This window comes from Pseudomonas sp. WSY_20, assembly GCF_043104335.1.
Lineage (GTDB): Bacteria > Pseudomonadota > Gammaproteobacteria > Pseudomonadales > Pseudomonadaceae > Aquipseudomonas > Aquipseudomonas parafulva_B.
In genome coordinates this window covers 1-53,483 of sequence record NZ_JBICKP010000057.1, presented here as the reverse complement: position 1 = coordinate 53,483, position 53,483 = coordinate 1, and the positions used below count along the sequence as shown (strand labels likewise).

52 protein-coding genes, 6 tRNA genes and 5 pseudogenes are annotated in these 53,483 nt (G+C 61.4%); 31 read left to right on the top strand and 32 right to left on the bottom strand.

Features of this window, described 5'->3' with window-relative positions; all coding sequences use genetic code 11:
* Positions 1 to 46: 46 nt before the first annotated feature.
* From folE to ACF8E5_RS14320, 4 genes are all read right to left on the bottom strand, one after another.
* Positions 47 to 592 (bottom strand): GTP cyclohydrolase I FolE, encoded by a 546-nt coding sequence (gene folE, locus ACF8E5_RS14335; RefSeq protein ID WP_023535356.1) that lies wholly within the window; start codon positions 590 to 592, stop codon positions 47 to 49.
* 69 nt (positions 593 to 661) lie between these two features.
* Positions 662 to 1,222: a Smr/MutS family protein gene (locus ACF8E5_RS14330; RefSeq protein WP_058639717.1), complete on the bottom strand. Its 561-nt coding sequence runs from the start codon at positions 1,220 to 1,222 to the stop codon at positions 662 to 664.
* A gap of 278 nt (positions 1,223 to 1,500) precedes the next feature.
* Positions 1,501 to 1,821, bottom strand: a complete 321-nt coding sequence (locus tag ACF8E5_RS14325) for a hypothetical protein (protein WP_058606111.1) — start codon at positions 1,819 to 1,821, stop codon at positions 1,501 to 1,503.
* Between the two features lie 81 nt (positions 1,822 to 1,902).
* Complete coding sequence (locus ACF8E5_RS14320) at positions 1,903 to 2,493, bottom strand: cysteine hydrolase family protein (protein ID WP_058639718.1); 591 nt, start codon at positions 2,491 to 2,493, stop codon at positions 1,903 to 1,905.
* A gap of 181 nt (positions 2,494 to 2,674) precedes the next feature.
* Between ACF8E5_RS14320 and prmB the strand changes: the two genes are divergently transcribed.
* A complete protein-coding gene (prmB, locus tag ACF8E5_RS14315) occupies positions 2,675 to 3,583 on the top strand; it encodes a 50S ribosomal protein L3 N(5)-glutamine methyltransferase (RefSeq protein ID WP_058606109.1) in 909 nt (302 codons plus the stop codon).
* A 90-nt stretch (positions 3,584 to 3,673) separates the two neighbouring features.
* Here the strand turns inward: prmB and ACF8E5_RS14310 are convergent, their stop codons facing one another.
* Both ACF8E5_RS14310 and ACF8E5_RS14305 read right to left on the bottom strand, forming a co-directional pair.
* Positions 3,674 to 4,456 carry a hypothetical protein gene (locus ACF8E5_RS14310; protein ID WP_392475422.1) on the bottom strand — a complete coding sequence of 261 codons (783 nt, stop codon included), beginning with the start codon at positions 4,454 to 4,456 and terminating at the stop codon, positions 3,674 to 3,676.
* 63 nt (positions 4,457 to 4,519) lie between these two features.
* The gene (locus tag ACF8E5_RS14305) at positions 4,520 to 5,479 is read right to left on the bottom strand and encodes an alpha/beta hydrolase (protein WP_392475421.1); all 960 of its coding nucleotides are present in this window, start codon (positions 5,477 to 5,479) and stop codon (positions 4,520 to 4,522) included.
* 182 nt (positions 5,480 to 5,661) lie between these two features.
* Between ACF8E5_RS14305 and aroC the strand changes: the two genes are divergently transcribed.
* The 3 genes from aroC to ACF8E5_RS14290 all read left to right on the top strand — a co-directional run bounded on the left by aroC (position 5,662) and on the right by ACF8E5_RS14290 (position 8,522).
* Entirely contained in the window at positions 5,662 to 6,753 is a 1,092-nt protein-coding gene (aroC, locus tag ACF8E5_RS14300; RefSeq protein WP_058639722.1) for a chorismate synthase, read from the top strand.
* An 81-nt stretch (positions 6,754 to 6,834) separates the two neighbouring features.
* A complete protein-coding gene (locus tag ACF8E5_RS14295; protein ID WP_392475420.1) occupies positions 6,835 to 7,989 on the top strand; it encodes an MFS transporter in 1,155 nt (384 codons plus the stop codon).
* A complete protein-coding gene (locus ACF8E5_RS14290) occupies positions 7,986 to 8,522 on the top strand; it encodes an oxidase (RefSeq protein ID WP_392475419.1) in 537 nt (178 codons plus the stop codon). Before ACF8E5_RS14295 ends, ACF8E5_RS14290 begins: the two co-directional genes overlap by 4 nt.
* A 176-nt stretch (positions 8,523 to 8,698) precedes the next feature.
* Here ACF8E5_RS14290 and ACF8E5_RS14285 read toward each other — a convergent pair whose 3' ends face one another.
* Positions 8,699 to 8,971 (bottom strand): DUF3509 domain-containing protein, encoded by a 273-nt coding sequence (locus ACF8E5_RS14285; RefSeq protein WP_058605801.1) that lies wholly within the window; start codon positions 8,969 to 8,971, stop codon positions 8,699 to 8,701.
* Between the two features lie 271 nt (positions 8,972 to 9,242).
* Here ACF8E5_RS14285 and ACF8E5_RS14280 point away from each other — a divergent pair, with 271 nt between their 5' ends.
* Together ACF8E5_RS14280 and ACF8E5_RS14275 are read left to right on the top strand one after the other, a co-directional pair.
* Positions 9,243 to 9,776 carry an ankyrin repeat domain-containing protein gene (locus ACF8E5_RS14280; RefSeq protein WP_058639725.1) on the top strand — a complete coding sequence of 178 codons (534 nt, stop codon included), beginning with the start codon at positions 9,243 to 9,245 and terminating at the stop codon, positions 9,774 to 9,776.
* Between the two features lie 60 nt (positions 9,777 to 9,836).
* Complete coding sequence (locus tag ACF8E5_RS14275; protein WP_058605799.1) at positions 9,837 to 10,367, top strand: hypothetical protein; 531 nt, start codon at positions 9,837 to 9,839, stop codon at positions 10,365 to 10,367.
* Positions 10,368 to 10,407: 40 nt separating this feature from the next.
* Here the strand turns inward: ACF8E5_RS14275 and ACF8E5_RS14270 are convergent, their stop codons facing one another.
* The gene (locus tag ACF8E5_RS14270) at positions 10,408 to 11,346 is read right to left on the bottom strand and encodes a ZIP family metal transporter (protein WP_392475418.1); all 939 of its coding nucleotides are present in this window, start codon (positions 11,344 to 11,346) and stop codon (positions 10,408 to 10,410) included.
* Positions 11,347 to 11,476: 130 nt separating this feature from the next.
* On the opposite strand from ACF8E5_RS14270, the gene ACF8E5_RS14265 reads away from it, so the two are divergent.
* The 4 genes from ACF8E5_RS14265 (at position 11,477) to ACF8E5_RS14250 (ending at position 14,760) form a co-directional block, all read left to right on the top strand.
* Positions 11,477 to 11,668 carry a PLDc N-terminal domain-containing protein gene (locus tag ACF8E5_RS14265; RefSeq protein ID WP_023535355.1) on the top strand — a complete coding sequence of 64 codons (192 nt, stop codon included), beginning with the start codon at positions 11,477 to 11,479 and terminating at the stop codon, positions 11,666 to 11,668.
* 153 nt (positions 11,669 to 11,821) lie between these two features.
* The gene (locus ACF8E5_RS14260; protein WP_182139838.1) at positions 11,822 to 13,879 is read left to right on the top strand and encodes an LTA synthase family protein; all 2,058 of its coding nucleotides are present in this window, start codon (positions 11,822 to 11,824) and stop codon (positions 13,877 to 13,879) included.
* A 138-nt stretch (positions 13,880 to 14,017) separates the two neighbouring features.
* Complete coding sequence (locus ACF8E5_RS14255) at positions 14,018 to 14,254, top strand: hypothetical protein (RefSeq protein WP_023535304.1); 237 nt, start codon at positions 14,018 to 14,020, stop codon at positions 14,252 to 14,254.
* Between the two features lie 173 nt (positions 14,255 to 14,427).
* Positions 14,428 to 14,760, top strand: a complete 333-nt coding sequence (locus ACF8E5_RS14250) for a ribonuclease E inhibitor RraB (protein WP_023535326.1) — start codon at positions 14,428 to 14,430, stop codon at positions 14,758 to 14,760.
* A gap of 30 nt (positions 14,761 to 14,790) precedes the next feature.
* On the opposite strand, the gene ACF8E5_RS14245 is transcribed toward ACF8E5_RS14250, so the two are convergent.
* Complete coding sequence (locus tag ACF8E5_RS14245; protein WP_182139839.1) at positions 14,791 to 15,591, bottom strand: cytochrome c; 801 nt, start codon at positions 15,589 to 15,591, stop codon at positions 14,791 to 14,793.
* 524 nt (positions 15,592 to 16,115) lie between these two features.
* Between ACF8E5_RS14245 and ACF8E5_RS14240 the strand changes: the two genes are divergently transcribed.
* The gene (locus ACF8E5_RS14240) at positions 16,116 to 16,847 is read left to right on the top strand and encodes an amidotransferase (protein ID WP_392475417.1); all 732 of its coding nucleotides are present in this window, start codon (positions 16,116 to 16,118) and stop codon (positions 16,845 to 16,847) included.
* A gap of 34 nt (positions 16,848 to 16,881) precedes the next feature.
* On the opposite strand, the gene ACF8E5_RS14235 is transcribed toward ACF8E5_RS14240, so the two are convergent.
* The 3 genes from ACF8E5_RS14235 to ACF8E5_RS14225 all read right to left on the bottom strand — a co-directional run bounded on the left by ACF8E5_RS14235 (position 16,882) and on the right by ACF8E5_RS14225 (position 19,427).
* Positions 16,882 to 17,853 carry a magnesium and cobalt transport protein CorA gene (locus tag ACF8E5_RS14235; protein WP_058639729.1) on the bottom strand — a complete coding sequence of 324 codons (972 nt, stop codon included), beginning with the start codon at positions 17,851 to 17,853 and terminating at the stop codon, positions 16,882 to 16,884.
* A 68-nt stretch (positions 17,854 to 17,921) separates the two neighbouring features.
* On the bottom strand, positions 17,922 to 18,635 hold the full coding sequence (locus ACF8E5_RS14230) for a lysophospholipid acyltransferase family protein (RefSeq protein ID WP_392475416.1): 714 nt from the start codon (positions 18,633 to 18,635) through the stop codon (positions 17,922 to 17,924).
* A 102-nt stretch (positions 18,636 to 18,737) separates the two neighbouring features.
* A complete protein-coding gene (locus tag ACF8E5_RS14225) occupies positions 18,738 to 19,427 on the bottom strand; it encodes a crotonase/enoyl-CoA hydratase family protein (protein ID WP_100851090.1) in 690 nt (229 codons plus the stop codon).
* Between the two features lie 198 nt (positions 19,428 to 19,625).
* Here ACF8E5_RS14225 and ACF8E5_RS14220 point away from each other — a divergent pair.
* Positions 19,626 to 19,715 (top strand) — tRNA-Ser (locus tag ACF8E5_RS14220).
* 183 nt (positions 19,716 to 19,898) lie between these two features.
* Here the strand turns inward: ACF8E5_RS14220 and ACF8E5_RS14215 are convergent.
* Together ACF8E5_RS14215 and ACF8E5_RS14210 are read right to left on the bottom strand one after the other, a co-directional pair.
* Positions 19,899 to 22,031 (bottom strand): TonB-dependent siderophore receptor, encoded by a 2,133-nt coding sequence (locus ACF8E5_RS14215; protein WP_392475415.1) that lies wholly within the window; start codon positions 22,029 to 22,031, stop codon positions 19,899 to 19,901.
* A 135-nt stretch (positions 22,032 to 22,166) separates the two neighbouring features.
* Positions 22,167 to 23,357: an MFS transporter gene (locus tag ACF8E5_RS14210; RefSeq protein WP_058605791.1), complete on the bottom strand. Its 1,191-nt coding sequence runs from the start codon at positions 23,355 to 23,357 to the stop codon at positions 22,167 to 22,169.
* A 106-nt stretch (positions 23,358 to 23,463) separates the two neighbouring features.
* On the opposite strand from ACF8E5_RS14210, the pseudogene ACF8E5_RS14205 reads away from it, so the two are divergent.
* Positions 23,464 to 24,345 (top strand): annotated as a pseudogene (locus tag ACF8E5_RS14205) (LysR family transcriptional regulator); the annotation flags it as partial.
* 6 nt (positions 24,346 to 24,351) lie between these two features.
* Here ACF8E5_RS14205 and ACF8E5_RS14200 read toward each other — a convergent pair.
* The gene (locus ACF8E5_RS14200; protein WP_392475414.1) at positions 24,352 to 24,822 is read right to left on the bottom strand and encodes a GreA/GreB family elongation factor; all 471 of its coding nucleotides are present in this window, start codon (positions 24,820 to 24,822) and stop codon (positions 24,352 to 24,354) included.
* A 2-nt stretch (positions 24,823 to 24,824) separates the two neighbouring features.
* Positions 24,825 to 25,223: a hypothetical protein gene (locus ACF8E5_RS14195; protein ID WP_196127498.1), complete on the bottom strand. Its 399-nt coding sequence runs from the start codon at positions 25,221 to 25,223 to the stop codon at positions 24,825 to 24,827.
* A gap of 129 nt (positions 25,224 to 25,352) precedes the next feature.
* Between ACF8E5_RS14195 and earP the strand changes: the two genes are divergently transcribed.
* The gene (gene earP, locus ACF8E5_RS14190; RefSeq protein ID WP_058639830.1) at positions 25,353 to 26,486 is read left to right on the top strand and encodes an elongation factor P maturation arginine rhamnosyltransferase EarP; all 1,134 of its coding nucleotides are present in this window, start codon (positions 25,353 to 25,355) and stop codon (positions 26,484 to 26,486) included.
* Between the two features lie 48 nt (positions 26,487 to 26,534).
* Positions 26,535 to 27,104 (top strand): elongation factor P, encoded by a 570-nt coding sequence (gene efp, locus ACF8E5_RS14185; RefSeq protein WP_058639829.1) that lies wholly within the window; start codon positions 26,535 to 26,537, stop codon positions 27,102 to 27,104.
* A 140-nt stretch (positions 27,105 to 27,244) separates the two neighbouring features.
* Here efp and ACF8E5_RS14180 read toward each other — a convergent pair whose 3' ends face one another.
* Both ACF8E5_RS14180 and ACF8E5_RS14175 read right to left on the bottom strand, forming a co-directional pair.
* Positions 27,245 to 27,700 carry a MarR family winged helix-turn-helix transcriptional regulator gene (locus ACF8E5_RS14180; protein WP_058639828.1) on the bottom strand — a complete coding sequence of 152 codons (456 nt, stop codon included), beginning with the start codon at positions 27,698 to 27,700 and terminating at the stop codon, positions 27,245 to 27,247.
* A gap of 56 nt (positions 27,701 to 27,756) precedes the next feature.
* The gene (locus ACF8E5_RS14175; RefSeq protein WP_058639827.1) at positions 27,757 to 28,710 is read right to left on the bottom strand and encodes a LysR family transcriptional regulator; all 954 of its coding nucleotides are present in this window, start codon (positions 28,708 to 28,710) and stop codon (positions 27,757 to 27,759) included.
* Between the two features lie 114 nt (positions 28,711 to 28,824).
* On the opposite strand from ACF8E5_RS14175, the gene ACF8E5_RS14170 reads away from it, so the two are divergent.
* Positions 28,825 to 29,574: a sulfite exporter TauE/SafE family protein gene (locus ACF8E5_RS14170; protein ID WP_197844919.1), complete on the top strand. Its 750-nt coding sequence runs from the start codon at positions 28,825 to 28,827 to the stop codon at positions 29,572 to 29,574.
* An 11-nt stretch (positions 29,575 to 29,585) separates the two neighbouring features.
* On the opposite strand, the gene ACF8E5_RS14165 is transcribed toward ACF8E5_RS14170, so the two are convergent.
* Positions 29,586 to 30,437 carry a LysR substrate-binding domain-containing protein gene (locus ACF8E5_RS14165; protein ID WP_023535366.1) on the bottom strand — a complete coding sequence of 284 codons (852 nt, stop codon included), beginning with the start codon at positions 30,435 to 30,437 and terminating at the stop codon, positions 29,586 to 29,588.
* 97 nt (positions 30,438 to 30,534) lie between these two features.
* Between ACF8E5_RS14165 and ACF8E5_RS14160 the strand changes: the two genes are divergently transcribed.
* Positions 30,535 to 30,753 (top strand): DUF1127 domain-containing protein, encoded by a 219-nt coding sequence (locus ACF8E5_RS14160; RefSeq protein WP_196137080.1) that lies wholly within the window; start codon positions 30,535 to 30,537, stop codon positions 30,751 to 30,753.
* Between the two features lie 39 nt (positions 30,754 to 30,792).
* Here ACF8E5_RS14160 and ACF8E5_RS14155 read toward each other — a convergent pair whose 3' ends face one another.
* Positions 30,793 to 32,139, bottom strand: coding sequence for a class II 3-deoxy-7-phosphoheptulonate synthase (locus tag ACF8E5_RS14155; protein WP_283841014.1), 1,347 nt, complete (start codon positions 32,137 to 32,139; stop codon positions 30,793 to 30,795).
* A gap of 113 nt (positions 32,140 to 32,252) precedes the next feature.
* Here ACF8E5_RS14155 and ACF8E5_RS14150 point away from each other — a divergent pair, with 113 nt between their 5' ends.
* A complete protein-coding gene (locus tag ACF8E5_RS14150; protein ID WP_058639831.1) occupies positions 32,253 to 33,008 on the top strand; it encodes a spermidine synthase in 756 nt (251 codons plus the stop codon).
* A 396-nt stretch (positions 33,009 to 33,404) separates the two neighbouring features.
* A pseudogene (locus tag ACF8E5_RS14145) lies at positions 33,405 to 35,110 on the top strand (DEAD/DEAH box helicase).
* Between the two features lie 65 nt (positions 35,111 to 35,175).
* Here ACF8E5_RS14145 and ACF8E5_RS14140 read toward each other — a convergent pair.
* Positions 35,176 to 35,943 carry a DODA-type extradiol aromatic ring-opening family dioxygenase gene (locus ACF8E5_RS14140; RefSeq protein ID WP_392475413.1) on the bottom strand — a complete coding sequence of 256 codons (768 nt, stop codon included), beginning with the start codon at positions 35,941 to 35,943 and terminating at the stop codon, positions 35,176 to 35,178.
* Between the two features lie 100 nt (positions 35,944 to 36,043).
* Here ACF8E5_RS14140 and ACF8E5_RS14135 point away from each other — a divergent pair, with 100 nt between their 5' ends.
* Complete coding sequence (locus ACF8E5_RS14135) at positions 36,044 to 36,694, top strand: thiopurine S-methyltransferase (protein ID WP_078478194.1); 651 nt, start codon at positions 36,044 to 36,046, stop codon at positions 36,692 to 36,694.
* 79 nt (positions 36,695 to 36,773) lie between these two features.
* Here ACF8E5_RS14135 and htpX read toward each other — a convergent pair whose 3' ends face one another.
* Positions 36,774 to 37,661, bottom strand: a complete 888-nt coding sequence (gene htpX, locus ACF8E5_RS14130) for a protease HtpX (RefSeq protein WP_023535364.1) — start codon at positions 37,659 to 37,661, stop codon at positions 36,774 to 36,776.
* Between the two features lie 269 nt (positions 37,662 to 37,930).
* Positions 37,931 to 39,142: a pyridoxal phosphate-dependent aminotransferase gene (locus ACF8E5_RS14125; RefSeq protein ID WP_058639821.1), complete on the bottom strand. Its 1,212-nt coding sequence runs from the start codon at positions 39,140 to 39,142 to the stop codon at positions 37,931 to 37,933.
* A 167-nt stretch (positions 39,143 to 39,309) separates the two neighbouring features.
* On the opposite strand from ACF8E5_RS14125, the gene msrB reads away from it, so the two are divergent.
* Positions 39,310 to 39,705 carry a peptide-methionine (R)-S-oxide reductase MsrB gene (msrB, locus tag ACF8E5_RS14120; protein WP_025338187.1) on the top strand — a complete coding sequence of 132 codons (396 nt, stop codon included), beginning with the start codon at positions 39,310 to 39,312 and terminating at the stop codon, positions 39,703 to 39,705.
* A gap of 13 nt (positions 39,706 to 39,718) precedes the next feature.
* Positions 39,719 to 40,207, top strand: a complete 489-nt coding sequence (locus tag ACF8E5_RS14115; RefSeq protein ID WP_058605777.1) for a glutathione peroxidase — start codon at positions 39,719 to 39,721, stop codon at positions 40,205 to 40,207.
* Here ACF8E5_RS14115 and ACF8E5_RS14110 read toward each other — a convergent pair.
* Complete coding sequence (locus ACF8E5_RS14110) at positions 40,197 to 42,551, bottom strand: response regulator (protein ID WP_196186730.1); 2,355 nt, start codon at positions 42,549 to 42,551, stop codon at positions 40,197 to 40,199. The two genes, ACF8E5_RS14115 and ACF8E5_RS14110, sit on opposite strands and share 11 nt — an antisense overlap.
* 195 nt (positions 42,552 to 42,746) lie before the next feature.
* Here ACF8E5_RS14110 and ACF8E5_RS14105 point away from each other — a divergent pair, with 195 nt between their 5' ends.
* Both ACF8E5_RS14105 and ACF8E5_RS14100 read left to right on the top strand, forming a co-directional pair.
* Positions 42,747 to 43,637, top strand: a complete 891-nt coding sequence (locus tag ACF8E5_RS14105) for an ATP-binding protein (protein ID WP_196186729.1) — start codon at positions 42,747 to 42,749, stop codon at positions 43,635 to 43,637.
* Positions 43,634 to 44,116, top strand: a complete 483-nt coding sequence (locus ACF8E5_RS14100) for a GAF domain-containing protein (RefSeq protein WP_058639818.1) — start codon at positions 43,634 to 43,636, stop codon at positions 44,114 to 44,116. The genes ACF8E5_RS14105 and ACF8E5_RS14100 overlap by 4 nt, the downstream gene beginning before the upstream one ends.
* Positions 44,117 to 44,171: 55 nt before the next feature.
* Here the strand turns inward: ACF8E5_RS14100 and ACF8E5_RS14095 are convergent, their stop codons facing one another.
* Positions 44,172 to 44,939, bottom strand: a complete 768-nt coding sequence (locus tag ACF8E5_RS14095) for a hypothetical protein (protein WP_023535381.1) — start codon at positions 44,937 to 44,939, stop codon at positions 44,172 to 44,174.
* A gap of 324 nt (positions 44,940 to 45,263) precedes the next feature.
* Here ACF8E5_RS14095 and ACF8E5_RS14090 point away from each other — a divergent pair.
* The 7 genes and pseudogenes from ACF8E5_RS14090 to tnpC form a co-directional block, all read left to right on the top strand.
* A tRNA-Glu gene (locus tag ACF8E5_RS14090) sits at positions 45,264 to 45,339 on the top strand.
* A gap of 4 nt (positions 45,340 to 45,343) precedes the next feature.
* Positions 45,344 to 45,419, top strand: a tRNA-Gly gene (locus tag ACF8E5_RS14085).
* Between the two features lie 92 nt (positions 45,420 to 45,511).
* A tRNA-Glu gene (locus tag ACF8E5_RS14080) sits at positions 45,512 to 45,587 on the top strand.
* Positions 45,588 to 45,589: 2 nt separating this feature from the next.
* Positions 45,590 to 45,665 (top strand) — tRNA-Gly (locus tag ACF8E5_RS14075).
* Between the two features lie 86 nt (positions 45,666 to 45,751).
* Positions 45,752 to 45,827: transfer RNA gene (locus ACF8E5_RS14070), tRNA-Gly, on the top strand.
* A gap of 226 nt (positions 45,828 to 46,053) precedes the next feature.
* Positions 46,054 to 46,257: pseudogene (locus tag ACF8E5_RS14065) on the top strand (Arm DNA-binding domain-containing protein); the annotation flags it as partial.
* Positions 46,258 to 46,416: 159 nt separating this feature from the next.
* A pseudogene (gene tnpC / locus ACF8E5_RS14060) lies at positions 46,417 to 47,673 on the top strand (IS66 family transposase); the annotation flags it as partial.
* Here tnpC and ACF8E5_RS14055 read toward each other — a convergent pair.
* The 7 genes and pseudogenes from ACF8E5_RS14055 to ACF8E5_RS14025 all read right to left on the bottom strand — a co-directional run.
* The gene (locus ACF8E5_RS14055; RefSeq protein ID WP_196186727.1) at positions 47,625 to 48,173 is read right to left on the bottom strand and encodes a tetratricopeptide repeat protein; all 549 of its coding nucleotides are present in this window, start codon (positions 48,171 to 48,173) and stop codon (positions 47,625 to 47,627) included. The pseudogene tnpC and the gene ACF8E5_RS14055 overlap by 49 nt on opposite strands.
* A complete protein-coding gene (locus ACF8E5_RS14050) occupies positions 48,170 to 48,826 on the bottom strand; it encodes a hypothetical protein (protein WP_196186726.1) in 657 nt (218 codons plus the stop codon). The genes ACF8E5_RS14055 and ACF8E5_RS14050 overlap by 4 nt, the downstream gene beginning before the upstream one ends.
* A gap of 5 nt (positions 48,827 to 48,831) precedes the next feature.
* Positions 48,832 to 49,932: a hypothetical protein gene (locus ACF8E5_RS14045; protein ID WP_392475412.1), complete on the bottom strand. Its 1,101-nt coding sequence runs from the start codon at positions 49,930 to 49,932 to the stop codon at positions 48,832 to 48,834.
* Positions 49,929 to 50,897 carry a hypothetical protein gene (locus tag ACF8E5_RS14040; protein ID WP_196186724.1) on the bottom strand — a complete coding sequence of 323 codons (969 nt, stop codon included), beginning with the start codon at positions 50,895 to 50,897 and terminating at the stop codon, positions 49,929 to 49,931. Before ACF8E5_RS14040 ends, ACF8E5_RS14045 begins: the two co-directional genes overlap by 4 nt.
* A gap of 64 nt (positions 50,898 to 50,961) precedes the next feature.
* Entirely contained in the window at positions 50,962 to 51,441 is a 480-nt protein-coding gene (locus ACF8E5_RS14035; protein ID WP_196186723.1) for a hypothetical protein, read from the bottom strand.
* On the bottom strand, positions 51,438 to 52,031 hold the full coding sequence (locus tag ACF8E5_RS14030) for a PoNe immunity protein domain-containing protein (protein ID WP_230384515.1): 594 nt from the start codon (positions 52,029 to 52,031) through the stop codon (positions 51,438 to 51,440). The genes ACF8E5_RS14035 and ACF8E5_RS14030 overlap by 4 nt, the downstream gene beginning before the upstream one ends.
* A gap of 464 nt (positions 52,032 to 52,495) precedes the next feature.
* A pseudogene (locus ACF8E5_RS14025) lies at positions 52,496 to 53,483 on the bottom strand (hypothetical protein); the annotation flags it as partial.

Genomic DNA, 53,483 nt, shown 5'->3' with positions numbered 1-53,483 from the left:
ATGAAAAAGGCCGACCGGCAGGGGTCGGCCTGGGTGACGCAGCCGGTTACTTGATCAGGCTGAGGAACTCGCTGCGGGTGGCCGCGTTGGCGCGGAACTCACCCAGCATCACCGACGTGATCATGCTCGAATTCTGTTTCTCCACACCGCGCATCATCATGCACATGTGCTTGGCCTCGATGACCACGGCAACGCCGGCGGCACCGGTGACCTGCTGTACGGCATCGGCGATCTGGCGGCTGAGGTTTTCCTGGATCTGCAGGCGACGGGCGTACATGTCGACGATACGCGCCACTTTCGACAGGCCCAGCACCTTGCCCTTGGGCAGGTAGGCCACGTGGGCCTTGCCGATGAAGGGCAGCATGTGATGCTCGCACATCGAATACAGCTCGATGTCCCGGACCAGCACCATTTCGCTGTTGTCGGAACTGAACAACGCGTTGTTGGTCACTTCTTCCAGTGTTTGCTCATAACCGCGGCAAAGATACTTCATCGCCTTTGCAGCCCGCTTGGGCGTGTCGAGCAGGCCCTCACGGGAGACGTCCTCGCCAATCTGGCTGAGGATCTCGGTGTAGTTCTGTTCCAGGGACATGGATCTACCTGTGGGAAAAATCGCAAAAACGAAGGTTACGGCGGCAAGGGCGGCGCTGCAAGCGCGGCGTTACTCGTCGCGGCCTTCGAGCATGGTTCGCTTGAGCATCACATAGACGGCGCCGGTGCCCCCGTGGCGGGCACTGCAGGAGGCAAAGCCGAGCACTTGCGGGTGCTGGCGCAGCCAGGTGTTGACGTGGCTCTTGATCATGGGGCGCTTGCCATCCAGGCGTGCCGCTTTGCCGTGGGTGACCCGCACGCAGCGTACTTCCAGGCGGGTCGCTTCGGCGATGAAATCCCAAAGTGTCTCGCGCGCCTTTTCCACGGTCATGCCGTGCAGGTCAAGGCTGCCTTCGAACGGTATCTGCCCAAGCTTGAGCTTGCGCAGCTGGGTTTCCTGAACGCCGTCCCGGCGCCACATCAATTCGTCTTCGGCGCCCACGTCGATGACGAACTGGTCGGACATGCCATCGATGACCAACGCCTTGTCGCTGGACACGGTCGCCGACTGGCGCAGGCCGGCCAGCTTCTGGCGGTCGGTCTTGGGCTTGCCGACCTCGGCACGGTCGTGCGTGATCGGCTTGACGCCGCGCACTTCGGCCTTGAACAGGGAAAAATCGTCGTCTTGCATGATGCCTCCACGTGGGCGGCGTAGTTTACGCGAGTGCGCGGCGGTGTGCAGCCATGGTGGTCAGGTGGAGTGGGCAGGCTGGCGATGGGCGACCCCAGGCAATAAGGTGCAATCCTGTCCACCTGTAGGAGCGGCCCCGTGCCGCGATGGGGCGCGCAGCGGCCCCAGGGTTTCAGCGTAGCAGCCTAGATCGCCGGGGCCGCTGCGCGCCCCATCGCGGCCGGTCCGGCGTCCCGGCGAGGCCGCTCCTACAGGGGGCAGCACAGTTTGCAGGAACCTCACTCATGCTTTTTCATCAAGTGAGGCGACATGTTCAGCTCCCGAGCCCGGCGCAGGCGGATGCGGCTCAGGCGCCAGAAGCGTACGCCAAGCCACAGCATCAACAGCCCCACCACCGTCAAGGTGGCGGCAAGCGGCTTGTTGGCGTTGAGTTCGGCCAGGGCAGGGTAGTTGCCCAACAGCCCGGCCACGCCAGCCATGGCCAGCAACACACCGAGGGTGGCCAGCAGCGCGGACAGCGCAGCACCCAGGCGTGCGCCCCAGCTGCGCGGTTGGCGCGGGCGCAGGCGCTTGGCGTCGATACTGCCTTTGAGCTTCATCCTGCTCTCCTGTAGGGGTGTGAGCCCTTCGACCCACAATCACACCTCCGGTTCCTGCCTGCCGCCACCCACGTGATCGGGTCAGATCAGGCTGGCCGTCGGCGCCACGCACGCGAAGTTGTCGGCCATCACGGCCATTTCACACCGGTGAATCTGCGCCGCTGGAATCACTTGGTCGTTAAAAGCCAGGTCACGGGTGGCCGACGCATCTTCCACCAGGGTGCACCGGTAACCATAGTCCTTGGCACGGCGCACGGTGGTGCTGACGCTGGAGTGGCTCATGAAGCCGCAGACGATCAGGTCGAGATGGCCGAGTGCCTGCAACGTCTCGTGCAGTTTGGTGTTCTTGAAGGCATTGGGCATGCGTTTTTCGATCACGGTCTCGCCTTCCAGCGGTTCGAGCCCCGGAATGAACTGACCCGCAGGGCCCTGGGGGTCGAAGCGCCCGCCAACGGTGCCCAGATGGCGAACATGGATGATCGGACGGCCGCTCTTGCGCGCGGCATCGAGCAACCTGGCGATGTTGGCCACGGCCTCATCCATGCCCGACAGCGCCAGGGGCCCGGTGAGGTACTCCTTCTGCGCATCAATGATGATCAGGCTGGCTTGGCTCAGCTTGGCCGGCGGGTAATCGCGGCCAGTGAGGCGGAACATCGTGGTTGGAACGGACATCAAGGGCTCCTTGGTATAGGGCTTTTGTGCGCCTATTCTCCTCTGCCTTGGCGACAATGGGAATGGTTGACAACGCAAGTGGCGTGGTTGCTGGCTTGTGGCTACCGTACAGGCGATTGCAGGGAACAAATCCGGGGCCTGGGCTGTTAGACTTTCGGCCAGTCTGAATTAGGAGTTTCCCGTGATCACATCCCGTCTGCGCACGCTGCGCGACTATATCCGTTGGGCGGTCAGCCGCTTCCATGAGCACGACCTGTTCTTCGGCCATGGTGCCGACAACGCCTGGGATGAAGCCCGGTTGCTGGTGCTGGGGGCGGTCCACCTGCCGTTCGAGGTGGCCGACAGCTACCTGGACTGCATGCTCGAGGATGCCGAGCGCGTACAGCTGCAGCACTTGCTCAAGCGCCGCATCGAAGAACGGGTACCCACCGCCTACCTGCTGGGCGAGGCCTGGTTCTGTGGCATGTCGTTCATCGTCGATGAGCGCGTGCTGGTGCCGCGCTCTCCCATTGGCGAGCTGCTGGAAAAGCGCCTAGAGCCGTGGCTGGGCGCTGAGCCAGGCCGCATTCTGGACCTGTGCACCGGCTCCGGCTGCATCGGGATCGTCGCCGCCGACGTCTTCCCGCAGGCCGAGGTGGTGCTGGCCGACCTGTCGTTCGAAGCGCTCGAAGTGGCCAACCAGAACATCGAGCGCCATGGCCTCGATGGCCGGGTGTACACCGTGCAGGGCGACGGTTTCGAAGGGCTGCCGGGCCAGCGCTTCGACCTGATCCTGTCCAACCCGCCGTACGTGGACGCCGAAGACTTCGACGACATGCCGGCCGAATACCACCACGAACCGGAGCTGGGCTTGGCTTGCGGTGCTGATGGTCTGGACCTGGTACGGCGCATGCTGGCCGATGCGGCCGACCACCTGACCGAAAAGGGCTTGCTGATCGTGGAGGTGGGCAACAGCCAGGTTCATGTCGAGGCGCTGTACCCGGAAGTCGATTTCGCCTGGCTCGAATTCGAGCGCGGCGGGCATGGGGTATTCATGCTCACCGCCGAGCAGTGCCGTCAGCATCAGGCGTTGTTCAAAGGCCGCGTCTGAGGGCGCGTGGGCGCAACGGGTGTCAGGCGCCCGTTTCGCCCAACCCGTTTTCAAAACACCTGGGGCCCATGAAACGCCAGGCCCAGGGTTTCAACGCGTGGCGATCCAGATCAGTAGCCCGGCTTGAAACAGTGCAAAGGCCACCAGGCAGGTGATGGTGAACCGCAAGCCGCTGTCTTCGCGCTGGTACTTGGCCACACGCTCATCACGCTCGCGCAAGCGGGCCTCGCCTTCCTGCAACTGCTGGTCTGCCTGCTGCAACAACTGCGCGGCATCGAGAAGGCCCAGGCGCTGCACGCGCTCGCTGTTCCAGCCTACCTCCAGCTGGTCTACCCGGGTCTCGGCCGTTCGGCCCTTGAGCACCTGCCCGTCTTCGTACTGCACCTCAAGGCCTACCCCGCGCAGGCACTGGTCCCGGCGCAGGCGCGAGTCCTCCTCCAGCGCATCCTTGCTCGGCAGCGCGAAGGCCTCTACACGGTAATTCGGCCATTTGCGCTGCAGCCACTGGGCGGCCTGGGCCAGCAGGAAGCGGCCCAGGCCGCGATTGACCGGCTCCAGTTGCAGGCCATGCTCATCCCCAAGGCGCACGCACCGCGTCTGGTGATCTACGCGTATGTCCACCTGGTTATGGCCCTTGTGCACTTTCTGGCCGGGCAACGCAATCTGCATGCGCAGCAGGCTGTGGGCCGGGTCATGGCGCTCGGCATAGCCGAACTGTACGAAACGCAGGGGTCGGGCGCCGGTTACGCGGTCGCCAGGCAGCGGCGCCAGGCGCAGCAACTGGTGATGCTCGACGGCCAGGTCCGCCCAGGGCAGGGCGGGGGTGTGTTGGGGCTCTTCAGCCGGCTCTGTGGCAGCAGGTGGTGTGGTCATCAGGGCATGTCCTTGGCTATGCACGCTGTATCGGCCGCCGCTGCGCAGACCTGAGCCCGTCGATCAGCCCGGTGGCAACTGGCGAATGAACGTGACGATCTGCTCGCCCAGCTCCCGTGCCAATGGCAACTGCGGGTTCTGGTAGCTCTCGCGCTGTTCGCTCATGTCCTTGGGGCTGATGCGCAGCATGTGGTTCATGCCCTCGATCAGCACCAGGTGGGCATCGGGTTTGGCGTCCTTGAGCTTCTGCGCATCCGCCACGTCCACCTGTACATCGTTGCGCCCCTGCACGATCAGCGCCGGCATGGGCAGCCGCGCAAACGCGGCTGCCGGGTCCTGACGGAACAAGGTGATCAGGTAGGGCTGCACGCTGGGGCGAAACACCTGGCGCAGCGGTGCGGGTACGTCCAGGCTGGTCTGGCCGGCTTCCAGGCGGTCAAGCAGGGCACTGCCACGGGCCAGCTGCGCAGGCGGCAGGCGCTCGGCAAGCTGCTCGCGCACCACTTCGGCCATGGGCCTGCCGCTGCCAGCCAGGCTGACCACCGCACTGGCCCCAGCCTGCTCGGCGGCCAGGCTGGCGATCAGCGCACCTTCGCTGTGGCCGATCAGGATCAACGAGCCGAAGCGGGGGTCGGCCTTGAGCTTATGGCCCCAGGCCACCACGTCGGCGACATAACGCTCCACGCTCAGGTCGCGTTCATCGGGCGTAGCCGGTTGGCTGGCGGCCACGCCGCGCTTGTCGTAGCGCACGCTGGCGATATTCGCATTGGCCAGCAGCAAGGCCAGGCGCTTCAAGTTGTCCACGCGCCCGCCAGCCGGGTTGTTGCCGTCGCGGTCAGTGGGCCCGGAGCCTGCGATGATCAGCACCACCGGCGGCGGGGTGTCCTGCTGGGGTAACAACAGGCTGCCGTGCAATACGCCCTGACCGGTGTCCAGGTCGATGGGGCGGTGCAGGACGGTGGGGGTGGCGGCATGGCAAAGGCTGGTCAACAGCAGGCAAAGCAGGGCAATGAAACGCGGCATCGTGCGCAACTACACAGGGGGAGATAGCACTTTGACCTACAGTGGCCGAGGAAGGTTCTAGGGCCAGGCCCAAGGCCCCGCATCGCCCGGAACGACGCGCTCGCCAACCGGCCCGCACACGCGGGCAATCCACCTGTATACTGCCGCTTTCGTTCACTTCAGGCAGATCTCGCGGAGCGTCCATGTCCGGCAATACCTACGGCAAGCTGTTCACTGTCACCACCGCTGGCGAAAGCCATGGCCCGGCGTTGGTCGCCATTGTCGATGGGTGCCCGCCAGGCCTTGAGATCTCCCTTGCCGACCTGCAGCGCGACCTGGACCGGCGCAAGCCCGGCACCAGCCGCCACACCACCCAGCGCCAGGAACCCGATGAGGTGGAAATCCTCTCAGGCGTGTTCGAAGGGCGCACCACCGGTTGCTCCATTGGCCTGCTGATCCGCAACACCGACCAGAAGTCCAAGGACTACTCGGCCATCAAGGACCTGTTCCGCCCGGCCCACGCCGACTACACCTATCACCACAAATACGGCACCCGCGACTACCGTGGAGGCGGGCGTAGTTCGGCCCGCGAAACCGCCATGCGCGTGGCCGCCGGCGCCATCGCCAAGAAGTACCTGGCCACCCAGGGCATCACCGTGCGCGGCTACATGAGCCAGCTGGGCCCGATCCAGATCCCTTTCAAGACCTGGGAGTCGGTTGAGCAGAACGCTTTCTTCAGCCCCGACCCGAGCAAGGTGCCGGAGCTTGAGGCGTACATGGATCAGCTGCGCCGGGATCAGGATTCGGTCGGCGCCAAGATCACCGTGGTGGCCGAAGGCGTCATGCCGGGCCTGGGCGAGCCGATTTTTGATCGTCTGGACGCCGAGCTGGCCCATGCGCTGATGAGCATCAATGCCGTGAAAGGCGTGGAAATCGGTGCAGGCTTTGCCAGCGTTGCGCAGCGCGGCACCGAGCACCGCGACGAGATGACCCCGCAGGGTTTTCTCAGTAACAACGCAGGCGGCATTCTGGGTGGTATCTCTTCGGGCCAGCCGATCGTTGCCCACCTGGCATTGAAGCCTACCTCGAGCATCACCGTGCCGGGCCGCTCGGTGGACGTTGACGGCAACCCGGTGGACGTCATCACCAAAGGCCGGCATGACCCCTGTGTAGGCATTCGCGCCACCCCGATCGCCGAGGCGATGATGGCCATCGCGCTGATGGATCACCTGTTGCGCCACCGTGCCCAGAACGCCGAGGTGAAGGTGAACACGCCGGTGCTGGGCCAGCTCTGACCCATCTGGGCCTGTTTTCTCGCGGCGGTAGCTCGCGCAGCTGAGTCACCGCCGACAGGCCCTGCTTCCCAAGGCAACCCCATGCAGCCGATACCCTACTGGCGATTGTCCAGTTTCTACCTGTTCTATTTCGCCTTGCTGGGGTCCACGGCGCCGTTCCTGGCGCTGTACTTCGACCACCTGGGCTTTGCGCCCGCGCGCATCGGCGAACTGGTGGCCATTCCCATGCTGATGCGCTGCATAGCGCCTAACCTGTGGGGCTGGCTGGGGGACCGGACCGGGCAGCGCCTGCTGATCGTGCGGCTTGGGGCGTTGTGCACGCTGGCCACCTTCAGCCTGATCTTCTTCGGCAAGAGCTACGCCTGGCTGGCGATGGTCATGGCCTTGCATGCGTTCTTCTGGCACGCGGTGCTGCCGCAGTTCGAGGTGATTACGCTGGCGCACCTGCATGGCCAGACGTCGCGCTACAGCCAGGTCCGGCTGTGGGGGTCGATTGGGTTCATCCTCACCGTGGTGGGGCTTGGGCGCCTGCTCGAATGGCTGAGCCTGGACATCTATCCCGTGGCCCTGGTCCTGATCATGGCCGGTATCGTGGCCGCCAGCCTCTGGGTACCCAATGCCCAGCCCGTCGAGCACGGTGAGCGACACGGGGCCGGGGGTTTTCTCAAGCAGCTGCGCGCCCCTGGAGTCCTGGCGTTCTACGTCTGTGTGGCGCTGATGCAATTGAGCCATGGGCCGTACTACACCTTCCTCACCCTGCACCTGGAGCACCTGGGTTACAGCCGAACGGCCATTGGCCTGCTGTGGGCGCTCGGGGTGGTGGCGGAAGTGGTGATGTTCATGCTCATGAGCCGCCTGTTCGCACGGTTCAGCGTCCGCCGGGTGCTGCTCGCAAGCTTCGTGCTGGCCGCCGTGCGCTGGCTGTTGCTGGGCAATCTGGCAGCGCAGCCGGACGTACTGGTGGGCGCGCAGTTGCTGCATGCGGCCACTTTCGGCTGCTTTCACGCGGCCAGCATCGCCTTCGTGCAGAGCAGTTTCGGCGCCAGGCAGCAGGGGCAGGGCCAGGCCCTGTACGCTGCGCTGTCGGGTACCGGTGGTGCCCTGGGCGCGTTGTACGCCGGCTATAGCTGGAACATGCTCGGCCCCGGGCTCACCTTTGGTATGGCCAGCGTCGCAGCACTGGCGGCAGCCGTTATCATGGCCTTTCATTCGCAACCCAACAGGACCTTACGATGAGCATCCTCTGCGTATTCGACCCTTCCACCCCGCAGTTGCCCAACAAGGTGCTGACCCATGCCGAAGACATCACGGCAGCACTGGCCGAGCATGGGGTGTCGCTCATGCAGGCCGAGCACGGGCTGCGGGTGCGTCCGGGCACCTTGCACGATGAGATGATGGATGCCTGCCAGGCCCATCTCGATCACATGATGACCACCCACGGTTGCCGGGCCCATGGGGTGATCAACCGTGACGGGGTCGAGGATCAAGGCCCGGACCTGCGCGATGAGCATGTGCTTGATACCGACGAAGTGATCGCCGTGGTGAGCGGACGCGTGCAGGTTGGCCTGCGCCTGGGAGCTGAGGTGTATTCGGTGATGTGCGAGAAGGGCGACCAGTTACGCGTGCCTGCGGGGACGCGGCGCTGGCTTGAGCTGGGGGAGGCGCCGTTTTGCCTGGCGTTCAGGCTGTTTGCAACTGAAGCGGGCAGTCAGCTGACATTTACCGGCGACGCGAGCGCACGGGCGTTTTTGGGGATAGACGAGTTGTGACCTTGCGCCCGAGGCATCTAATGCCCCTGTAGGAGCGGCCTCGTGCCGCGATGGGCCGCGCAGCGGCCCCAAGATTTCAGCTTCACAGCTCATATCGTTGGGACCGCGTTGCGGCTTATCGCGGCACGAGGCCGCTCCCACCTTGAATTTGGTCGCTTTCGGGGGCAGTGCAAGAATCAGCGATAAGTCGGCAATGCAAAACGCTGCTGGCTCTGCAACATCGAGATCACTGGCAACTCGCTGGCTTGTTCGGCCAAGTCGCGGCGAATGGCGCTGATGGCCCAGGACAATTGCTCGGCGCTGTGCAGTTGGGTGTAGGTCAGTACACGGCGGGTAACCTTGCCGTCGGCCGCACGCAGAGTCAGCAAGATGCCGCCGTCAGGACGTGATTGAGTCGCGACTTGGTAAGCAGGGAACACCGAGACGAATTTTTCCTGGATAAGGTTCATGACTACTCCTGACAAGGTGTGTGGCAATCGATGTCTAGATAGATTGCAGCGACCGTGCCAGAAACTGAGTGTAGGAAAAATCCAGTTAAATCAGGGGGTTGGACTACATTTAGAGAATGCCTTCCGTGCAAGCTGCAAGGTCATGCATTTTGCACAGTGCATTTTGCACGGCAAGCCAATCAACGCTATGGGCTCGATAGAAACGGAACCTTTGACGCGCAGGAAGGGCCTGACAAACACTTGGGCAACGATTTCTACCAGGAGGTTCCTTATGTCCACCCAGACTGCGTCCGCTCAGCCTGCTCAAATGTCTACCGATGAAGCGGCTGCTTTTGCCGCACAAGTGTTCGACAAGGCCCGTCAAGGCGATGCCCAGATGCTGGAGCGCCTGCTGCAAAGCGGTCTGCCGGTGAACCTGCGTAATCACAAGGGCGACACCCTGCTGATGCTGGCCAGCTACCACGGCCACCATGACGCCGTTCAGGTGTTGCTCAACCACGGGGCCGATCCGCTCATTGCCAACGACAACGGCCAGCTCCCCATCGCCGGTGCCGCTTTCAAAGGGGACATGGCCATGATCCGCCTGTTGCTGGAAAACGGTGTACCGGTCGATGCCGCTGCCCAGGATGGACGCACGGCCCTGATGTTGGCCGCCATGTTCAACCGTGTAGAGATCCTTGAGTACCTGCTGGCCCAGGGTGCCAACCCTGCCTTGCAGGATGTGCGCGGTGCAAACGCACTGATGGCAGCCCAGACCATGGGCGCCGTGGACGCCACCGCACGCCTGCAAGCGCTGGCAGGCTAACCGGCAGGGGGCGTTTGCGGCTATCCTTGGCGACTTTGCCATCGCCACAGGCCCCCCTTCATGAAAACTCAGTTGCTCGAATTCATCCGCCTTATCAGCGCAGGCTGCCTGCGCGAAGAAGACATCGAGCGCATTGCCGACGAGGCTGCCCAGGCCTACGCCGACCCCGCCGCTTTCCTGGCCGCCAACCCCGACATCAACTACGACGACAGCTTTCCCATCCCACTGGGCGAGTGGGTAGTACTCGGCAGCCTGCCTGACACCGTGGTATTCCAGGCTGACACCTATCAGGAGCTGTTCCAGCAGATCAGCGACTCGTTCGACAAGAGCGTGCCGCTCACCCTCAAGCCCAAGCAGCTGGCACGCACCGAGCCGCTCGTGGCGCTCAACCGTATCCAGGTGCAGATGGGGGCGCTCAACAAGGAAGCCGGTGGCTACGTGCTGCTCGATTTCAGCCAATTGCTCGATGATGAGCTGCAGATGGTCATGGTTGGCCAGCATGACCTGGAGCGGGTCCAGGCGCTGGCCGCTGAACTTGGCATCAAGGCCGAGCCCGCCCTGGAGGCCCTGAAGGTCGCCCTGCACGTCTGAGCGCGTCGTACGCGGCCCTGGCAGGCGGGCAACGGCGCTGTCAACCCAATGCGGTGTCCAGGAACATCATCACCGCGAAACCGCCCATCAAGCCGAGCGTGGCGGAGGTCTGGTGGCCGTGACGGTGGGTTTCGGGAATGACCTCGTGGCTCACCACGAAGATCATCGCCCCCGCCGCCAGCCCCATGCTGATAGGGTAGGCCACGGCAAAGCCGGTGGAAATGCCCAGCCCGATGACCGCGCCCAATGGCTCCATTACTCCTGAACCAATGGCCACCAGTGCGGCCTTCAGGTTGGACAGCCCGGTCGCCCGCAGCGCCAGCGCCACGGCCAGGCCCTCCGGGATGTCCTGAATGGCGATGGCGGTGGTCAGCGGCAGGCCGATGTTCATGTCGCCGTTGGTGAAGCTCACCCCGATGGCCATGCCCTCGGGCAAGTTGTGCAGGGTAATGGCCAGCACGAACAGCCACACTCGGCTGAACCGTTCGGTTTCCGGCCCCACCACGCCGACGCGTTCATGCTCGTGCGGCGTGAAACGGTCCAGGCCCAGCATCAGCAGCACGCCCAGCCCCATGCCGACGACCACGATGAAGGCCGCACCCGGCCCACTGCCGGTGATCTCCCGCGCCGCCTCCAGACCCGGCAAAATCAGCGAAAAAGAACTGGCTGCCAGCATCATGCCGGCAGCGAACCCCAGCATCACGTCCTGGTTACGGCTACTGACATCACGCAACACCACGGCCAGCACAGCGCCCAACGCGGTGGCGCCAAAGCCGGACAGGCCCCCGAGCGCGGCCAGGTGCAGGTTTTCGGAATGATCGCCGTTGACCGCATTCCACAGGCTCGCACCCAGCAGAATCACGACGGCCATCAGGCTCAGCGCAAGGCCTGCACCGACCCAGGGATTGTTGGCTATCTGTTGCCGCCACACGCTGAACGGCGAGGGCGGGGTGGCGCTGTGGCTGTGGGCAGGTGGCATGCAGAACCTCTGATCGGAATGTCGATGCATCATAGGCAGTGACCTGCAGGCGGCGCCAAGGATTCCCTTCTATTGAACCGATAGGGGGCTATGCTATGCAGCAATACACTCATCAACTGGAGTACGCGGTATGGGATCGATGTTCAACAGCCTCGTAGGTCTGATCATTCTTGCCCTGGATATCTGGGCCATCATCAACGTCTACAAGAGTGACCGCGAAGTGGGGGTCAAGGTGTTGTGGATTCTTCTGATTGCCCTGCTGCCGGTCGTGGGGCTGGTGATTTGGGCCATTGCCGGGCCGCGCGGCACAGGCCGGCTCTGAAACCAGCACTCTGTGCCCCCATGGCGCCAGAGGCAATCCAGGCCGTGACAAAATTTTCACAATGAATTAAACAGAATCCGCACCCGCACAATGCTGCGCTGGTCTTGCGCCAGCGCCTTCTTCGCAAACCGCATTTCTAGGACCTTCCTGTTCATGGCCAACCCGGACGCCTTGAAGCAATGGCGCGCGCGAGCGCCGTTCTCGCCGACCCTCAAATCCCACCTGGCCTATACGCTGCTCAGCGCGCTGGTCATCATGCTGATGCTCAGCCTCGTGCGCCTGGCGCTGCTGGTCTACAACAGCGACATGGTTGGCGACACGCCAGCGGCCACGGTCGCCGAAGGGTTCGTCAACGGCCTGCGCTTCGACCTTCGGGTGGTGGTGTACATCAGCATTCCGCTGCTGCTGGCGCTGCTCAGCCCTTGGGCCATGGCCCGGCGGGGCGTATTCCGTTTCTGGCTGACGCTCACCGCCAGCGTGGTGATGTTCCTGGGCCTGATGGAACTGGACTTCTATCGCGAGTTCCACCAGCGCTTGAACGGCTTGGTGTTCCAGTACATCAAGGAAGACCCCAAGACCGTCATGAGCATGCTCTGGTACGGCTTCCCAGTGGTGCGCTACCTGCTGGCCTGGGTGTTCGGGACCTGGCTGCTCAGCCTGCTGTTCAAGGGTGTCGACCGGCTGACCAGGGGTATCGGCACCCAGCCGGTGGCCGCATGGTATTACCGCCTGGCGGTGTTCATGGTGATCCTGTTGGTGGCCGTGATCGCCGCCCGTGGCACCCTGCGTCAAGGCCCGCCCATGCGCTGGGGTGACGCGTTCACCACCGATTCGAACTTCGTCAACCAGTTGGGCCTCAACGGCACCCTGACCCTGATCGACGCCGCCAAGAGCCGCTTCGGCGAGGACCGCGCCAACATCTGGAAACCGGTGCTGGAGCAGAACCTGGCGACCCAGACTGTGCGCCAGCAACTGCTGACCCCCCATGACACCCTGGTCGATGCCGACGAAGCGGCCGTGCGCCGCGACTTCCTGCCGCCGGCCGAGGGCACCCTGCCCATCAAGAACGTGGTGGTGATCCTGATGGAGAGCTTCGCGGGCCATTCGGTCGGCGCGCTGGGCAGCCCCAACAACATCACCCCTTACTTCGACAAGCTGGCCAAGGAAGGGCTGCTGTTCGACCGCTTCTTCTCCAACGGCACTCATACCCATCAGGGCATGTTCGCCACCATGGCGTGCTTCCCCAACCTGCCCGGCTTCGAGTACCTGATGCAGACGCCGGAGGGCGGTCACAAGCTGTCCGGGCTGCCGGCCTTGCTCAGCGCCCGCGACTACGATGACGTGTACGTCTACAACGGCGACTTCGCCTGGGACAACCAGTCCGGGTTCTTCGGCAACCAGGGCATGACCACCTTCATCGGCCGGCAGGACTTCGTCGACCCGGTGTTCTCCGACCCGACCTGGGGGGTGTCCGACCAGGACATGTTCGACCGCGGCAACCAGGAGCTGGCCAAGCACGATGGCAGCAAGCCGATCTATGCATTGCTCCAGACCCTGTCCAACCACACGCCGTACGCCCTGCCCAAGGACCTGCCGGTGGAGAAGGTCACCGGGCAAGGCCGCCTGGATGAACACCTGACGGCCATGCGCTACTCGGACTGGGCCTTGGGCCAGTTCTTCGAGAAGGCGCGCAAGGAGCCCTATTTCAAGGACACCTTGTTCGTGATCGTGGGGGACCATGGTTTCGGCAACCATCAACAGGTCACCGAACTGGACCTGGGGCGGTTCAACGTACCGCTGCTGCTGATCGCCCCAGGCATCCAGGAGAAATTCGGTGCGGTCAACCACACCGTGGGCACCCAGGTCGATATCGTGCCGACTATCATGGGTCGCCTGGGCGGCCAGACGCGCCATCAGTGCTGGGGGCGCGACTTGCTCAACCTGCCTGAGGGCGACCCAGGCATCGGCATGATCAAGCCTTCGGGTAGCGAGCAGATCGTGGGGCTGGTACAGGGCGACCGTATCCTGATCGAGTCCAAGGACATGACCCCGCGCCTGTACCGCTATCAGCTGGGTCGCGAGTTCAAGGCCGAGCTCATCGAAAGCCCTGACCAGCCGCAGCTGCTCAAGCAGCTCGAAGCCTACATCCAGACGGCCACCAAGAGCTTGCTGGACAACACGGCAGGGGTGGTGCACGGCACGCCGAAGTAACCCTATTTACACCCCGACCCGAGCCGCTACCTGGCGGCTCAGGTCGACGGGTGTTCAACTTTCTGAACATTCCCCAAGGGCCAAGGTCATTTATTCAGGCATCGCATAAGGTGTCGTTTGATTGAGAGGGCTCGTTCGATGAAAGAGTGGGAAGTCATCTTTGCCGACCAGAAAGGCGCACCGACCTCGATTGTGCTGCAGGCCGAACATCGCCCCAGCGAGGAAGACGCTGCCCGTGCCATCCGCACGCGGTTGTTCCCGGTCATGGATGAGCTGGACCTCAACGATTTTCAGGATCGCGCGGTGTCCCCCACGGCGCGCTGGCTGAAAGAACACAGCGGCGTCACCATCACCAGCATTGAAGAGGCGCCCTGATTCACGGTTTGCGTAGCGTCCGCCTGGGCACTACGCTGCATGAAGGTGCCCGCCGGCTGCGCAGGCGGCACCGTTCCCACCCGCGTCTTGTATCAGCTCGAACTGCCCGACGATTTAGGGCAGGTGCCCTTGCACGGAAAGTCTATCCACTGCGTTATTCAGGAGGACGATTCATGAGCAGCCAACACGACGATATCAGCAGCAACGTCCTGCGCCAGATGAAGGCAGGTGGCTTCGATTTCACCCAGATCCACCCCATCGAGTTCTATGCCGTTTTTCCGGATGAAGCCGCTGCGCGCCGCGCAGCCGGGGAGTTTCGTGGCGAGTCGCTTAACGCTCAGGTAACCGAACTCGACGACGGTGCCTGGCACCTGGAACTCAGTAAAATCATGTTCGCCACCCACGGTGGCATTGGCGACTTCGAGGAGGCCTTCGAACAGGTTGTCACGCCTTATGGAGGCGAAGTGGAGGGGTGGGGGGTCAAGCACGAGCGCCTCACGGCCTAGGCCATTGGGCCGCCCTGCGGCCCGATTTTCTCAGGATTTGCGCGTGGCCATGTGCCGCAGGTAGGCCAACAGCGCATCGAGCTCCTGATCATTCAGCACGCTTGGGGCAAAGCCCGGCATTTTCGCCTGGGGCCATTGCCGCAAGCGTTGTGGGTCCCGAATCAGCATGCGCAGGTAACCCGGCTGGAAATACTCGGTCGGGTTGTGCGGCACATTCAAATCAGGCCCTACCTGCGCATCCCCTGCACCGTTCAGACGGTGGCAGGCCAGGCAGTTCTGCTGGAACAATGCAAAGCCTTGTCGCACGGGGCTGTCGCCCGGCAGGTCGGGGTCCGGCAGCAACGCCGGGAAGCGCTGCTCGACAGAGGCTAGCTTACGTATCGTGGAGATCTGAAAGGGCCATTGTTCGGGGCGAATGCCGCTCGCTTGCGGCGCCGTCCACACCAAATAAAACGGCCCTGCACTCGGTTTTCCCTTACCTAGGGGCGGCCAAGGGGCGGCTGGGTCTTCGACGGCTAGCCAGGCCTGCGCCGGGCCGGGTTGAAGCAGAGGGCCAGCGGGCATTTCTGCCGCAAAGCCATCGGCTGCAATGGCCTGCAGGTGGTCCTCAGGCTGCACATCGTTGAGCAGCGCCGCGAGGGGCACTGCGCGATAGCGCATGGGGCGCTTATAGGAAACGTCCTCACTAATGTCCACCGTCTTGGCTTGGGGATGTGCGAGCAACTGTTCGCTGCTCCACTGCTTTTGGCCAGTGCCAAGTTCAAGGTGCAGTTGGGCCGCCGACAGCGGCAGGCACGACAGCAAGGCTGCCAAGGCAATGCATGGGCGCATGGGATACTCCGGCCATCAGGGCCAGCAGGTTACCGCTATCCCGCCTGCTACCGCCACCACCCGCCTTAGCCGAACAGACGTGTCAGGTTTGGCACTATCAGCAACAGCGTGGTTGCGAAAAGAATGAGTCCAGCTTGGCGAAGTTTCGATTGTCTAAACATGGCGGACCGCCTTCTTGTTGTTATTCCTAAATACCCGTTGGCTTCCTTGTCACATGTCGGGTCGATCGCAATGGCCCCTACTGGCGCCGGCACGGCTTGCCTCATGAATGTGGACATACTGCAACAGTAGGGCGTACATCATTCAATATTGAGAACCCTTTGTTCTAACTGCCAGCGGCCTATAACATTTCGTTTTAAAGCATTAAGCCATCGCGCTGATAGGCTTCACCTAGACAGGTTGGGTGTTTTTGTGCCGTCTCAGCCCAAAGCGCACCGTTCGTCTGCGCGACCCTCTTGCTTGTACGTGCCTTTCGCGTCACGCTCTATAGCTGTTTTCCATCCATGTCGTTCAGGACTATCCCTATGTCGTTACGCATCTGCATCCTTGAAACCGATGTTCTGCGACCGGAATTGACGGCGCAGTACGAAGGCTACGGCAGGATGTTCGAGCAGCTCTTCGCCCGTCAGCCGATCACAGCACAGTTCAGTGTCTACAACGTCATGAACGGTGAATATCCCGCCGATGACCTTAAGTTCGATGCTTACCTTGTGACGGGCAGCAAGGCCGATTCGTTCGGTTCCGTTCCCTGGATCCAGACGCTCAAGGCTTATCTGCTCAAGCTGTATGACCGGGGTGAGAAGCTGCTGGGTGTGTGTTTCGGTCACCAGCTGCTGGCGTTGACCTTGGGCGGCAAAGCGGAGCGAGCGGAGCAGGGCTGGGGCGTTGGCGTACACCGTTATTCACTGGCAGCGCGTGCACCATGGATGCAACCTCAAGTATCGGAGCTGACCTTGCTGATCAGTCACCAGGACCAGGTGACCGAATTGCCCAAAGGCGCCACGGTCATTGCGTCCAGTGATTTCTGCCCCAACGCCGCGTATTGCATCGGCGATCAGGTGCTGTGTTTCCAAGGCCACCCGGAGTTCGTACACGACTACTCCCGGGCCTTGCTCGACGCACGCCAGGCGCATCTAGGCGATGAGGTCTACCAGCAGGCCGTCGCCAGCCTCGCCACCGAACATCAGGGTGACGTGGTAGGCGAATGGATGTTGCGTTTCATCCAGCAACCGGCTAACAAGCACAACGCGGCCTGACAGGGCAGGGGTCGCCCGGTGACCCCTATCTTGGTTACAACCAGCCGGATTTCTTGAAGCTGGCGAACAGGCCTGTGCACCCGGCCGCGATCACCCCCAGGACTACGTAATAGCCGTAGTGCCAGCTCAGCTCGGGCATGTTCTGGAAGTTCATCCCGTAGATGCCGGCAATGGCAGTGGGGAAGGCCAGAATGGCCGCCCAGGCGGCGAACTTGCGCTGCACGATGCTCTGGCGAGACGCTTCGAGTAGCATGCCGATCTCGATGGTCTGGCTGGCAATGTCGCGAATCCCGGCCAGGTCTTCCATCTGCCGGGTCACGTGGATCTGGACGTCACGAAAGTACGGGCGCATGTTCTTGTCGATGAAGGGAAAGCTCAGGCGCTGCAGTTCTTCGCTCACTTCCACCATAGGCGCCACATAGCGGCGCAGGCGCAGCAGATCGCGCCGCAGGCTGTGCAGGCGACGGATGTCGGCTTCAAGCAGCGAACCGCCCAGCACGCTCTGCTCCAGCGCTTCGATCTCCCCGTGAATCGCCTCGCTTACAGGCTGGTAGTTTTCGGTAACGAAGTCCAACAGCGCATACAACACGAAGTCCTCCCCGTGCTCGAGCAGCAACGGCCGTGCTTCGCAGCGCTCGCGCACCAGGGCATAGGATTTGGAATGGCCATTGCGACAGGTAATCACGTAGCCAGTGCCGGCGAAGATGTGGGTTTCGATGAACTCCAGCCGACCCTGCTGGCGCACGGGTGAATAGGTGACGATGAACAAGGCGTCGCCGAAGGTTTCCAGCTTCGGCCGGCTGTGCTTCTCCAGGGCGTCTTCGATGGCCAGTTCGTGCAGGTTGAACTGGCGCTGCAGGTTGGCCAGTGCTTCGGCGTCGGGCTCCTCCAGCCCGATCCACACGAAGTGGCCCGGTTTGCGCGCCCACTCGCTGCCTTCATCGATACTGATGTTGGTGACCTTCCTACCGGCGCTGTATACCGCCGCTGCCACGACTCGCCCCATGACTGCCCGCTTTCTTGTGGTTGAACACGCCTTACAGCTTGGGCTGTAGCGGGCGCGAGAGCAACGGGTCAGGGCAGTTCGTTTTCCATCCGGTCGATGCACTGCTGCATTTGCGTGCGGCACTGCTCGATCAGCGCAGGCAGGTCTTGTTGCGTCATGCCGGTGGTGGCAATGGGAGGCAAGGAGCGCACGATCACCGTCCGGCGGCGCCAGCTGTTGAGGTCCAGCCGGAGCGCATAGCGGCTCACGCACACAGGTACGATGGGTACCCCGGCCTCGATGGCCATGTGGAATGCGCCTTTCTTGAACGCCAGTAGCTGTTCACCGGCGTTGCGTGTGCCTTCAGGGAAAATCCAGATGGAGGTGTCGTTCTGCAGGACGCGGGTGGTCTTTTGCAACGCCTTGCGGGCCTGATAGGCGTTCTTGCGGTCGACCAGCACGTTGCCGCCCAGCCAGAACAACTGCCCGAACAGCGGAATCCAGCCCAGGCTTTTCTTGCCGATGGCCACGGTGCGTTGCGGAACCACCTGGCCCAGGACGAACAGGTCGAAGTTGGATTGGTGGTTGGCGATGATGACGCAGCCAGGCGGCTGATCCCACAAAGGCCCCACCTGGGCCTGGACCTTCAGGCGCATCAGCCAGGTGGCCGGCACGCTGTAGAGCCGGGCGAACACGCGGCTGTTATCGGGGTTGAACGGGCGGCACAGGCCGATGATCAGCCCCACGGCGCCAACGGCGAGAAAATGCAGCGCCAGCAGGAACATGCGAAGAACGTAAAGCATGGTACGACTCACACCAGACAGTCGCCCGGCAGTGTACGACTGTGCACTGGCCGGGGCAAACCTTGGTGTAGGTTGAGTGGGCGATCTGTGCAGGTGATGGGGTCACCCCATGTGTTGCTGGTCTTGCTCGATAGCCTTGTCCAGGGCTTCGAGTAGGCCCTTGCGGACCTTGAGCTTGGTGTTCTTGTGGGCCAGCATGTTCAGCTGCTTGAGCGCTTGTGCTGCAGCCAAGGCGGTATCCATCAGTTGCTCGGCGGGCACGACCTTGTCCAGAAAGCCTGCATCCACCGCCCCCTGGGGGTCGAACACTTCGGCGTTGATCACCGAGCGGTGGAAGGCCGAGCGGCGCAGGCGGTCACGGGCCAGTTCGATGCCCGCGTGGTGCATGGTCATGCCGATCTGCACTTCGTTCAGGCACACCTTGTACGGGCCCTCGACGCCAATGCGGTAGTCGGCCGACAGCAGCAGGAACGCCCCTTTGGCCACGGCGTTGCCCGGGCAGGCCACCACCACTGGAAACGGGTGCGACAACAGACGGCGCGCCAGGGTGGAGCCTGCGGTGACCAACTCGATGGCTTCTTTGGGACCGCGGGTCATGACTTTCAGGTCGTAGCCGCCCGACAGAATGCCTGGCTGCCCAGTAATGATCACCACCGCCCGGGCCTCGAGGGCGCGATCAAGCGCTGCATTGAACGCGTCGATGACCTCCGGCGAGATGGCATTGACCTTGCCATTGTTCAGGGTCAGGGTGGCGATGCCGTCTTCGGCATGGTAGGTGATCAGCTCGCTCATGGCAGAGTCCTTTTGTTGGCGTGGCGCTGACGTTACCCAGCGGCGCAGGCCAGGTAAAGCAGCAAGGCTGACCGGCCAGTCAGCCGCTGACGACGGCCGGATGCAAATGCATGAAAAAACTGAAAAAAATGCTTGCCAAAGGAAACGTCTTTCACTAAATTAGCGCACCTCGACAGGCCGTACGGCTTGAAGATAAACGGTGAAGTGTCCGAGTGGTCGAAGGAGCACGCCTGGAAAGTGTGTATACGAGAAATCGTATCAAGGGTTCAAATCCCTTCTTCACCGCCACATTCTACGAAGAGCCCCTGTGCTGAAAAGCATGGGGGCTTTTTGTTTTTGGGGTAGCTATTTGGGTTGCCGGTGGTGTGTGAGGCACGGGCTGCAGCTTTGGAGCAGGCATTGCCGGGGCCGCGCTGCGGCCCCCGGCAATGCCTGCTGCGAAGCTAGTAATCCCACTCACCCCACTACAACTCAAAAACTCACCGAAGCCGAAAACCGTGCCGTACGCGGCGCCCCCTGGAACAGGTAGTTATCCCCCAGATAATCCCCCACATCCCGCCAGTAACGTTTGTCGAAGACGTTGTCCACTGTCAGCCGCAGCGCCGTGTCATACCCCCCGACGCGCGTCTGGTAGCGCCCGCCCAGGTCGAACACGGTATACCCGCCCACCGCCACGTTGCCTGTATGGTCGGCGTACTTGCGGGCGCTGTAGCGGACCCCGCCCAAGAGCGCCAGCCCTGGCACCGGCAGGCTGTACTGCGCCTGCAGGGCTACCCGGAACCTTGGCACGTTGATGGCCTGATGCCCCTCACGCTCAGCGGTGCCGCTGCCCACCACCCGCGCACGAATGGCGGCCGCGCTGGCCTGCAATTGTAAGTTGGATGTCACCCAACCGCTGGCCCCGAGTTCCAGCCCTGTGTTTTTCTGCTGGCCTTGCTGCACATAGGTGAAGACGCCGTCGCCGTCAGGGCGCGCGTACTGGTACGCCTGACGAATCTGGAACAACGCAGCGCTCACGCTCAGCGCCTCCCAGTCATGCTTGAGGCCCACTTCCAGCTGGCGCGAGAGGGTAGGGGCAAGGATCTGCGCAGCGTTTTGGGTAAACCAAGGTGCAGTGCCGCCCGCCGAAAGCCCTTTGGCATAACTGGCATAAAGGGTGGTGTCTGGCGCAGGTTTGTAGACCAGCGCTGCGTTGGGCAGCAGTTGATATTGGCGAGTGTGCCGCCCGGCAGTGCCGGTTTCGTCCCAGGTGCGTTCATCCAGACGCACTTCCCGGGCGCCCAGTATGGCTTGCCAGTGTTCATTGAACGTCACCCGGTCAGTGACGAAGAGCCCGTACTGGCGGCTGTCCAGGCGCCTTTCGCTGGCGCCGACGGGTTGATCTGAGGGGGGAAGGGCAGGCGCGACTTCGCCCAGGGTGCCGGTGCCGAGCCACACGTTGTAGTACGGGCGCAGGTCCAGTGTACGGCGCTGGGCGCTGGTGCCCAGGGTCAACGCGTGGCCTAGGCCCAGCGCATCGAAGCGCCCATCGAGCGTGGCCTGGGCTTCGTCGATACGCCGGGTGTCGTCGGGGCTGCGAAAATCATAGATGTCGTAGTCGCCGGCACTGCTGAAAAAGGCGCCTTCGCCCGACCCCCAGGCAAAGGCACTGTAGTCGTCGATCACCGCCTGGCTGCGTGAGGCGCTGACGGTGCCTGTCCAGGCCTCGCTGAAGCGGTACTCCAGGCGCCCGCCCAGGTTCAGCGAATCGGTTTGCACAGGCTTGGCCCACTGCTGGTAGGCCAGGCGGTCCTTGGGGTCCACGTCGTGAGGCAGGCGCGTGCCGCCCAGCAGCTGATAACCCGGTACCGAGCGTTGCTGGCGGTGCTGGTAATCGGCATCCAATTGCAAGGTGGCGTCCGGGCTGATCTGCCAGTCAAACGCCAGCGCCGCGAAATCACGCTGGCCGTCGGCATGCGCGACATAGGAACGGATGTCCTCATGCGCCAGGTTCACCCGCAGGCCAAACTGCTGCTGGTCGCCGAACCAGCCGCCGACGTCGGTGGCCAGGTAACGTTCGCCCTGCTCGTTGGTGGACACCGTGACCCGGCGCACGGGCTCGGCCCGCTTGGTCACATAGTTGACTAGGCCGCCTGGCGACGACACGCCGCTTTGCAGCCCCGACAGACCCTTGAGCAGTTCCACCTGCTGCTTGTTCTCCAGGGCCACGTTCTGCTCGCCGACAAGGGTGTGGCCGTTGAGGCGGTAGCTGCTGCCGGCGTTGAGCTCGAAGCCGCGCACGTTGAAGTTCTCGTAGTACCCGACCGGTGCGTAGCTTTCCCCCACCGAAGCGTCGCCTTGCAGCACTTCGCTGAGCAGGCGTACCTGCCGATCTTCCAGCAAAGGCTGGCTGAAGACGCTGATCGATGCCGGGGTGTCAAGCAGGGGTGCAGCCTGAAAACTGCCCACGGCAGCTTCACGTGCCTGGTAGCCATCGTTGCCGTAGGTATCGGATACCTCAAGCGGGTCCAGTTGCACCCCTTGGGCTGCGAACGCCGCAGGGCATTGCAGGGCCAAGCCCAGGCTTAAAAGGCCAAGGGGCAAGCGAGGATGAGGCGGGGGCATGCGTGGGGCTCCTGAAGGCGCGGCACAGGCTGTGAAAAAGCCCGCATAGTATCAGTCGCTTCAGGTGATGGGCGCAGACAAAAGCCTTGGGGGCGTCTTAGGGCGGGGCGCGCCAAGCAGCCCCCGTAGGCACGGCTACTGGCGCACCAAGGCTTCGGGTTTGGCTTTACGCGCGGCTACCCACCAAACGATCAACGCCAACGCACCAATCACCAGGCCTGCCAGCACGATGCCTGGCCAGCCCTGGCGCTGGAACAGTTGCGTGCCCAGCAGCGACCCCAGGGCGCCACCGATGAAATAGCATGTGATATAGCCCGCGTTCAGACGGGTCCGCGCTTCGGGGCGTAGGGCGATAACCGCGTTCTGGTTGCTCACATGCACCAGCTGCACGGCCAGGTCGAGCATCAGCACGCCCAGCAGCAAGGCCAGCAAGGACTGCTCGGCAAAGCCCAGCGGTACCCAGGACAGCAGCAAGACCACCAGCCCCACCGTGGTCCCCAGCGAGCCCTTGCCATGGTCAGCCAGCCGCCCGGCCCAGTTGGCCGAAAGCGCCCCGGCCGCACCCGCCAGGCCGAACAGGCCGATCACCGCGTCGGAGTAGTGATAAGGCTCGTTGGCCAGCAGAAATGCCAGGGGCGTCCAGAACAGCGCGAACAGGCTGAACGCCAGCAGGCCCAGCAGCGAGCGCAGGCGCAGCACCGGCTCTTCGATGAACAGGCGGAACACGGAGCCAATCAGGGCCGGATACCGCAGGCCTGCATGGCTGTGATGCTCCGGCAGGCTACGGTGCAGGGCCAGGGCCGTGATACCCATCAGCACCGCAGCCAGCACGTAGATGCTGCGCCACCCGCCCAGTTCGGCCATGAAGCCTGCGGCCGTACGCGCCAGCAAGATGCCCAGCAACAGTCCGCTCATCAGGGTGCCGATGGCACGCCCCCGTTGATTGGGCTCGCTCAGCGAGGCGGCCATGGGCACCAGGATCTGCGCCACCACGGAGAACAACCCGGTCAACGTGGTGCCCAGTATCAACCAGGGCAGGCTGGGGGCACAGGCACTGATCACCAGGCCAAGCGTGGCGATCACGGTCATCACGGTGATCAGCCGGCGTTGTTCGAACAGATCGCCCAGCGGTGCCAGCAGCAACAGGCCGGCCCCGTAGCTGAGCTGCGCGGCAATCACGATGCTGCCGGCGCTGGCAGTGCTCAGGCCGAACTGCTGGGCGATGCTGTGCAGCAGGGGTTGAGCGTAGTAATTGCTGGCCACGGCCAGGCCAGTGGCCGTGGCCATCAGCAGAATCAGGGCACGGCTGAGGGTTGGGGTGTGCATTGGGGTTCTCGTGACAGGCAGTGAAGTGGAAAAGATTATCGCCATCCGAGACGCATGACACCAATGTATAGTGCTCACGCCATCGATCGTGAAAGCAGATAGATCCATGAACCTCAAACAGCTCGAATACGCCTTGGCCGTGGCCGAGACCGGCAGTTTTACCCGTGCCGCCGAGCGCTGCCATGTGGTGCAGTCGGCCCTCAGTCATCAGGTGGCCAGGCTGGAAGGCCAGCTGGGCGTGACCCTGTTCGAGCGCACCTCGCGCCGGGTGTGCCTGACCCCGGCAGGCGAGGCGTTCGTGCTCAGCGCCCGGCCAGCAGTGGAGGCAGCGCGCCGCATCGCCGACGATGTGGCGGCCGCCTGTGGCCAGGTTCGCGGTCGACTGACCATTGGCGAAATCAGCTCGCTGACGGCCCTGGACCTGGTCGATCTGCTTGCCGATTTTCACGGGCACTATCCGGATGTGGACGTGCGTTGGCTCACAGCAAAGAGCGAACTGCTGGTCGCCGATGTGCTCGAGCGCCGCCTGGATGTGGGTTTCATCGGCTTGTGGGAAGGCGAGGGCGTGCAGGGTGTGCAGCATCGCCTGCTGGCTCGGGAAGCACTCGTCGCCGTGCTTCCACCCACCCACCGCCTGGCCGGACACGGGCAACTGACACTCGCCGACCTGGTCCGGGAGGTGCTGGTGGATTTCCCGGAAGGCACGGGTGCACGTCGGCAGACCGACGAGGCTTTCCAGGCGGCAGGGCTGCACCGTCGGGTGCAGTTCGAGATCGGTCATGTGCAGCTGGTGGAGAAGTTCGTGCAGCGCGGCATGGCGATCGGCCTGGTGCCGGAGCGGGTGGCCCAGGGCTTTGACGGCGTGGCCGTGGTGCAACTGCTCGATGCGCCTGTGCGGCACCTGTATGCGATCTGGTCCGCCCATCCGACACCCGCCGCCCGGGCCTTTCTAGAGCTTATGGAGCAGCGCTTGGGGGCGATTGAGGGGCAGGCGCTAGATCACCTCGACGACTGTCCAGCGTGTGGCATTGAGACAGACCTCGTCGTCAATGTGCTTGCCCATCAGTTGTTGCCCCAAAGGTGAGCGCGGCGTGATCACCATGACCATCCCATCGCCCGTGCCGATTTTCAGCCCGGCCGCCTCTGGCCCGATGATCAGCCTGCGGCATTGGCCCTGTTCATCTTCCAAGGTGACCACCTGGCTCACCTGCACCCCTTGCTGAGGATCGTAGTCACGCAGCTTCAGTTGCCGGTAGGTGTGCAGTGCCTGGCGGATTTCGGCGCTGCGCCGGGCCTGGCCGGTGGCCAGGTAGGAGGCTTCCAGCCCCAGCGTGTCGTACTTGTTCTCGGCGATGTTTTCTTCGGCAGTCGCAGCTTCATAGGCGCTCTGCGCTGCCCGGGTTAACACATCCAGGTCGTGTTCAAGGGCCGTGATGATCTGCGCTATCAGCTGGGGCTTGTTCATGATCAGTAACAGAACTCCAGCACGTTGGCCTGGCTTTTGTCTGTGGGGGCCGTGCGATTCTGCTGCAACCAGAACTGGCACTTGGGGCTGTTGAGGTTGCGCGGGTTGCCTTGGGCGGCTTCGGCAGCCTGTTCCAGTTGCTGCTTGTGCAGCATGTCCTTGTAACGCTCGAACATTTCGCCCTGGGCGTCCGGTGGCTGGGTGACGGTCGGGGGCGTAGTGGCGTGGGGGGCGTCTTGCGTGGTGGCTGACGCCGGTGCTTCGGCCGGGGTGGGCATAAGCTGGTCTGCAAGCCACAGGCTGGCAGCAATGGCCAGGGCGCCCAGCCATAGCCCCAGCGCAATGCTCAGTATCAGCGGCAAGGGTTTGAGTGTGATCGTCAATTCGCGGCGACGGGGCATGGTTGCTTCCTGGCAAGGTGGGCACTGGCGCATTGTTGCATGCAAGCCGGCCTTTTTTCGCCCACGGCTGTCTTTGGTGACAATTTATGCGCAGAATCCGCAGCTTTGGCACGGGTTAGGGAGCCCAGCATGACAGCCACTTGGGACATCTTTTGCAGCGTCGTGGACAACTACGGCGATATCGGTGTGACCTGGCGCCTGGCCCGGCAACTGGTGGCCGAGCACGAGGTGGCCGTACGCTTGTGGGTTGATGACCTCAATGCCTTCGTGCCCATGTGCCCTGGCGCAGATGCCACGGCGGCGCAGCAATGGCTGCGGGGTGTAGAGGTGCGTCAGTGGTCGCCTACCTGGGTGCCGGTGGAGCCGGGTGATGTGGTGATCGGCGCATTCGCCTGCCAACTGCCCGACGCTTTTGTCCAGGCCATGCGAGCGCGTAACCATCCGCCTGTGTGGCTGAACCTTGAATACCTGAGCGCCGAGCCTTGGGTGGAAGGTTGTCATGGGCTGCCATCACCGCAGCCAAACGGGCTGCGCAAGGTGTTTTTCTTTCCAGGCTTCACCGAAAAGACCGGTGGACTGCTTCGCGAGCATGACCTGCTGCCAAGGCGTGACGCCTTCGAGTCGTCCAACCGAGCGCGAGCAACGTTTCTAGAGGCCTTAGGGGTGGCGCCTGGGCAAGATGCGCTGTTGATCATGCTATTTGCCTACGAGAATCCGCAGCTTGCCAGCTGGTTGCAGGCGCTGGCCACCGACCCGCAGGCGTGCCATGTGCTGGTACCGCAAGGACGGAGCATCGCCGGGCTTGCGCAGTGGCTGGGGGTAACGCAGCTGGAGGCGGGCGATGTGCATGTGCGCGGGTCATTGACGGTGCAGGTGTTGCCTTTCGTCAGTCAGGACGACTTCGACCGGCTGTTGTGGAGCTGCGATTTCAACGCCGTACGGGGCGAAGATTCCTTCGTTCGCGCCCAGTGGGCCGCCAAGCCCATGCTTTGGCACATCTACGTGCAGGAAGAAAACGCTCACTGGGAAAAACTCGAGGCGTTCCTGGCGCTTTATCGACGTGGCTTGTCGGACGAGGCGCAAGCTGCCCTGCTCGGGCTGTGGCGCGCCTGGAACATGGACCAGGACATGGGGCAGGCCTGGCGCGCGGCCCGCGCATATTGGGCGCAATTGCAGCAGCATGCCCGCTGTTGGGCTGCTCAGCAGGCCGCTGGGCCGGACCTTGCCAAGGCGCTAGTACACTTTTGTGGAAATTCGCTATGATATGCGGCCTCGATTTTTATAAATCCATCCAGATTCGGATACTGCGTAATGAAAACTGGTAAAGAACTGAAACCCGGTACCGTCCTGCGGATCGACAACGACCCGTGGCTGGTTCAGAAAGCTGAGTTCACCAAGTCGGGCCGTAACAGCGCGATCATGAAGACCAAGCTCAAGAACCTGCTGACCGGCTACAAGACCGAAACCGTATACGGTGCGGACGACAAGCTGGACGACGTGATCCTGGACCGCAAGGAAGCCACGCTGTCGTTTATCAGCGGTGATTCATACAACTTCATGGACACCACCGACTACACCATGTACGAGCTGAACGCCGAGGACATCGAAGCCGTTCTGCCGTACATCGAAGAAGGCATGGAAGATGTCTGTGAAGCCGTCTTCTTCGAAGACCGCCTAGTCTCGGTAGAACTGCCGACCACCATCAGCCGTCAGGTCGTCTACACTGAGAACGCCGCGCGCGGTGACACCTCGGGTAAGGTGATGAAGCCTGCCAAGCTGAAGAACGGTACCGAGATCTCGGTGGCGGACTTCATTCAGATCGACGAGTGGATCGACATCGACACCCGCGACAACAGCTTCAAAGGTCGCTCCAAGAAGTAATGCTTCCTGGGTAGCCTGAAGCACCGCTACTGTCTGGTGCTTATTTGGGGCCGCAAAGCGGCCCCAACTGTTGAATCCACGCAAAACTGGGTTTTAGAGCACCGCCTCTGCGCAGCGCCGCTCCAACCCAAGGTCCCCCCTCACAACGTCCTCTGCAAGCTCTCGCGCAGTGCCAGTAAATCTGCCTGCAGCTTTTGCAGCCCCTCATGGGTACGCCCACTGGCCTTGAGAATCAGCTGAGGCACTTCTTCAGCCTGCTTCTGCAACTTGCGCCCTTTGTCTGTCAGCTGCACCAGCACAACCCGCTCATCTTCACGGCTGCGGGTGCGCTTGAGCAGGCCTTCGCTTTCCAGGCGCTTGAGCAACGGTGTCAGTGAACCTGGGTCAGTGAGCAGGTGCTGGCTGATTTCGCCCACGGTCAAACCATCGTGCTCCCACAACACCAGCATCGCCAGGTATTGCGGGTAAGTCAGGTTGAGGGCCTGAAGCAAGGGCTTGTACACCTTCGTCATCAGTAACGAGGTGGAATGCAGCGCGAAGCAGACCTGGTTCTCCAGTAGCAGTTCGGCGCCAGAGGCTTTGTTATCGGCGTTCATGCAGGTCCTTGAATTCGTTGAATAAGAAACTAGCACGCTGATGGTGGGTACGCTTACTACCAGCGTAATTCACTGCGCAGTGCCAGATCCCACGGCGGGACTGGGCTAAAGCGGCTCTTGAGGAATTCGAGCAGCAATCGGCTGCGAGAGTTCGTTTCATGTTCAAGGCGAAGTGCATAAATGCCGCTCGTCTCCGGTTGGGGCAAGCCAGCGTCGCAAAAAAGCGCGATCAATTCCCCGCGCAGCAGGTATTCACTGGTCAGCCACGTCGGTAAATGGGCGATTCCCAGCCCGGCCAGGGCGCCGAACAGAAGTGTTTCGGCATTGTTGGCAACCATGCGCATGCGCGAGGGCCGGTACAGACGTGTCTGGCCGTCCACCTCGAATCGCCAGGCGAACGGGGGTGCCAGGCCGTCCCAGTCCAGGCCGTCATGCCCGGGCAATTGGCTGGGGCACTTGGGCAAGCCCCGTGCCGCCAGGTAGGCGGGGCTGGCGCAGGCGATGCGCACCATGTCGGCAAGGGGTGTCGCGACCAGGCGCGTATCGGCCAGCGGACCTGCCCGTAACACCAGGTCGACTTCCCCCAAATGGCTACCGTGCATGTCGACGAAGCTGTCGATCAAGCGCAACTGCACGTCAAGGCCAGGGTAGGCCACCAGAAAATCGGCGATCGCCGGTGCCAGATGACGGCGCCCGAAGGCCGCCGGTGCATCCATGCGTATCAAGCCTTCCGGGGCATTGCTCAGCGACACCGCTTCGGCCCGGGCCAGGCGCAACTCATCGATGACATGCCTGGCGCGTTCGGCAAACGCATTGCCTGCAGGCGTTGGCCGCACGGCGTGGGTGCTGCGGCTGAACAGGCGACTGCCGAGGGCTCGCTCCAGGTTGTCGATACGCCGGGCAACTGCTGAAGGCGTCAGCGGGTGACGCCGGGCCGCGCCGGAAAAGCTCCCGGTTTCCAGTACATCCAGAAACAAGCTCAGTTGATCGATCAATGCATCGGGGTTCATGGGCAAATTCGCTTATGCAGGAAACGCACAGCCATTGTGCGTGGCTGTGCGTTTCGCTGCCAGCGTGCAGCCGCTAGCATGACGATCCCTGTGCACGATAAAAGTAGAAGGCTGATGATCGAGTGGGTACTGTACGGCGTATTGGGTGTCGCCCTGGGAACCGTGGGTGGGCTTTTCGGCATCGGTGGCGGCCTGATTGCCATCCCGGCCCTTGGCGTTTTGTTCGGGCTTGACCAGCAATTGGCGCAGGGCACGGCGTTGGTCATGGTCGTGCCCAACGTGCTATTGGCGTTATGGCGCTATCACCAGCGCAACCGCATCGAGCTGCGGCATGCCTTGCCGCTGTCCTTGTGCAGCTTTGTGTTCGCGTGGTTGGGGTCGATCTGGGCGGTGGGGTTGGACGCGCATGCCATGCGCCTGGGCTTCGTGGGCTTTCTATTGGCGCTGGCGATCTGGAACGTGGCCAGGATGTTCATGAAAGTCAGCCCTGCCAGTACCGAGTTGCGTCATCCCTGGCCTTGGCTTGGCGTTCTCGGCAGCTTCGCCGGGACCATGGGCGGGTTGTTCGGCGTCGGTGGCGCGGTCGTCGCCACGCCCCTATTGACCAGCGTGTTCGGTGCCACCCAGGTGGTGGCGCAAGGGTTGTCGCTGGCCCTGGCCGCGCCGAGTACGTTGGTTACCTTGGTGACCTACGCCGTGCACCACAGTGTGGACTGGGGCGTGGGTATCCCGCTTGCGGTAGGCGGGCTGTTGAGCATCAGCTGGGGCGTGAAGTTGGCCCACGCCTTACCGGAAAAGGCGCTGCGGGCGATGTTCTGCGTTTTCCTGGTGGTCTGCGCGGTCATGCTGGGTTTTGAACTGTAGCCGCAGGCGTGTCACTTGAACCCTTCGATGATGTACTGCGCCATGCAGTCGGTGATGGGGGAGGGTGACTGACCGCCACGTACCAGCATGACGTTGGCCAGCGGCAATTCAGGCAAGCCTTCGGCTTCGCCGAGTACCCGCAGATTGCCGCCGATCAGGCTCTGCAGCTGGGCGGTCACCGCAAGCCCTGCGGTGACCACGGCAAAAATCGCTGAGAGGCTGGGGCTTGTGTAGGCCACTCGGTAGTCGATGCCCTGGGTTTCCAGTGCGTTACAGGTCCAGGCGCGGCAGAAGCATTCGGTGTTGAACAATGCCAGTGGCATGGGGCGCTGCTCGTGCGGGCAGAAGCCCTCGGCCGCGGCCCATACCAGACGCTCCTGGCGTAGCAATTGGCCGATCTCGTTGCCGGGCTCGCGGGTGACGATGGTCAGGTCCAGGTCCTTGCGCAGCATCAGTTGGCGTGAGGTATCGCAGTGCACCTCCACCTGAACCAAGGGGTAGGCTTTGGCGAAGCTGGACAAGATGCTCGGCAGAAAACGCATGGCGTAGTCGTCCGGCGTACCGATACGCACCAGGCCCACCATGTGCGGCATGCGCAGCGTGTTGAAGACTTCGCCGTGCAGCTTGAGGATGCGCCGGGCATACCCCAGCAACACCTGACCTTCGGCGGTCAGGCGCACCTGCCGCCCCTCGCGCTCGAACAAGGGCCGCTGAAGGATATCTTCTTCCAGGCGCTTCATCTGCATGCTGACGGCCGATTGGGTGCGGTTGACCACTTCACCAGCTCGGGTGAAGCCACCTTGCTCGGCAATGGCAACGAAGGTGCGTAACACATCGGCGTCAAGGCTCTGGTACTGGGACATTGCATCAATCTCCGAGATGCATGGCATCAGAAACATTCGTTGGATTGATCTTAATCGGCGCGTGAGACTGAAGCCATCGATAACGGAGAGCTTCACGATGAAAGGTACGATCAGCAACGCAGAGGCTTCGGTCATTTCGTTCAGGCCGCTGTGGCGGGCGACGTGGGGGCGAGTGACTCGGTGGTTGGAGCTGCACCGCCAGCGTCAGCAGCTTGCCAGCCTGAGCGATGCCATGCTTCACGACCTGGGTTTGAGCAGGGCCGATACTCATCAGGAAAGCGAGCGGCACTTCTGGGACGACCCGCTGTGCAAGTGAGCCCAGCGGTGTCCTTGCCTGGCGTTTCGGGGCTGTCGTTTAGCGCCGCACCTGTTTCAATGTTTCAGCGATCAGGAACGCCAATTCCAGCGACTGGTCGGCGTTCATTCGCGGGTCGCAGTGGGTATGGTAGCGATCCGACAGGGCATCCTCGGTGATCGGGCGAGCCCCACCGATGCATTCGGTGACGTTCTGCCCGGTCATCTCGATATGAATACCGCCCGCATGGCTGCCTTCGGCCTGGTGCACCTGGAAGAACTGCTTCACCTCGTCCAGGATCTGGGCGAAGTCGCGGGTCTTGTAGCCGCTGCTGGCCTTGATGGTATTGCCGTGCATCGGGTCCGAACTCCATAGCACCTTGCGACCCTCGCGCTCGACCGTGCGGATCAGCCCCGGCAAATGGTCCCCGACCTTGCCCGCGCCCATGCGCACGATCAGGTTCAGGCGCCCTGGGTCGTTGCCGGGGTTGAGGATGTCGATCAGGCGGATGAGCGCCTCTGGGTCCATGCTCGGGCCCACCTTGACCCCTATCGGGTTGTGCACCCCACGCAAGAACTCCACGTGTGCGCCATCGAGCTGGCGGGTGCGATCGCCGATCCAGAGCATGTGCGCGGAGCAGTCGTAGTAGTCGCCGGTCAGGCTGTCCTGGCGCACGAAGGCCTGTTCGTAGTTCAGCAGCAGGGCTTCGTGGGCCGTGAAGAAGCTGGTCTCACGCAGCTGGGGGGCGCTGTCCAGGCCACAGGCGCGCATGAACGCCAGGGTTTCGTCGATGCGGTTGGCCAACTGGTGGTATTTGTCGGCCAGCGCCGAATTGGCGATGAAGTCCAGGTTCCACTTGTGCACCTGGTGCAGGTCGGCAAAGCCGCCTTGGGCAAAGGCGCGCAACAGGTTCAGGCTGGCCGTGGACTGGTGGTAGGCCTGCAGCAAGCGCTCTGGGTCGGGGATGCGGCTCTTGGCATCGAAGCCGATACCATTGACGATGTCGCCGCGGTAGGCGGGCAGGGTAACGCCCCCCAGGGTCTCATCACCGGCCGAGCGAGGCTTGGCGAATTGCCCGGCCATGCGCCCTACCTTGACCACGGGGCAACCGGCGGCAAAGGTCATGACGATGGCCATTTGCAGCAGCACCTTGAAGGTGTCGCGAATCTTGGCCGCGGAAAATTCCGCGAAGCTCTCGGCACAGTCGCCACCTTGCAGGAGAAACGCCCGGCCTTCGGTCACCTCGGCGAACTGGCGTCGCAACTCGCGGGCTTCGCCAGCGAACACCAACGGCGGGTAACTGGCCAGGGTTTGCTCGACCTTGTGCAGGTGCGCAGCGTCAGGGTAGACGGGTTGTTGCTGGATCGGCAGGGCACGCCAGCTGTCAGGGCTCCACGTTTGGGTCATTTCAGGCTCGGTCATGTAGGTTGCAGGCTGGCAGCCATGGTAACAGCTGGCACCGTGCTTGTTGCTAGCACCGGTGTTGACGGACAATGCAGCTTTTGCGGGGTGATTGGCACATGGTGGCGCAACGGCAGGAACGGTTGCTGGCACGCGTGGAGGATGCCTTTGGCGTCATCAGCGTGTACGAGGTGGATGATTACCGTTTCCTCGAATTCGGCGACGCCATCGAGCAGAGCTGCGTGTTCACGGCGGACCCCAGCTGGCTGGAGTACGACTATACCCGCGCCATGCTGGTAGGGGCGCTCTGCCATGGGCAGCCGGAAAGTGCGCTGTTCCTGGGGCTGGGCGCCGGAACCCTGACCCAGGCGTGCATGAAGTTTCTGCCCCTCGAAGACATCGAGGCCATCGAGCTGCGCCCGGATGTGCCACGTCTGGCCATGGAGCACCTTGGCCTGGACGATGACCCACGGCTGTACGTGCGCATTGGCGATGCTGTCGAACTGCTGCCAACCACGGAAAAGACCGACTTGCTGTTCGTCGACCTTTATACCGACCATGGCCCTGGCGTGGGGCATCTGGCTTGGAAGTTTCTGGAGGGCTGCCAGCAACGCCTCAATCCCGGCGGCTGGCTGGTGATCAATCAGTGGGCCACCGACGAGGGCAAGCCGCTTGGGGCGGCATTGCTGCGCGGGTTGTACCACCGCCATTACTGGGAGTTGCCGGTCAAGGAGGGCAACGTGATCGTGCTGGTGCCAGCCGATCTGGAGCAGACCCTGGACATGGCGGGGCTGCGGGCACGGGCCGAGGCGCTGGCACCACGCCTGGGGTATAGCCTTGAAGGGTTGATCAAGGAAATTCGCCCGGCCAGTTGAGCCGGGCGTGTGGGATGAGCTTGCAGGGGCCGCTGCGCAGTCATGCAGAGGCTCCGAGAAGCAAACCCGTAGCATTTCAGTAGCTTGGCGACAATCCAAACAACGCCCATTGAGGTGCAAAAGATGTATCGTTTCAGCCACCCCTAGCCGACATCCCTCCCACACCCCGCGGTCTGAAAAAATTCCTCCCGTCCCGTTCGATTTCAGGTATAGTACGCGCCGGTCTTTTAGCGGGCCTCAAAAATCAGGCGGTGCAAATCCTCCGAGTCCAGCTTCGGCTGCACGTCCGCTAGGCGGACCTTCCCAAGTATCTTTTTCAATCGTTTTCGCAAATCCCCGCCGCCAAAGCTGCCTGGGTGACCTGTCGGTCTTTCATGGCTTGTGCAGCTTTGGAGCATGGGTCTTTGCGGATGCACTCTAGAGGCAGACCCATGACCCAGGAAATCGCCGGCTTCGCCGCTCTCGATCTCAATCCGAACATTGTTGCCGCTGTCGTGGCCACCGGCTATGAAGAGCCGTCGGCCATTCAGCAGCAATCGATCCCGATCATCCTCGCCGGTCACGACATGATCGGCCAGGCGCAGACAGGCACCGGCAAGACCGCTGCCTTCGCTCTGCCGATCCTCAACAAGATCGATGTGAGCAAGCGCGAGCCGCAAGCCCTGATCCTGGCACCAACCCGTGAGTTGGCGCTGCAAGTTGCAACCGCTTTCGAAACCTACGCCAAGCAGATGCCGGGCGTGAACGTCGTGGCCGTCTACGGTGGTGCCCCGATGGGCCCACAGCTGCGCGCCATCCGCAACGGCGCGCAAATCGTCGTCGCCACCCCAGGCCGTCTGTGCGACCACTTGCGTCGTGACGAGAAGGTCCTGTCGACCGTGCAGTACCTGGTACTGGACGAAGCCGACGAGATGCTCAAGCTGGGCTTCATGGACGACCTCGAAGTGATCTTCGATGCCATCCCGGCTACGCGTCAGACCGTACTGTTCTCCGCGACCCTGCCGTCGTCGATCCGCTCGATCGCCGAACGTCACCTGCGTGAGCCCAAGCACGTCAAGATCCAGAGCAAGACCCAGACCGTCACCGCGATCGATCAGGCTCACCTGATGGTACATGCCGACCAGAAGATCCCGGCCGTGCTGCGTCTGCTGGAAGTCGAAGAGTTCGACGCGCTGATCGCCTTCGTGCGCACCAAGCAGGCCACCCTGGACCTGGCTGCCGCATTGGAAGCCAAGGGTTACAAGGCTGCTGCGCTGAACGGCGACATCGCCCAGAACCAGCGTGAGCGTGTGATCGACTCGCTCAAGGATGGCCGCCTGGACATCGTCGTCGCTACCGACGTCGCTGCCCGTGGCCTGGACGTGCCGCGCATCACCCACGTGTTCAACGTCGACATGCCGTACGATCCAGAGTCCTACGTTCACCGTATTGGCCGTACCGGCCGTGCGGGTCGCGAAGGTCGCGCACTGCTGCTGGTGACGCCCCGTGAGCGCCGCATGCTGCAGGTGATCGAGCGCGTGACTGGTCAGAAAGTTGCCGAAGCGCGCCTGCCCAACGGCCAGGCGGTGCTCGATGCCCGTATCAAGAAGCTGACCAACAGCCTGGCGCCGCTGGTTGCCGAAGCCGAAGCCACCCACGGTGAGCTGTTCGACCGCCTGACCGCCGACCTGGGCTGCAGCGCTCGCGCGCTGGCTTCTGCCCTGCTGCGCAAGGCCACCAATGGCCAAGCCCTGGACCTGGCAGCGGTAGAACGCGAACAGCCGCTGGTGCCAAGCTTCGCACCGCGTGGCGAGCGCACCGAACGTGGCGAGCGCCCGGACCGTGGCGAGCGCGAGCGTCGTGCGCCACTGCCGCTGGCAGAAGGCCGCGTACGCTGCCGTACCGCCCTGGGCGCACGTGACGGTATCGCCGCCAAGAACCTGCTGGGCGCCATCCTCAACGAAGGTGGCCTGGCGCGTGATGCCATTGGTCGCATCCAGGTGCGTGATAGCTTCAGCCTGGTCGAGCTGCCGGAGGATGGCCTCGAGAAGCTGCTGACCAAGCTCAAGGACACTCGCGTCGCTGGCAAGCAGCTCAAGCTGCGTCGCTACCGCGAAGATTGATCCCCAAGCAGTGAAAAATCCCCGGCCTAGGTCGGGGATTTTTTTTGCAAGCAATCAGACGCTGCCTAATCGAATCGGTAGATATCCATCCCCAGCGCACCCAAGGCAAAGCCTTGGTGCACCACACCAAAAGCCCCGCCCGCGCCTAGGGCGAAGAACAGCGGCAGCAGATGCTCATCGCTTGGATGGTTGTGCACTGCAAACGGCGCCTGCGCCCTGTAGTCGAGCAGGGCCTGGGAGTCGTCGATCTGCAACTTCTCTACCATCCAGTTCCTGAAGGCCAGCGCCCACGGTGCCATCTTGTCTGGTCCAGCCTGCCAGTCCAGTTCTCCAAGATTATGCGTGATGCTGCCAGAGCCAATCAGCAGGACACCCTCTTCGCGCAGCCCGGCCAGGGCCTGGCCAATGCGTACCTGCACCGTGGGGCCCAAATGGCTGGGCAAGGACACCTGCACCAGCGGGATCTGTGCCTGCGGATACATCAGCGATAACGGTACCCAGGCGCCATGATCGAATGGCCGCTCGGCGTCTGGGTGAGCGGGTAGCCCGGCCGCCTGCAAACGCTCACAGATACGTCGCGCCAGGTCCGGATCGCCCGGTGCTGGGTACTGCACGGCGTACAGCGCTGCAGGAAAGCCAGCAAAGTCATGCCAGGTGTCCGGCCTTGCGCCGCTCGTTACCGCCAGATCGCGGCTTTCCCAGTGGGCCGATACCACGACAATCGCACGTGGCGTAGGCAGCTGTTGGGCCAAGCGCGCCAGTGCAGGCCCGCTAGCGCCGGGTTGCAATGCCAACATGGGTGAGCCGTGGGAGATGAACAAGCTGGGCAGCATGGCAGGGTCCTGAGGGTTAAGATGCACGCATCTTCGGCCAAGCCTTGATCGAATCCAAATCAAGTTATGGCTATGAACCATCGAATAATCGGGAGCAAACATGGAACCGGCATTCTGGCAGCAGCGGTGGGCCGACAATCAGATTGGCTTTCATCAAGCCCAGGTTAACCCCTACCTGCAGGCCTATTGGCCTGGCTTGCATCTGGCAGCCAACAGCAAGGTCCTAGTGCCCTTGTGTGGCAAGAGTTTGGACGTACGGTGGCTGGCCGGGCAGGGGCACCGCGTGATGGGGGTCGAGTTGTCTCGTCGGGCAGTGGAAGATTTCTTCCGTGAACAGGGGCTTGAGGCACAGGTTTCACACACAGGTGCATTCGAAGTCTGGCGCCATGGGCCGATAGAGCTGTGGTGCGGCGACTTTTTTGCGTTGTCGCGCAGCGACGTGGGTGACTGTACTGCGCTCTACGACCGAGCGGCCTTGATCGCCTTGCCCTCGGCAATGCGGGAGCAGTATGTCCGAGCGCTAGCGGTTCTGTTGCCTGCCGGCAGCCAGGGGTTGGTGGTGACCTTGGACTATGACCAGGCGCTGGTGGCCGGGCCGCCGTTTTCGGTGAGCGACGACGCGTTGCGGCAAGGGTTCGCCGGCTGGCAAGTGGATGAGCTCGAGGCGGTGCAGGTGATCGAGCAGAGCCCGAAGTTCGTGCAGGCGGGAGCCTCGAGCTTGTGGGAGAGGGTCTATCGGGTCAGCCGTTGAAACCGTCACCCAGCCTTGCCGCGTTATCGAGCACTCACAAAAAAGGCGACCGAGGTCGCCTTTTGCAGGGTGGGGTGGATCAACCGCGGCGGCGCAGGGCGTCGATGCGGTCTTCCAGCGGCGGGTGGCTCATCAGCAGGCCGGCCAGGCCCTGCTTGAGGCCGCCATTGATGCCAAAGGCCTTGAGCGTATCGGGCATGTGGACCGGCAGGCCCTGCTCCACACGCAGGCGCTGCAGGGCGCCGATCATGGCCGATGTGCCAGCCAGGCGAGCGCCGGCTTCGTCTGCGCGATACTCGCGGCGGCGCGAGAACCACATGACGATGATGCTGGCCAGAATGCCCAGAATCAGTTCGGCCACGATGGTCGCGACGTAGTAGGCGATACCCTGGCCTTCCTCGTTCTTGAAGATGACCTTGTCGACAAAGTTGCCGATGATCCGGGCGAAGAACATCACGAAGGTGTTCACCACCCCCTGGACCAGCGCCAGGGTGACCATGTCGCCGTTGGCAACGTGGCCGATCTCGTGCGCCAGCACCGCGCGCACTTCATCGGGCGAGAAACGCTCCAGCAGGCCCTGAGAGACCGCTACCAGCGCATCGTTACGGTTCCAGCCGGTGGCGAAGGCGTTGGCTTCATAGGCCGGGAAAATACCCACTTCCGGCATCTTGATGCCAGCCTCGCGGGACAACTCCTCGACCGTTTGCAGCAGCCACTGCTCATGACGGGTACGCGGCTGGCTGATGATCTGGGTGCCGGTGCTCATCTTCGCCATCCACTTGGAGATGAACAGCGAAACCAGCGAGCCGGCGAAACCGAACACCGCACAGAACACGAGCAGGCTGCCAAGGTCGAGGTCGACCCCGTTGGCCGCCATGAACCCGTTGAAACCGAACAGGCTCAGGGTAATGCTTGCAACCAGCACCACCGCAAGGTTGGTGGCCACAAACAACAGAATGCGCATCATGGTTGTTACGTTCTCCTGACGGATGAATTGTCGCTTACTGCGGGGTATATAAGGGGCCTGCCGCCGGGATTCAATCGACGGACTATTTCAAACTGTGTAAGCCGCAGTATGGCAGAGGAGGGGAAGCCGGCTGTGGGATAGAGCATTGCAGGATGTAAGAAACATGCTACGGCGCGCGCAAGGCTGTTCTTTTTCCTATGGCGGGCTCGCCAGCGCTCACAGCTTCAACCACGATTTCAGCCAACTGTGAGCGCCCGCGACGCGTGTGCTTACTGCGAATAGGTCCTGAGGAAATTGCCGATTCGTCCGATGGCTGCTTCCAGGTCATCTACGCGGGGCAGTGTCACCACACGGAAATGGTCCGGCCAAGGCCAATTGAACGCAGTGCCCTGGACGATGAGCAGCTTCTCGGACAGCAGCAGGTCCAAGGCAAATTTCTCGTCGTTGAGGATCGGGCAGACCTTCGGGTCGATCTTCGGGAACGCATACAGCGCGCCCATGGGCTTGACGCAGCTCACGCCAGGGATGTCGTTTAGCAGCTCGTAAGTGCGGTTGCGCTGCTCCAGCAAGCGCCCTGGCGGCAGCACCAGGTCGTTGATGCTCTGGTAGCCACCCAGTGCTGTCTGAATGGCGTGCTGGGCCGGTACGTTGGCGCACAAGCGCATGTTGGCCAGCATGTCGATGCCTTCGATGTAGCTCAGGGCATGGTGCTTGGGCCCGGAAATGATCAGCCAGCCGGAGCGAAAGCCTGCCACGCGGTAGGACTTGGACAGGCCGTTGAAGGTCAGGCACAGCAAGTCCGGTGCCAGGGAGGCCGTGCTGATGTGCACCGCTTCGTCATAAAGAATCTTGTCGTAGATTTCGTCTGAGAACACCACCAGGTTGTGCTGGCGAGCCAGTTCCAGCATGCCCCGCAACAGCTCCTTGGAGTAGACCGCGCCCGTTGGGTTGTTGGGGTTGATGATGACCAGTGCCTTGGTGTTGGGGGTGATCTTGGCCTTGATGTCCTCCAGGTCCGGGAACCAGTCGGCTTGCTCGTCGCACAGGTAGTGCACCGGTTTACCACCGGCCAGGCTTACGGCTGCCGTCCACAGGGGGTAGTCGGGGGCGGGGATGAGCACCTCGTCACCGTTGTTCAGCAGGGCCTGCATCGACATGACGATCAACTCGGACACGCCGTTGCCCAGGTAGATGTCTTCGATGCCGACGCCTTCGATGCCCTTTTGCTGGCAGTACTGCATCACCGCCTTGCGTGCGCTGAACAGGCCTTTGGAATCGCTGTAGCCCTGCGCGGTAGGCAGGTTGCGGATCACGTCCTGCAGAATTTCATCGGGCGCCTCGAAACCGAACGGCGCCGGGTTGCCGATGTTCAGCTTGAGGATGCGGTGGCCTTCCTCTTCCAGGCGCTTGGCGTGCTTGAGCACAGGGCCGCGAATGTCGTAGCACACATTGGCGAGCTTGTTCGATTTGCTGAACTGCATGATGGAATCCCGATTGAGAAAACGCGCTATGCCCGGCCGAAAGGTTTGTAAGGGCACAAAGCGGGTGCGAGACTGAACGCCTTGCACACGAAGCCAACTAATATACGTGCCACCCGCGCCCCGGAAAAGACGGCGCAGGGTGAAATTGAGCCTGCCGAGGTAGCCCCATGCAAAAGATCGAGAAAACCCTGGAACAGTGGCGGTCGATGCTCGACCCCGAGCAGTACCAGGTGTGCCGTCTCAAAGGCACTGAACGCCCGTTCAGCGGCAAGTACAACAGCGAGCGCCGCGACGGTATCTATCACTGCATCTGCTGCGGGCTGGCGCTGTTCGATGCCCAGACCAAGTTCGATTCGGGCTGTGGTTGGCCAAGCTTCTACGCCCCCATCGAGGACAGCGCGATGATCGAGATCCGCGACACGTCCCACGGCATGATCCGCACCGAGGTGACCTGTGCCCGCTGCGATGCTCACCTGGGCCACGTGTTTCCCGACGGGCCGCCACCGACCGGGCTGCGCTACTGCATCAACTCGGTGTGCATCGACTTGCGCCCCCGTGACTGACCGGAGCTCGAACATGGCCGCATCGCTGCTGGATATTCCCTGTGTCACCATTACAGGCGAGCACAAGAAGCTGGGCGACTTCCCAGGCAAGGCCGTGCTGGTGGTCAACACCGCCAGCCAGTGCGGTTTCACGCCGCAATACGCCGGGTTGGAACAGCTGTGGCAGAGGTACCGTGATCGGGGGCTGATGGTGCTGGGCTTTCCCTGCAACCAGTTCGGCAAGCAGGAGCCGGGTGAGGCGCGTGATATCGCGCAGTTCTGCCAGCGCAATTTCGGCGTGAGCTTTGCGCTGTTTCGCAAGGTGGAGGTCAACGGCCCAGGTACCCATCCCTTGTTCGCCGAGCTCAAACAGCGGGCGCCCGGCATTCTGGGTAGCCAGAAGATCAAGTGGAATTTCACCAAGTTCCTGCTCGACCCAGTCAGCGGCCAGGTGGTGCGTTATGCGCCGACCACCAAGCCGCAGGCATTGGAGGCGGACATCGAGCGCCTGCTCAGCCGCTGACCGGCACCCAGCGATCGACCACGGCCAGCAGATCCTCGCGCCGGAACGGCTTGGCCAGGTAATCGTCCATGCCGGCCGCCCGGCATCGCTCGCGCTCCTCGGGCATTGCATTGGCGGTGAGTGCGACAACCGGCAGCCCTGGCCAACGGCCGCGCTCACGGATTCGACGGGTGGCCTCGTAGCCATCCATCACCGGCATGTTGCAGTCCATCAGCACCAGGTCGAAGGCCTGCTCCTCGAGCCGCGCCAGGGCTTCGACACCTTGCGTGGCCAATTCGACCTGACACCCCAGCTTTGCCAGCATGCCCTTGGCCACCAGTTGATTGACGGGGTTGTCCTCCACCAGAAGGATGCGTGCCCGGCCTTTGGCTGTAGCGGTGGGCGGGGTTGCCAATGGATGCTCGGCATCGTGTCCTTGCAATACCCGATGCAGCGTCTGGTACAGCGCCCCCCGGGTCAGCGGGCGTGCGAGCTGATGCAGAGGAGCCATGGCCAACGCCTGCTCGCTGGGCAGGAAATTGCCGTAGGCAGTGACGAGCAGAATGGGTATTTGCGAAACCCTGCGCACTTCGGCCAGCGCTTGCACATCGTCAAGGATCAGCAGGTCGGTTGTGCCAGCCACGGTCTCAATGCCGTCGTGACGTGCATACGCCAGGCCCAAGGCCGGTAGCAGGCCAAGCATCAGCTCATGCAGGCCACTGCCCGCTGCGGTCAGTGCAGCCACGCTGGCGTGCAAAGGCTCGGGCGCATCAGCCTTGGCGTAGGCGTTGAGGGGCAGCTCTGCGGTGAAGCGGCTGCCAAAACCGGGCTGGGACCGGATATGCAGATGCCCGTGCATGGCCTTGCACAGGTTACGGGTCAGGGCCAGGCCCAGGCCGGTACCGCCGTACTGACGCGTGATGCCTGCGCCGGCTTGGGTGAAGGGCTGGAAGATACGCGCTTGCGCATCTTCAGGGATGCCGATGCCGGTATCCCGGACTTCCAGGCGCACGCCGCCGATCATTGGCTCAAGCCTTACGTCCACCCGCCCGAAGCGCGTGAATTTCAAGGCATTGGACAACAGGTTGCCGACGATCTGGCGCACCCGCGTGGGGTCGCCCAACACGCTTGCCGGGAAGTCATGGGCAATCAGGCAGGTCAGTTCGACCCCTTGGGCCACGTTCTGCGACAGCAGGCTGGCAGTGTCCTCGACCAAGGTCGCCATGTCGAAGGGGATGTGTTCGAGCTCAAGCTGGCCTGCATCGAATTTCGACAGATCGAGGATATCGTTGAGCAATTCGACCAGGACTTTGCCGGAATCATGGGCAATGGCCAGCTGCTGGCGCTGCTCGCCCGGCAGTGGGTTGTCCAGCGCCAGGGCGATCATGCCGAGCATCCCGTTCAGAGGCGTGCGAATTTCGTGGCTCATGTTGGCCAGGAACGCCGCCCGTGCATGGGCCATGTCCAGCGCCCGCCGCCGGGCCTGTTCAAGCTCCTGGTTGGTCAGGCTGAGGTTGTCGTTGCTTGCCTTGAGTTCGTCGGTGCGGGCCGCAACGATATTCTCCAGCTCGTTGAGGTACTGGGTGAGCCGATTCTCGGCCGTACGGCGTTGCTCGATCTCGGTGGACATGCTGACGAACTGCTGGTTGGCCACCTTCACCAGCACCCCGATTTCATCGTGCTCATGACCGGACGGGCATTGCAGTCGTCCCTGCATGGGCTTGCGCGCATCACCGCCGCTCAGCGCACCGATCACCGTGACCAACGGCTTGGTCAGCATCATGTAGAACAGTGCCAGCAACAGGCCTGTCAGCACCAGGCTGCGGGCAAAGCCGTTGAGCAGGGTGAGGCCGGCGCGGTCGAGAAAACGCCGGCCGAAGGGGTAGGTGTCCACGTCCAGGTACAGCGTGCCCAGGTACTCGTCGGGCATGTGGGTGAGAAACAGGGGGTCGCGCAGTTGGCGATGATCGCCGAAGAGAAAGTCGCTGATCGGCCTGTAGCGGTCCTCGAGTCGCGGTCGCTCCACGTCGGCCAGCACCGTCTCGTTGTTGTCGATCAAGCGTGCACGCACGATGGCAGGCGACTCCAGAAGCCCCCGGGTCAACTCCAGTGCCAGTTCCGAGTCGATGTTGTAGGCAATGCGCGAGGCCGGGTTATGGCTGATTTGCAGCAGCGCACGCACTTCACGGTTGATCGAGGCGTCTTCGCTGGCATAATCGATGCCGATCTGGACAAGACTGAGCAATGTTCCCAGGATGAAGCCAACCAGGACTGTCAACCGGGCTTGCTTGTATGACAGGCGATTGGTGAACTTGATATCCATGAGTCCCGAGCCGGTTCCACATTCCTTGCGCTGCGCAAGCATAGCCGATCGATCGCGGCTGCTGGCGGGTCTGTCACATATTCAGCCCTGATCAGGCTGACCAGCCTGGGCTGGCCGTTTCATTGTTCAATAGCTTTGTACGTCATGGCACGGTGCTACGTGCCGTTGCGACTGGATGTGACGGTGCAAGGATAACGGGCCACCCGCCAACCCGAATTCGAATGTGTAGGAGTCTTGATGGACGCCCGCTTGATTGCTTTTCTGGACCGCGCCGAAACGGTGCTGGCCCGTCTCGAACCGCTGCTGCCGGCACCGCGTCCAGAGATCGACTGGTCCGCGACCCTGGCTGCCCGTTGGCAGCGCGACGGCCGCAATGGCTACCTGATGCCGCTGGAGGTCAGCCTGGATATCCGCCTGAGCGACCTGATCGGGGTCGACCAGCAGCGTGACCAGCTTGGCCGCAATACCCATCAGTTCATCAATGGCCTGCCGGCCAATCACGCGTTGCTGTGGGGCTCGCGCGGCACGGGCAAGTCTTCGCTGGTGCGCGCGTTGCTGGCCGAGCACGCCAAGGCGGGGCTGCGCTTGATCGAAATCGAGCGCGACCATTTGGCCGACCTGCCGCGGGTGGTCGAGCAACTGCAGAAATTGCCGCAGCGGTTCATCCTGTTCTGCGACGACCTGTCGTTCGAGGCAGGCGAGGGCGACTACCGAGTGCTCAAGAGCGTACTCGATGGCTCGCTGGAGCAGGCCCCGGACAACGTCCTGTTGTACGCCACGTCCAACCGCCGCCACCTGGTGCCGGAAAAACAGAGCGACAACGAAAACTGGCAGATGGTCGATGGCGAGTTGCATCCCAACGAAGCCGTGGAAGACAAGATCGCCTTGTCCGACCGCTTCGGGTTGTGGCTGTCTTTCTATCCCTTCAGCCAGGAGCACTTCCTCGATGTGGTCGAGCACTGGATCGGCCAGCTCGCGCGCCCGGCCGGGCTGCGCTGGCACCGTGACGAAGCCCTGGACATACTCGCCGTGCGCTGGGCTACTGGCCGCGGTAATCGTAATGGCCGATGTGCCTATCAGTTCGCCCGCTATTGGGTCGGGCTGCAATTGCTGGAGCAAACCCGATGATCGATCTTAATGCCAGTGGTGCTGGCCTGGACGGCTACGCCCTGCTGGCGGCGCAAGTGCAAGCGCTGTTCGCCGACGAACGTGACTTCACCGCCAACGCCGCGCAGTTCTCGGCCTTCGTCTATCACCAGATCGAGGACCTGAACTGGGCGGGGTTCTACATCAATCGCGATGAACAGCTGGTGCTCGGCCCGTTCCAGGGCCAGGTGGCTTGCGTGCGCATTCCTTTCGGCAAAGGCGTGTGTGGCACGGCGGCAGCCACTCGACAAACCCAGCGGGTAGAGGACGTGCATGCCTTTGCCGGGCACATAGCCTGCGACAGCGCGTCCAACAGCGAGTTGGTGATTCCACTGGTCAAGGAGGGCAGGCTGGTAGGCGTGCTAGATCTGGACAGCCCTACGGTTGGGCGTTTCAGTGAAGCCGATCAGGCGGGGCTTGAGCAGCTGGCGGCGATTTTCCTGCAACTGACTGACTGCTGATCGCCGCTGAGCCTGTACCGGCGGCATGCCTGAGCCGCCGGTACGGGCAAGATGTTCAGTCGTACATCGCCTTCTTCTTCCAGGTTTCCTCGTCGTCGGTCTTCAAGCCTTCGGTCAGCTCGTTTTCTTCGTCTTCGGTCGGCGCCAGCTGATCCAGCACTTGGGCGTTCACCCGCGCCAGCAGTTTTTCAAGGTACGTCAGCTGCTCTTCATAGACCTTCGGTTCGGGCTGCTTGCGCAGGTATTGCACGCCCCGTTCGAAGGCCAGGCGAGCCTGGCCGGGCTGTTCGTTCTGCAAGGCCTGCTGGCCGAGGTTGTTGAAGAACTCGATATGCAGTAATACCAGGATGTGGCGAATTTCCTTGAGCCAGTGCTTGGCTTCCAGAGCAGGTAAAAAGCCTTCCTGCGCGGCGCGGGTGATCTGGTTGTGCAAGGCTTCGAGCAGAAACCGCACGTCCTTGGCCTTGGCTTCGGTCAGAATCGGGTTGGGTGGGTTGTTGACCGGTATCTGCTCGCCCTTGGCGATCAGCGCTTCTACTTCAGCGATGCGCGCCTTGATGTCGGCATTGTGCTTGTCCAGGGCAAGCTGGCGCTGGTTCACATTGAGTTCCAGCCGGGTCAGCAGCAATTTCAGCCCAGGCGTCATGTACTGGCCGGGGAAGGTTTCACTGATTTCGCCACAGCGACGCAGGCGATCGGCCAGTTCGATCTTCAATCGAGCGCGCTCGAGCTTGCCGTTCTCGACCACGTTATTGAGATAGCCAATCAGAATCAGCAGTGCGATACCCGCCACGACGAGCAGGGTGATCAGAAGTGGTGTCACCGTGAATGCCTCATGAAATGGATTGCATCATTGAGTGTAGGGCGAGGTTGCATAATCCCTGACAGCCTGTGTTTATTATCGGCCGTTTGCCCAGTGGCTGAATGCTGGCACATTTATGCGGCGCTGACGTCAGAAATTCAGCTCGGGCTTCGTACAACGCAGGGGCGAGTGGGGACGGCAGGGCGGGAAGTCATTGATTTAAATAAATTTCTACAAAAGGGTTGACGGCTTATCCATCCCTCCATAGAATGCGCGCCACTTGCAGCGTAAAGCACACAGCAGAACGCAGCAGGAAGTGAAAGCAGGCAGTAATGCCAGCAGCGTGTCCCCTTCGTCTAGTGGCCTAGGACACCGCCCTTTCACGGCGGTAACAGGGGTTCGAGTCCCCTAGGGGACGCCATATTGCGGGAATAGCTCAGTTGGTAGAGCACGACCTTGCCAAGGTCGGGGTCGCGAGTTCGAGTCTCGTTTCCCGCTCCAAATTCTCCGGCAACGCTTAACGGCGGGGCGGGAAATAAAAATCCAGTCTGAATCGTGAGGTTCAGGTGCTGGTGCACTGAAAAGTGTTGTGTGTCCCCTTCGTCTAGTGGCCTAGGACACCGCCCTTTCACGGCGGTAACAGGGGTTCGAGTCCCCTAGGGGACGCCATTGCGGGAATAGCTCAGTTGGTAGAGCACGACCTTGCCAAGGTCGGGGTCGCGAGTTCGAGTCTCGTTTCCCGCTCCAGTTTGAATACTGTGGCGTTCGCACGGTGCAGTGGTGGTGAAGGCTGTAAAGGCGCTTCACGCCGATTAGCGGTAAAGCTTCAAATTGCGGGAATAGCTCAGTTGGTAGAGCACGACCTTGCCAAGGTCGGGGTCGCGAGTTCGAGTCTCGTTTCCCGCTCCAAATTATGATCTACAGACGTCCACTGAAGTCTGTAAGTCTTTGAATAAAGGGGCTTTGGCCCCTTTTTTCATTCCAGCGAAGGCTACCGAAATCCACCAACGGCCAGCCTTTTTGAGGCCAAAATTAAGGCCATACAATACGGTGCATAACCGTTCCGTATTGTTGCTGGAATAGAGCCGGTGCGGTGGCGAGCATAGAGCCTAAGTTTCAACTTAGGAGCTATGTGATGGCACTTTCTGACCTAATTATCCGGCAGGCTAAAGCCACCGGAAAAACCTATACTCTCCCTGATACCGATGGCCTTGGGCTAGTCGTTTCTCCTGTCGGTGGTAAAAGCTGGCATCTCCGTTATTACTGGCTGGGCAAGCAGAAACGTATCTCTCTCGGTGGCTATCCCGAAGTTAGTTTGCGTGAAGCGCGGGCGCTGCGTGATGAAGCTCGCGCTTTGTTGGCCAAAGGTATTAATCCCCATACTGATCGTAAACAAAAACGCCGTGCTGCGCGCCTCGCGTCTGAGAATACCTTTGGCGCGGTCTTTCTGCTGTGGTATGAACACCGCAAACAGGAACTTGGCGAAATTGGGGAAGACCGTGGCAAGCGCAAGCCGCTTTCGGCTGATCTGCCGCGTATCGAAGTCATCCATGAGTTGCCCGAGCACGAACTGACCTGCGCCTGCCGCAAGCATGTCATCGGCGAGGAAACCAGCGAGCAGCTCGATATCGTGCCGATGCAAATCCGTGTGCTCAAGCACGTGCGCAAGGTCTATGGCTGCCGTGGTTGCGAGACCGCTCCAGTCACTGCTGACAAGCCCGCCCAGTTGATCGAAAAAAGCATGGCCAGCCCCAGCGTGCTGGCCATGCTGCTGACGACTAAGTACGTCGATGGCTTGCCGCTGCACAGGTTTGAACGTGTGCTGTCGCGCCACGGCATCCAGATTCCACGGCAAACGCTGGCGCGTTGGGTGATCCAGTGCAGCGAGCACTTCCAGCCGTTGTTGAACCTGATGCGTGACCGGCTGCTGGAAAGTCCGGTGATTCACTGCGACGAAACACGCGTACAGGTCTTGAAAGAGCCAGACCGCGACCCGACCAGCCAATCCTGGATGTGGGTGCAGGCCAGTGGCCCGCCTGATCGACAAGTTGTGCTGTTCGACTACACCACCAGCCGTGCGCAGGAAGTACCACTGCGCCTGCTGCAAGGGTATCGCGGCTATGTGATGACCGACGATTACGCCGGTTATAACGCACTGGCGTTGCAACCTGGCGTCGAGCGGCTGGCGTGCATGGTTCACGCGCGCCGCAAGTTCGTCGAGGCGCAGAAAGTGCAGCCCAAGGGTAAGACGGGCCGCGCCGATGTGGCACTGGCGATGATCAACAAGCTGTACGGCATCGAGCGCGACCTCAAGGAGGTCAGCGACGAACAGCGGTTCCTCGGTCGCCAGGAAAGAAGCCTGCCGATCCTCGGCCAGTTGAAAAGCTGGCTGGACAAGACGTACTCCCAGGTTACACCGCAAAGTGTCCTGGGCAAGGCCGTGCATTACCTGGCGAACAACTGGAGCCGGTTGGAGCGCTATGTCGAGGCTGGGCATTTGCCGATCGACAACAACCTGGCAGAGCGTGCGATCAAGCCATTTGTCATCGGGCGTAAGGCCTGGTTATTCAGTGACACACCCAAGGGCGCCACGGCCAGTGCGCAGATCTACAGCTTGGTCGAGACCGCCAAGGTCAACGGCCAGGAGCCCTATACGTGGCTGCGCCACGTACTTGAGCGCCTGCCGTATGCATCGTCGGTGGCCGACTACGAAGCCCTACTGCCGTGGAACTGCTCGCCAGAGATGCCACGGTAACCTGTTGCCCCACCATGTGATAGGTGGGCTTCATGGATCGCACTCATCGAGTGGGCAATGCCCTGCTGTGCTGCCTGCAGATACCAAGCGGCGGCCTGGCTGGCGTCGCGCTCGACACCGTTGCCGCGTCGGTACAAGTAGGCAAGATTATGCAGGCCGCTGGCGTTGCCCTGTTCTGCGGCAGCCAAGTACCAGCGCTGGGCCTCAACGAGGTTCTGCGGCGTTCCCACGCCGATCTGGTGCATCAGGCCGAGGTCGACCTGGGCCGGTGCATGACCTTGCTCGGCGGCCTGCTTCCACCAATGAACGGCTTTTTCATATTGCTGCAGGTCGGAGTAGGCCAGGGCCAATTCATATTGAGCGGCCGGGTCGCCAGATTTCGCTTGTTGTGACAGCGCCTTATCCGGCGACGGCTCACAGGCTGTAAGTACCGGGAACAACACCGCCAAGGCAAGGATAGGAAAGGCCTTGTGGGCAAGGGAGAAGAATCGCTGGATCATGCTGATACCTCATGGCCTTGCAACGCTTCGAGTGTGTGAAAGTAGCGTGCCTTATGGAAGGCTATGGCGGCGGTTCCGAGGCTGATGATCGGTAGAAGAGATACGGCGGCAAGTTCGGGAGCGTCGATCAGGGCCACCAATCCGAACAGGAACAGCAAGGCCACAAGTACCGTTCCTGCCCAGAACAGCTTGTTCTTCCTGATACCGAAGGCTTGCCCGGACGTATCCTGCCGGGATTTGGTACGGGCGATGAGATAGGCCAGCACGAACAAGGCAGTGGAGAGCAAGTTCATGCCGAGAAGCACTGCCGCTTCGATAAATGAAGCATCCTCCACAAGGTAGGGTGAGCGGAGCAGTGTCCAGACGCCACAGGCACAAAGTGCATAGAACCAGACGTCCTTGTGCTTGGCGGGGCGTAGTCGGCAATGTTCGTTCAGCCAGTCGAAAGCCTGTTTTTCAGGCTTGCCAAGTGCCCTGTCGACGAGAAGAAAAATATCGGACTCGCGCTGGTCTATCAGCCTATTGCCGTCCGATTCGATCACATTGAAGTTGTGATCCATCCTGATTTTATCAACTTGATGCCCTTCGTCCTGCAGCAACTTGAAGATCGTGTCATGTGCATTTTCGTCTGCCTGCTCGAACCGTATTTCCATTAGAGTCATTTCCTTTTTGATAGTGACTGAGCCGGCTGCGGTAACGGGTGCCCGTGGCGATTCACCAGGCGGTAGCCGAAGCTGACGGGATGGTCGTAGGCCGGGCGGTAGTAGATATCGGTGCGGGATTTGACCGGCCGGGTATCCAACCCGCGCAGATCGGGAGCTGGGCCGCAAAGATTCTGCACTTCGTCGCTCCATTCAGCGTTTTCAGCGCCATGGCGCATGTACCTATCGAGTAACGGGATAAAGCAAAGCCAGTGCCATACGCGAAGCAGTGGAGACAGCCTGTGCCTGGAATAAGTGGCCTTCTGCTGCGGCGTGATCGTTCCCGGCTGCGGCTGAACCGCCTTAATGCCATGCTCCATATAGCGGCGCAGGACCTCAAGCCGCTGCAGGTCATATAACCCCTCAATTCCGCTACCGCAGGTGTAGGGCTCCATCAAGTAAGAGGGGTGAGGGTTTCCCGATGTGCGCAGCTTATTGCTCTCTATTGCTGCATGTGGATGGGGGGCGTAGAGCTGTAGGGCACCCATTGGGCCGTAGCGGTTGTCCACTGCCGGCCTGATATGCCGCCAGGGGATATGTGCAATACGGCCTTGACCATTATCAATATGGATCAGTTGGGCCTGACGGTTATAGCGGATTCTACCTGCGGATAGTTTGTTGGATTTTATGGAGTAGTACGTAAGTGGTGCCAGAATTAATAGGGCAAACAAATATAGAGGAGCAAATTCAACAGGCGATGCACCAGTGATTACTGCCAATGCCAGAATAAACATCAGGACGACATGATGAATGCTGATTAATAAGAGGACTGCAGAGCTGCTGCACTTGGCCGGTATCTCGATAAAGCGATCATTGAATTTGCCTGGATCACTGGTATCAATATTGAAATTTAAGTCTTTTGGCCACATGGCAATATCAAGCGCAGGAAGCTCATGTATTTCAGTCCGGCTTAATTCCTTTTCAAACTCCGCATCAAACATGGACAGATCAGGATTAGGGTGCTGGCGCACCCATTCCAGTTCGCCACGCCATAATGCGGCTACTCTAGTTTCCAACTCGTCTGTACTTAGCGGCGCCTCTTGTGGTTGTTGGCTCACGTCTTCTCCATTTCAAGCACCTGGTTGGGTTCTGCAAAGGCATTAGGCCAGTATTTAACTTCAATGTTGCCGCCCAATGTGTCCGTAGGGTGGCTAATATAACCGACACCATCGCGAACTTTAACAAGATCCGGGTCATCTAGCGTTTTTTGTATGCCGGTAAACTTGAATTCATTATGCTGGGTGATGGTGTAGGCGCTAACTTGCGGCTGCCAGCCGGGAAATGCCACGGTGACAGTACGGGCATCTGCTGGCAACTGGCTGCCATGATTTGCCCGATTGACCGCACCCCATACCGGAATAGTCAGCGAACCTATCGTGCGCAGTACCGCCGTATCCGTTTCGATATGAGGTTTCATAAAGAAGTAATAAAACCCAATGATTTCTTCTTCGGATGTAAAGGGAGAGAGAACTTCGTTACTGAATATCCCATTCTGGTGTATCCCTGTTCCCCAGATACTTCGGGCTATCCAATCCGTTACTTTGCGTTCTTCGGTGTTTTTCTCATTCCATGTCCGAATGACCTGATACGAGAGTTCCAGTGCGATTAGAGTCCAGCCTATCGGGCCTGACCCCAGCCTGGCGACTCCGAGGGCCAAACGAGCTGTACTGGCAGCAACCCCCGTACCGGCGGCGCGCGTTCCCATACTGGTCATGGCTTTTCTTGATAGTTGCGACAAGGCCCCGGCATGTTGTTGCGTACTTAGCTGCCCCATCAGGTGCAAGCCCCCAGTAGTTGCGGCGGCAGCCTGAAGTACGCTACCTGCAGCATGGGCGGTGGCCTGGCCGACGGAGTTTGCATTGGCGGCAAGCAACAATTCCTTGAAACTGGGGCGCTTGTTGGGGGCGGCATCGAATACCTTGAGCAGCTTGCGGTAGGGCAAATGGCGGGTGGCGGTATCCGGCGGCGTACCACGACCGGCAACAAAGGGCGCGACCAGGCGTTCAAGCAGGCCATCACGCACGCCCATATCCTCATTGCCATAGTCAAGGAGCCGCATCACCCGCGGCATTTGCGCAGCATGGCCACTAAGCAGCCCAAAGCAGGTCAGCGCGCAGAGCGACTATCCAGTAACTTTCTGTACGCAATGCCACATGTGGCGTCATGTGGTTTCCGGAGACTGGAGAGTTGTGATAACTCTCATGAAATGTCGCATACTCTTCGGCCCAAGCCATGATGTGAGGCCAAATATTAGAGAAGAGCTCTGCTTGAGCGCCTGCGGAATATTGGAGGCTAAGCCAGTCTAAGGCATCCCACAAACGTTGTTGTGCAGATGTTGATAGCCCTATCAAAGTTGCTTTGTCAGAAGGGGATGACAAACCGTTGCTTACTTTTACGATGCTGCTTAGCGTTTCGTTGAAAAACGATAGATAAGGCGTGTGGTGTAAATGTGGCTCGCGCCGTTGTTCAAATTGATCAGCCGGTATTTTTGAGGCAGCCCACTGCTGCCAGCTCGGCAGAGCAGACGTATTCAGGGCAGTTGTTGGCAGCGGGCTGGCTGTGGTCATTTGCCGGATGTTCCCTGGTCGCCCTGGTCATCGGCCCATTGCCAGAGGGTCAGGCCCTTACTGGTTTCGCTGGGGATTTCAGGGAACAGGTCGTCCTGGGCGAACTGGCGGCGCGAGCCGTGCTGGGCCAGGGTGAACCAGTAACCGGCGCGCGGGCAGGACTGGCCGGCGTAGGTGGGCGGCGGCGCGGATGGCGTAGCGGGTGTGGCCGACAGGTTGCGGGCAAAGTCCGCCAGGTCGCGGGGGTAGAACGGCATGTCGCGGTAGCTGCTGTCGTCGATCTGCAACAACCAGGTAACGGCGGCAGCTTCCCAGGCCCAATAGCCATAGAAGGAAATATCTGCCTCACCATGCTGGTCGATATAGGGTTCGCGGCGGCTGGCGTGATACCACTCGTCCAGGTACTTGGCCATCAGCGCCGGGCGCTTGTCGGGGGCGGCATCGAATACCTTGAACAGCTTGCGGTAGGGAAGATGGCGAGTGGCGGTATCTGGGGGCGTACCGCGCCCAGGAACGAAAGGGGCGACTAGGCGTTCGAGTAGGCCGTCTTGTATGCCTAGTTCTGTATTTGCATAATCGATAATTGCCATGATTTTGGGCATGTGCTCAGCATTTCCCGTCAGCAAGCCAAAGCAGATTAATCTCAAGGCCACAATCCAATATTCATCATCATTTATTGAGATATGTGGAGTAATTATGTCCGCATTGTTAGATAGGTGATGAGCCTCATGGGTCTCGGCGTATTGCTCTGTCCAACTTAAAACGTGGGGCCATGACTCTCTAAATAGGCTAACTGAGCATCCCGATGAGTATTGCAGGCTTAGCCAGTTCAATGTGTCCCACAAGCGTTGACTTGCTGATTGGTCTATTCGCTTGATTTTTGCGTTTTTGTCGATGAGCTCGCACACAAATTTTATGCCATCAATAAGTTCGTCGAAACGTTCAGTGTATGAGACATACCGCAAATGCGGCTCACGGCGCTTATTGAAATTTTTTGCTAAAATCTTGGTTGTCATCCAGTGTTGTAGGGGTAAATTTGATTCTTTCATAAAGTTTAGTCATCCAAGAAATCTAACGGCAATTCAAATTCAGTGGCGATCTGATGTTTTACCGTTTTTACGCTGCATAGGCCAGCTGCAAGTGGCTTGCTATTCGCCGATTTTTTGCGTGCATTAGGATCATGGAGTATAAAGTTTGGTCCTACAACTGTAATTATACTTCGCTCGTATGGGCAAGGCATTAATGAAGGGTCAAATCCACTGCGACGCCATCTTTCTACTTGATTGAGTAAGGATCTGTGTGGTGGAATAATCTTCGCCCTGTTGATATTCATTGATATCCACGTATGGCTCATCTGTCTTATGCCGCTAACTAATTTTCCTACAGAGTTTCGCACCTTGGGCTTGTCACTTGGCTCCGCAAGTTTTTCTAGGCCGTATTCCAAGGCTTGCCACACTTGCGTGGCACTTTCCAGTTTCTTGTGGAATGGCTCGTTGGTGCCTTTGGTGTCGCTGATCCGGTAGCGCTGCGACAGTTTATCGATGATCCAAACATGATCAATGCCCTGATGGCCTGGTTGGCGACCTTCATAGAGAATGCCTCCATTATTGATCTTTTCCCGCGACTTTCGTTTGACAAAGTCATAGTCGGCAATGTGCTCTCCTTGAACCCCGGATCTATGTCTGCTATAGCGCGAGCGCTGGCTTTGCCGCAGTTGCGGGCTAACCTGGCCCTGGGCCGGGGTGGTGTTGCCTTTGGGCTCGATGGCGACATCGCGTTTGGCCGAGGCTGGCTGTTTGTCGGTGGTGGTCTGGCTGCTGCGCCCGCTGCTGGCAGAGGACGATGTGGCGGGCTGTTGCTGCGGCTTGCTGGCCGGGGCCGATGCGGCGGTCTGGTTGCCGGTGGTTGTATCGCGCCGGGCCGCGGGTGTGGACGATGCGGCCGGGGTCTGGCTAGCGGTGTTAGTGCTTTGCTGGGCCGGCTTGCCTGCGTTGCCGCCACTGGATGCCGGAGCCGATGAGCCGGGCGGCGACTGGCGCGGC

What these genes read in the sequence shown, in the direction of transcription:
- folE (WP_023535356.1), bottom strand. Translation starts at nt 592, where the DNA reads ATGTCCCTGGAACAGAACTACACCGAGATCCTCAGCCAGATTGGCGAG.
- ACF8E5_RS14330 (WP_058639717.1), bottom strand. Translation starts at nt 1,222, where the DNA reads ATGCAAGACGACGATTTTTCCCTGTTCAAGGCCGAAGTGCGCGGCGTC.
- ACF8E5_RS14325 (WP_058606111.1), bottom strand. Translation starts at nt 1,821, where the DNA reads ATGAAGCTCAAAGGCAGTATCGACGCCAAGCGCCTGCGCCCGCGCCAA.
- ACF8E5_RS14320 (WP_058639718.1), bottom strand. Translation starts at nt 2,493, where the DNA reads ATGTCCGTTCCAACCACGATGTTCCGCCTCACTGGCCGCGATTACCCG.
- ACF8E5_RS14310 (WP_392475422.1), bottom strand. Translation starts at nt 4,456, where the DNA reads ATGACCACACCACCTGCTGCCACAGAGCCGGCTGAAGAGCCCCAACAC.
- ACF8E5_RS14305 (WP_392475421.1), bottom strand. Translation starts at nt 5,479, where the DNA reads ATGCCGCGTTTCATTGCCCTGCTTTGCCTGCTGTTGACCAGCCTTTGC.
- aroC (WP_058639722.1), top strand. Translation starts at nt 5,662, where the DNA reads ATGTCCGGCAATACCTACGGCAAGCTGTTCACTGTCACCACCGCTGGC.
- ACF8E5_RS14295 (WP_392475420.1), top strand. Translation starts at nt 6,835, where the DNA reads ATGCAGCCGATACCCTACTGGCGATTGTCCAGTTTCTACCTGTTCTAT.
- ACF8E5_RS14290 (WP_392475419.1), top strand. Translation starts at nt 7,986, where the DNA reads ATGAGCATCCTCTGCGTATTCGACCCTTCCACCCCGCAGTTGCCCAAC.
- ACF8E5_RS14285 (WP_058605801.1), bottom strand. Translation starts at nt 8,971, where the DNA reads ATGAACCTTATCCAGGAAAAATTCGTCTCGGTGTTCCCTGCTTACCAA.
- ACF8E5_RS14280 (WP_058639725.1), top strand. Translation starts at nt 9,243, where the DNA reads ATGTCCACCCAGACTGCGTCCGCTCAGCCTGCTCAAATGTCTACCGAT.
- ACF8E5_RS14275 (WP_058605799.1), top strand. Translation starts at nt 9,837, where the DNA reads ATGAAAACTCAGTTGCTCGAATTCATCCGCCTTATCAGCGCAGGCTGC.
- ACF8E5_RS14270 (WP_392475418.1), bottom strand. Translation starts at nt 11,346, where the DNA reads ATGCCACCTGCCCACAGCCACAGCGCCACCCCGCCCTCGCCGTTCAGC.
- ACF8E5_RS14265 (WP_023535355.1), top strand. Translation starts at nt 11,477, where the DNA reads ATGGGATCGATGTTCAACAGCCTCGTAGGTCTGATCATTCTTGCCCTG.
- ACF8E5_RS14260 (WP_182139838.1), top strand. Translation starts at nt 11,822, where the DNA reads ATGGCCAACCCGGACGCCTTGAAGCAATGGCGCGCGCGAGCGCCGTTC.
- ACF8E5_RS14255 (WP_023535304.1), top strand. Translation starts at nt 14,018, where the DNA reads ATGAAAGAGTGGGAAGTCATCTTTGCCGACCAGAAAGGCGCACCGACC.
- ACF8E5_RS14250 (WP_023535326.1), top strand. Translation starts at nt 14,428, where the DNA reads ATGAGCAGCCAACACGACGATATCAGCAGCAACGTCCTGCGCCAGATG.
- ACF8E5_RS14245 (WP_182139839.1), bottom strand. Translation starts at nt 15,591, where the DNA reads ATGCGCCCATGCATTGCCTTGGCAGCCTTGCTGTCGTGCCTGCCGCTG.
- ACF8E5_RS14240 (WP_392475417.1), top strand. Translation starts at nt 16,116, where the DNA reads ATGTCGTTACGCATCTGCATCCTTGAAACCGATGTTCTGCGACCGGAA.
- ACF8E5_RS14235 (WP_058639729.1), bottom strand. Translation starts at nt 17,853, where the DNA reads ATGGGGCGAGTCGTGGCAGCGGCGGTATACAGCGCCGGTAGGAAGGTC.
- ACF8E5_RS14230 (WP_392475416.1), bottom strand. Translation starts at nt 18,635, where the DNA reads ATGCTTTACGTTCTTCGCATGTTCCTGCTGGCGCTGCATTTTCTCGCC.
- ACF8E5_RS14225 (WP_100851090.1), bottom strand. Translation starts at nt 19,427, where the DNA reads ATGAGCGAGCTGATCACCTACCATGCCGAAGACGGCATCGCCACCCTG.
- ACF8E5_RS14215 (WP_392475415.1), bottom strand. Translation starts at nt 22,031, where the DNA reads ATGCCCCCGCCTCATCCTCGCTTGCCCCTTGGCCTTTTAAGCCTGGGC.
- ACF8E5_RS14210 (WP_058605791.1), bottom strand. Translation starts at nt 23,357, where the DNA reads ATGCACACCCCAACCCTCAGCCGTGCCCTGATTCTGCTGATGGCCACG.
- ACF8E5_RS14200 (WP_392475414.1), bottom strand. Translation starts at nt 24,822, where the DNA reads ATGAACAAGCCCCAGCTGATAGCGCAGATCATCACGGCCCTTGAACAC.
- ACF8E5_RS14195 (WP_196127498.1), bottom strand. Translation starts at nt 25,223, where the DNA reads ATGCCCCGTCGCCGCGAATTGACGATCACACTCAAACCCTTGCCGCTG.
- earP (WP_058639830.1), top strand. Translation starts at nt 25,353, where the DNA reads ATGACAGCCACTTGGGACATCTTTTGCAGCGTCGTGGACAACTACGGC.
- efp (WP_058639829.1), top strand. Translation starts at nt 26,535, where the DNA reads ATGAAAACTGGTAAAGAACTGAAACCCGGTACCGTCCTGCGGATCGAC.
- ACF8E5_RS14180 (WP_058639828.1), bottom strand. Translation starts at nt 27,700, where the DNA reads ATGAACGCCGATAACAAAGCCTCTGGCGCCGAACTGCTACTGGAGAAC.
- ACF8E5_RS14175 (WP_058639827.1), bottom strand. Translation starts at nt 28,710, where the DNA reads ATGAACCCCGATGCATTGATCGATCAACTGAGCTTGTTTCTGGATGTA.
- ACF8E5_RS14170 (WP_197844919.1), top strand. Translation starts at nt 28,825, where the DNA reads ATGATCGAGTGGGTACTGTACGGCGTATTGGGTGTCGCCCTGGGAACC.
- ACF8E5_RS14165 (WP_023535366.1), bottom strand. Translation starts at nt 30,437, where the DNA reads ATGTCCCAGTACCAGAGCCTTGACGCCGATGTGTTACGCACCTTCGTT.
- ACF8E5_RS14160 (WP_196137080.1), top strand. Translation starts at nt 30,535, where the DNA reads ATGAAAGGTACGATCAGCAACGCAGAGGCTTCGGTCATTTCGTTCAGG.
- ACF8E5_RS14155 (WP_283841014.1), bottom strand. Translation starts at nt 32,139, where the DNA reads ATGACCCAAACGTGGAGCCCTGACAGCTGGCGTGCCCTGCCGATCCAG.
- ACF8E5_RS14150 (WP_058639831.1), top strand. Translation starts at nt 32,253, where the DNA reads ATGGTGGCGCAACGGCAGGAACGGTTGCTGGCACGCGTGGAGGATGCC.
- ACF8E5_RS14140 (WP_392475413.1), bottom strand. Translation starts at nt 35,943, where the DNA reads ATGCTGCCCAGCTTGTTCATCTCCCACGGCTCACCCATGTTGGCATTG.
- ACF8E5_RS14135 (WP_078478194.1), top strand. Translation starts at nt 36,044, where the DNA reads ATGGAACCGGCATTCTGGCAGCAGCGGTGGGCCGACAATCAGATTGGC.
- htpX (WP_023535364.1), bottom strand. Translation starts at nt 37,661, where the DNA reads ATGATGCGCATTCTGTTGTTTGTGGCCACCAACCTTGCGGTGGTGCTG.
- ACF8E5_RS14125 (WP_058639821.1), bottom strand. Translation starts at nt 39,142, where the DNA reads ATGCAGTTCAGCAAATCGAACAAGCTCGCCAATGTGTGCTACGACATT.
- msrB (WP_025338187.1), top strand. Translation starts at nt 39,310, where the DNA reads ATGCAAAAGATCGAGAAAACCCTGGAACAGTGGCGGTCGATGCTCGAC.
- ACF8E5_RS14115 (WP_058605777.1), top strand. Translation starts at nt 39,719, where the DNA reads ATGGCCGCATCGCTGCTGGATATTCCCTGTGTCACCATTACAGGCGAG.
- ACF8E5_RS14110 (WP_196186730.1), bottom strand. Translation starts at nt 42,551, where the DNA reads ATGCTTGCGCAGCGCAAGGAATGTGGAACCGGCTCGGGACTCATGGAT.
- ACF8E5_RS14105 (WP_196186729.1), top strand. Translation starts at nt 42,747, where the DNA reads ATGGACGCCCGCTTGATTGCTTTTCTGGACCGCGCCGAAACGGTGCTG.
- ACF8E5_RS14100 (WP_058639818.1), top strand. Translation starts at nt 43,634, where the DNA reads ATGATCGATCTTAATGCCAGTGGTGCTGGCCTGGACGGCTACGCCCTG.
- ACF8E5_RS14055 (WP_196186727.1), bottom strand. Translation starts at nt 48,173, where the DNA reads ATGATCCAGCGATTCTTCTCCCTTGCCCACAAGGCCTTTCCTATCCTT.
- ACF8E5_RS14050 (WP_196186726.1), bottom strand. Translation starts at nt 48,826, where the DNA reads ATGGAAATACGGTTCGAGCAGGCAGACGAAAATGCACATGACACGATC.
- ACF8E5_RS14035 (WP_196186723.1), bottom strand. Translation starts at nt 51,441, where the DNA reads ATGACCACAGCCAGCCCGCTGCCAACAACTGCCCTGAATACGTCTGCT.
- ACF8E5_RS14030 (WP_230384515.1), bottom strand. Translation starts at nt 52,031, where the DNA reads ATGGCAATTATCGATTATGCAAATACAGAACTAGGCATACAAGACGGC.